Annotated in this window: 61 protein-coding genes and 1 pseudogene (1 of these 62 only partly in view); 17 read left to right on the top strand and 45 right to left on the bottom strand. The window is 71.2% G+C overall.

Translation table 11 applies throughout. The features are described 5' to 3' along the window. Positions 1-16, bottom strand: partial view of a pRL2-11 gene (locus AC067J_RS39780; protein ID WP_478307677.1) — the beginning only. The gene continues 1913 nt to the left of window position 1, outside the view; only the first 16 of its 1929 coding nucleotides appear in the window; the start codon lies at positions 14-16; its stop codon lies off the left edge, out of view. Positions 17-192: 176 nt separating this feature from the next. Next, positions 193-1425 (bottom strand): replication-relaxation family protein, encoded by a 1233-nt coding sequence (locus AC067J_RS39775; RefSeq protein WP_478307676.1) that lies wholly within the window; start codon positions 1423-1425, stop codon positions 193-195. A 553-nt stretch (positions 1426-1978) separates the two neighbouring features. Here AC067J_RS39775 and AC067J_RS39770 point away from each other — a divergent pair. Then, entirely contained in the window at positions 1979-2407 is a 429-nt protein-coding gene (locus AC067J_RS39770; protein ID WP_478307675.1) for a hypothetical protein, read from the top strand. 1084 nt (positions 2408-3491) lie between these two features. Here the strand turns inward: AC067J_RS39770 and AC067J_RS39765 are convergent. The 3 genes from AC067J_RS39765 to mobF form a co-directional block, all read right to left on the bottom strand. Next, on the bottom strand, positions 3492-4220 hold the full coding sequence (locus AC067J_RS39765) for a hypothetical protein (protein WP_478307674.1): 729 nt from the start codon (positions 4218-4220) through the stop codon (positions 3492-3494). A 32-nt stretch (positions 4221-4252) separates the two neighbouring features. Beyond that, positions 4253-4837, bottom strand: a complete 585-nt coding sequence (locus tag AC067J_RS39760; protein WP_478307673.1) for a hypothetical protein — start codon at positions 4835-4837, stop codon at positions 4253-4255. A 103-nt stretch (positions 4838-4940) separates the two neighbouring features. Beyond that, positions 4941-6830, bottom strand: coding sequence for a MobF family relaxase (gene mobF, locus AC067J_RS39755; protein ID WP_478307672.1), 1890 nt, complete (start codon positions 6828-6830; stop codon positions 4941-4943). A gap of 360 nt (positions 6831-7190) precedes the next feature. Between mobF and AC067J_RS39750 the strand changes: the two genes are divergently transcribed. After that, the gene (locus AC067J_RS39750) at positions 7191-7496 is read left to right on the top strand and encodes a hypothetical protein (RefSeq protein ID WP_478307671.1); all 306 of its coding nucleotides are present in this window, start codon (positions 7191-7193) and stop codon (positions 7494-7496) included. Between the two features lie 103 nt (positions 7497-7599). Here the strand turns inward: AC067J_RS39750 and AC067J_RS39745 are convergent, their stop codons facing one another. From AC067J_RS39745 to AC067J_RS39655, 19 genes are all read right to left on the bottom strand, one after another. Further along, positions 7600-8682 carry a hypothetical protein gene (locus tag AC067J_RS39745; protein WP_478307670.1) on the bottom strand — a complete coding sequence of 361 codons (1083 nt, stop codon included), beginning with the start codon at positions 8680-8682 and terminating at the stop codon, positions 7600-7602. Continuing rightward, on the bottom strand, positions 8682-9575 hold the full coding sequence (locus tag AC067J_RS39740) for a ParA family protein (RefSeq protein ID WP_413096419.1): 894 nt from the start codon (positions 9573-9575) through the stop codon (positions 8682-8684). Before AC067J_RS39740 ends, AC067J_RS39745 begins: the two co-directional genes overlap by 1 nt. Before the next feature lie 427 nt (positions 9576-10002). Next, complete coding sequence (locus AC067J_RS39735; RefSeq protein ID WP_478307669.1) at positions 10003-10533, bottom strand: hypothetical protein; 531 nt, start codon at positions 10531-10533, stop codon at positions 10003-10005. Beyond that, positions 10530-10949, bottom strand: coding sequence for a RapZ C-terminal domain-containing protein (locus AC067J_RS39730; protein ID WP_478307668.1), 420 nt, complete (start codon positions 10947-10949; stop codon positions 10530-10532). The genes AC067J_RS39735 and AC067J_RS39730 overlap by 4 nt, the downstream gene beginning before the upstream one ends. A gap of 92 nt (positions 10950-11041) precedes the next feature. Then, positions 11042-11218, bottom strand: a complete 177-nt coding sequence (locus tag AC067J_RS39725) for a hypothetical protein (RefSeq protein WP_478307667.1) — start codon at positions 11216-11218, stop codon at positions 11042-11044. Continuing rightward, entirely contained in the window at positions 11218-11700 is a 483-nt protein-coding gene (locus tag AC067J_RS39720; RefSeq protein ID WP_478307666.1) for a hypothetical protein, read from the bottom strand. Before AC067J_RS39720 ends, AC067J_RS39725 begins: the two co-directional genes overlap by 1 nt. Further along, complete coding sequence (locus AC067J_RS39715) at positions 11700-11906, bottom strand: hypothetical protein (RefSeq protein ID WP_450919609.1); 207 nt, start codon at positions 11904-11906, stop codon at positions 11700-11702. The genes AC067J_RS39720 and AC067J_RS39715 overlap by 1 nt, the downstream gene beginning before the upstream one ends. Before the next feature lie 23 nt (positions 11907-11929). Beyond that, a complete protein-coding gene (locus tag AC067J_RS39710; RefSeq protein ID WP_478307665.1) occupies positions 11930-12211 on the bottom strand; it encodes a hypothetical protein in 282 nt (93 codons plus the stop codon). Further along, positions 12208-12651 carry an ASCH domain-containing protein gene (locus AC067J_RS39705; RefSeq protein WP_478307664.1) on the bottom strand — a complete coding sequence of 148 codons (444 nt, stop codon included), beginning with the start codon at positions 12649-12651 and terminating at the stop codon, positions 12208-12210. The genes AC067J_RS39710 and AC067J_RS39705 overlap by 4 nt, the downstream gene beginning before the upstream one ends. Further along, positions 12648-13334 carry a GGDEF domain-containing protein gene (locus AC067J_RS39700; RefSeq protein WP_478307663.1) on the bottom strand — a complete coding sequence of 229 codons (687 nt, stop codon included), beginning with the start codon at positions 13332-13334 and terminating at the stop codon, positions 12648-12650. The genes AC067J_RS39705 and AC067J_RS39700 overlap by 4 nt, the downstream gene beginning before the upstream one ends. 89 nt (positions 13335-13423) lie before the next feature. Further along, entirely contained in the window at positions 13424-13699 is a 276-nt protein-coding gene (locus tag AC067J_RS39695; protein WP_478307662.1) for a hypothetical protein, read from the bottom strand. 119 nt (positions 13700-13818) lie between these two features. Further along, entirely contained in the window at positions 13819-14658 is an 840-nt protein-coding gene (locus tag AC067J_RS39690) for a hypothetical protein (protein ID WP_478307661.1), read from the bottom strand. 92 nt (positions 14659-14750) lie between these two features. Next, positions 14751-15758 (bottom strand): AAA family ATPase, encoded by a 1008-nt coding sequence (locus AC067J_RS39685; RefSeq protein ID WP_478307660.1) that lies wholly within the window; start codon positions 15756-15758, stop codon positions 14751-14753. Continuing rightward, complete coding sequence (locus AC067J_RS39680) at positions 15755-16102, bottom strand: hypothetical protein (protein ID WP_478307659.1); 348 nt, start codon at positions 16100-16102, stop codon at positions 15755-15757. Before AC067J_RS39680 ends, AC067J_RS39685 begins: the two co-directional genes overlap by 4 nt. Further along, positions 16099-16608 carry a hypothetical protein gene (locus tag AC067J_RS39675; RefSeq protein ID WP_478307658.1) on the bottom strand — a complete coding sequence of 170 codons (510 nt, stop codon included), beginning with the start codon at positions 16606-16608 and terminating at the stop codon, positions 16099-16101. The genes AC067J_RS39680 and AC067J_RS39675 overlap by 4 nt, the downstream gene beginning before the upstream one ends. Positions 16609-16723: 115 nt before the next feature. Further along, positions 16724-17188: an RRQRL motif-containing zinc-binding protein gene (locus AC067J_RS39670; RefSeq protein ID WP_478307657.1), complete on the bottom strand. Its 465-nt coding sequence runs from the start codon at positions 17186-17188 to the stop codon at positions 16724-16726. 193 nt (positions 17189-17381) lie between these two features. Next, entirely contained in the window at positions 17382-17597 is a 216-nt protein-coding gene (locus AC067J_RS39665; RefSeq protein WP_384362077.1) for a hypothetical protein, read from the bottom strand. A gap of 119 nt (positions 17598-17716) precedes the next feature. Next, the gene (locus AC067J_RS39660; RefSeq protein WP_478307656.1) at positions 17717-18502 is read right to left on the bottom strand and encodes a hypothetical protein; all 786 of its coding nucleotides are present in this window, start codon (positions 18500-18502) and stop codon (positions 17717-17719) included. 43 nt (positions 18503-18545) lie between these two features. Then, positions 18546-19037, bottom strand: coding sequence for a hypothetical protein (locus AC067J_RS39655; protein ID WP_138899410.1), 492 nt, complete (start codon positions 19035-19037; stop codon positions 18546-18548). A gap of 218 nt (positions 19038-19255) precedes the next feature. Between AC067J_RS39655 and AC067J_RS39650 the strand changes: the two genes are divergently transcribed. Further along, complete coding sequence (locus AC067J_RS39650; protein ID WP_327379000.1) at positions 19256-19417, top strand: hypothetical protein; 162 nt, start codon at positions 19256-19258, stop codon at positions 19415-19417. Here AC067J_RS39650 and AC067J_RS39645 read toward each other — a convergent pair whose 3' ends face one another. From AC067J_RS39645 to AC067J_RS39600, 10 genes are all read right to left on the bottom strand, one after another. Next, positions 19418-19606 (bottom strand): hypothetical protein, encoded by a 189-nt coding sequence (locus AC067J_RS39645; protein WP_138899411.1) that lies wholly within the window; start codon positions 19604-19606, stop codon positions 19418-19420. It abuts the gene before it with no gap. 81 nt (positions 19607-19687) lie between these two features. Beyond that, the gene (locus AC067J_RS39640; protein WP_478307655.1) at positions 19688-21829 is read right to left on the bottom strand and encodes a chromosome segregation protein ParM; all 2142 of its coding nucleotides are present in this window, start codon (positions 21827-21829) and stop codon (positions 19688-19690) included. Between the two features lie 81 nt (positions 21830-21910). Then, positions 21911-22330: a conjugal transfer protein TraB gene (locus AC067J_RS39635; RefSeq protein ID WP_327378997.1), complete on the bottom strand. Its 420-nt coding sequence runs from the start codon at positions 22328-22330 to the stop codon at positions 21911-21913. Positions 22331-22351: 21 nt separating this feature from the next. Then, entirely contained in the window at positions 22352-24121 is a 1770-nt protein-coding gene (locus tag AC067J_RS39630) for an ATP/GTP-binding protein (protein WP_478307688.1), read from the bottom strand. A gap of 562 nt (positions 24122-24683) precedes the next feature. After that, a complete protein-coding gene (locus AC067J_RS39625) occupies positions 24684-24992 on the bottom strand; it encodes a hypothetical protein (protein ID WP_138894301.1) in 309 nt (102 codons plus the stop codon). Then, entirely contained in the window at positions 24989-25465 is a 477-nt protein-coding gene (locus AC067J_RS39620) for a hypothetical protein (RefSeq protein ID WP_478307654.1), read from the bottom strand. Before AC067J_RS39620 ends, AC067J_RS39625 begins: the two co-directional genes overlap by 4 nt. Positions 25466-25682: 217 nt before the next feature. Next, positions 25683-28253 carry a coiled-coil domain-containing protein gene (locus AC067J_RS39615; protein ID WP_478307653.1) on the bottom strand — a complete coding sequence of 857 codons (2571 nt, stop codon included), beginning with the start codon at positions 28251-28253 and terminating at the stop codon, positions 25683-25685. 138 nt (positions 28254-28391) lie between these two features. Then, positions 28392-28763: a hypothetical protein gene (locus AC067J_RS39610; protein WP_478307652.1), complete on the bottom strand. Its 372-nt coding sequence runs from the start codon at positions 28761-28763 to the stop codon at positions 28392-28394. Between the two features lie 70 nt (positions 28764-28833). Further along, positions 28834-29010, bottom strand: a complete 177-nt coding sequence (locus AC067J_RS39605; protein ID WP_327378992.1) for a hypothetical protein — start codon at positions 29008-29010, stop codon at positions 28834-28836. Between the two features lie 95 nt (positions 29011-29105). Continuing rightward, positions 29106-29294 carry a DUF5999 family protein gene (locus tag AC067J_RS39600; protein ID WP_478307651.1) on the bottom strand — a complete coding sequence of 63 codons (189 nt, stop codon included), beginning with the start codon at positions 29292-29294 and terminating at the stop codon, positions 29106-29108. Between the two features lie 180 nt (positions 29295-29474). Between AC067J_RS39600 and AC067J_RS39595 the strand changes: the two genes are divergently transcribed. After that, complete coding sequence (locus AC067J_RS39595) at positions 29475-30287, top strand: phosphotransferase family protein (protein ID WP_478307650.1); 813 nt, start codon at positions 29475-29477, stop codon at positions 30285-30287. A gap of 20 nt (positions 30288-30307) precedes the next feature. Here AC067J_RS39595 and AC067J_RS39590 read toward each other — a convergent pair whose 3' ends face one another. The 5 genes and pseudogenes from AC067J_RS39590 to AC067J_RS39570 all read right to left on the bottom strand — a co-directional run bounded on the left by AC067J_RS39590 (position 30308) and on the right by AC067J_RS39570 (position 35763). Then, complete coding sequence (locus tag AC067J_RS39590) at positions 30308-32770, bottom strand: tyrosine-type recombinase/integrase (RefSeq protein WP_478307649.1); 2463 nt, start codon at positions 32768-32770, stop codon at positions 30308-30310. Next, entirely contained in the window at positions 32763-33965 is a 1203-nt protein-coding gene (locus tag AC067J_RS39585) for a tyrosine-type recombinase/integrase (protein WP_478307648.1), read from the bottom strand. The genes AC067J_RS39590 and AC067J_RS39585 overlap by 8 nt, the downstream gene beginning before the upstream one ends. Before the next feature lie 53 nt (positions 33966-34018). Next, positions 34019-34186 (bottom strand): annotated as a pseudogene (locus AC067J_RS39580) (DUF5999 family protein); the annotation flags it as partial. 228 nt (positions 34187-34414) lie between these two features. Next, entirely contained in the window at positions 34415-34672 is a 258-nt protein-coding gene (locus AC067J_RS39575) for a WhiB family transcriptional regulator (RefSeq protein ID WP_478307647.1), read from the bottom strand. Positions 34673-34911: 239 nt separating this feature from the next. Continuing rightward, complete coding sequence (locus AC067J_RS39570) at positions 34912-35763, bottom strand: hypothetical protein (RefSeq protein ID WP_478307646.1); 852 nt, start codon at positions 35761-35763, stop codon at positions 34912-34914. A 415-nt stretch (positions 35764-36178) separates the two neighbouring features. Between AC067J_RS39570 and AC067J_RS39565 the strand changes: the two genes are divergently transcribed. From AC067J_RS39565 to AC067J_RS39540, 6 genes are all read left to right on the top strand, one after another. Then, entirely contained in the window at positions 36179-36934 is a 756-nt protein-coding gene (locus AC067J_RS39565) for a GntR family transcriptional regulator (RefSeq protein WP_478307645.1), read from the top strand. Between the two features lie 123 nt (positions 36935-37057). After that, complete coding sequence (locus AC067J_RS39560) at positions 37058-38491, top strand: helix-turn-helix domain-containing protein (RefSeq protein ID WP_478307644.1); 1434 nt, start codon at positions 37058-37060, stop codon at positions 38489-38491. Further along, complete coding sequence (locus AC067J_RS39555; RefSeq protein WP_478307643.1) at positions 38484-39176, top strand: RibD family protein; 693 nt, start codon at positions 38484-38486, stop codon at positions 39174-39176. The genes AC067J_RS39560 and AC067J_RS39555 overlap by 8 nt, the downstream gene beginning before the upstream one ends. Next, positions 39176-39643: a cytidine/deoxycytidylate deaminase family protein gene (locus AC067J_RS39550; protein WP_478307642.1), complete on the top strand. Its 468-nt coding sequence runs from the start codon at positions 39176-39178 to the stop codon at positions 39641-39643. The genes AC067J_RS39555 and AC067J_RS39550 overlap by 1 nt, the downstream gene beginning before the upstream one ends. A gap of 1300 nt (positions 39644-40943) precedes the next feature. After that, positions 40944-43565, top strand: coding sequence for a hypothetical protein (locus AC067J_RS39545; RefSeq protein WP_478307641.1), 2622 nt, complete (start codon positions 40944-40946; stop codon positions 43563-43565). Beyond that, positions 43562-44380: a DciA family protein gene (locus AC067J_RS39540; protein ID WP_478307640.1), complete on the top strand. Its 819-nt coding sequence runs from the start codon at positions 43562-43564 to the stop codon at positions 44378-44380. The genes AC067J_RS39545 and AC067J_RS39540 overlap by 4 nt, the downstream gene beginning before the upstream one ends. An 11-nt stretch (positions 44381-44391) precedes the next feature. On the opposite strand, the gene AC067J_RS39535 is transcribed toward AC067J_RS39540, so the two are convergent. Continuing rightward, entirely contained in the window at positions 44392-44832 is a 441-nt protein-coding gene (locus AC067J_RS39535) for a hypothetical protein (RefSeq protein WP_478307639.1), read from the bottom strand. A 96-nt stretch (positions 44833-44928) separates the two neighbouring features. Continuing rightward, on the bottom strand, positions 44929-45231 hold the full coding sequence (locus AC067J_RS39530) for a hypothetical protein (protein ID WP_478307638.1): 303 nt from the start codon (positions 45229-45231) through the stop codon (positions 44929-44931). A 254-nt stretch (positions 45232-45485) separates the two neighbouring features. Here AC067J_RS39530 and tap point away from each other — a divergent pair, with 254 nt between their 5' ends. From tap to AC067J_RS39505, 5 genes are all read left to right on the top strand, one after another. After that, entirely contained in the window at positions 45486-47600 is a 2115-nt protein-coding gene (tap, locus tag AC067J_RS39525; protein WP_478307637.1) for a telomere-associated protein Tap, read from the top strand. A gap of 3 nt (positions 47601-47603) precedes the next feature. Then, a complete protein-coding gene (gene tpg / locus AC067J_RS39520; RefSeq protein WP_478307636.1) occupies positions 47604-48161 on the top strand; it encodes a telomere-protecting terminal protein Tpg in 558 nt (185 codons plus the stop codon). Positions 48162-48175: 14 nt separating this feature from the next. Beyond that, positions 48176-48739 carry a hypothetical protein gene (locus tag AC067J_RS39515; protein ID WP_478307635.1) on the top strand — a complete coding sequence of 188 codons (564 nt, stop codon included), beginning with the start codon at positions 48176-48178 and terminating at the stop codon, positions 48737-48739. Between the two features lie 77 nt (positions 48740-48816). Beyond that, complete coding sequence (locus AC067J_RS39510; RefSeq protein WP_478307687.1) at positions 48817-49128, top strand: DUF6247 family protein; 312 nt, start codon at positions 48817-48819, stop codon at positions 49126-49128. Then, on the top strand, positions 49125-49385 hold the full coding sequence (locus AC067J_RS39505) for a hypothetical protein (protein WP_478307634.1): 261 nt from the start codon (positions 49125-49127) through the stop codon (positions 49383-49385). Before AC067J_RS39510 ends, AC067J_RS39505 begins: the two co-directional genes overlap by 4 nt. Before the next feature lie 114 nt (positions 49386-49499). Here AC067J_RS39505 and AC067J_RS39500 read toward each other — a convergent pair whose 3' ends face one another. After that, positions 49500-49988, bottom strand: coding sequence for a hypothetical protein (locus AC067J_RS39500; protein ID WP_478307633.1), 489 nt, complete (start codon positions 49986-49988; stop codon positions 49500-49502). 182 nt (positions 49989-50170) lie between these two features. Between AC067J_RS39500 and AC067J_RS39495 the strand changes: the two genes are divergently transcribed. Continuing rightward, complete coding sequence (locus AC067J_RS39495) at positions 50171-50872, top strand: hypothetical protein (RefSeq protein WP_478307632.1); 702 nt, start codon at positions 50171-50173, stop codon at positions 50870-50872. A 3-nt stretch (positions 50873-50875) separates the two neighbouring features. Here AC067J_RS39495 and AC067J_RS39490 read toward each other — a convergent pair whose 3' ends face one another. Beyond that, positions 50876-51172: a hypothetical protein gene (locus AC067J_RS39490; protein WP_478307631.1), complete on the bottom strand. Its 297-nt coding sequence runs from the start codon at positions 51170-51172 to the stop codon at positions 50876-50878. A 237-nt stretch (positions 51173-51409) separates the two neighbouring features. Here AC067J_RS39490 and AC067J_RS39485 point away from each other — a divergent pair, with 237 nt between their 5' ends. Further along, a complete protein-coding gene (locus tag AC067J_RS39485) occupies positions 51410-52195 on the top strand; it encodes a hypothetical protein (RefSeq protein WP_478307630.1) in 786 nt (261 codons plus the stop codon). Positions 52196-52948: 753 nt separating this feature from the next. Here AC067J_RS39485 and AC067J_RS39480 read toward each other — a convergent pair. Beyond that, positions 52949-53368 carry a helix-turn-helix domain-containing protein gene (locus AC067J_RS39480; RefSeq protein ID WP_073739656.1) on the bottom strand — a complete coding sequence of 140 codons (420 nt, stop codon included), beginning with the start codon at positions 53366-53368 and terminating at the stop codon, positions 52949-52951. Between the two features lie 58 nt (positions 53369-53426). After that, on the bottom strand, positions 53427-54047 hold the full coding sequence (locus AC067J_RS39475) for a hypothetical protein (RefSeq protein WP_478307629.1): 621 nt from the start codon (positions 54045-54047) through the stop codon (positions 53427-53429). Between the last annotated feature and the right edge of the window lie 1141 nt (positions 54048-55188).

Here is a 55188-nt window from a genome sequence, read left to right as displayed (position 1 = left end):
ACTTCGTTTGTGCCATGGCGGTGCCCCTTCGGTGTGCGTCCAGGCACCTCACACCCGGAAGCGGACACCCCCTTTTTAGAAGCCCGCCCCTGTGGACAGAGATCGGCGAAAAGCGGCCCCGAGCTGCGGATCTGTGGACAACTTTTAGGGGTGGCCTCAGCAGGTGAGGCCACCCCGAGCCCGTGGGGCCGGCTACCGGCGGCGGCCGAACAGGCCGCGGTTCTTCTTCGCTTCCGCTTCGGCCGCCTCCCGGACCGCGGCTTCCTCCGCCTGGCGCTGCGCGGCGCGTTCCGCCTGCACCTGTTCGTGGTGTTCGGTCAGGCACGGTCCGCACAGCTCGTTGAGCCGCTCAGCCCGGTACTGCCGGACCATCTGCCACCGGTCGTCGGTGAACTTCGCTCCGCAGCGCCTGCACACGGGCCGCTGCGCCTCGCGGTCCGCGGCTTCCCGCTCCTTCTGTCGCTTACGGGCCTGCTCCGCCTGCACCACGTACAGCCGGTCACCGTCGGGGTTGTCCAGGGCGTCGGTCAGCGTCTGCCACTCCTCGCGCCCGAGCCTGCGCCACACCTTCCCCGCCGCCCCATCCGGATCGGCCGTGATCCGCTCCAGCTCGGTGACGACCACGGGCAGCGCCTGGTGGTAGTCGACGGCCGTGATGTCACCGCCCGCGTACTTGACGCCGGCGAAGTAGGAACGGGCGGCCTGCTCCAGCCGTCGCATCCTGCTGGCCCGCTGCGCCTTCGTCTTACCCGTGAACACGAACGCCACCGGCACGTAGCCCTCGCGGCCCGTGGCGGGGTAGATCCGCGACCACAGCCGGAAGCCGTGCACCGCCGCCTCACCGGAGTAGCGGGCCGCCTGCGCCTTGACCTTGTCGGCCTTCGGCGCCAGGAGCTCGAACCACTCGGTGTAGCGGCGCACCTTGTCCACCAGGACGTCGACGGGCTCGTTCACGCGGTCGACCTCCAGGAGCATCGCGGGCACGTCGACGTCCGGGGCCCGCATCGTCAGGTCGGCGTACTGGGTGTACCCGTAGGGCAGCTTGTGGCCGATCTCGGTCTGCCACGACAGCGGCGTGCCGAACCCGGCGCCGGTGAGGACCGCGGCGGTCAACGTGACGGCGGCCGCGTGTTCGTCGAAGCCCTCACCGGCGACCGGCTCGCCTTCGTCGTCGACCTCGAGCTTGCGCAGCGCGGAGACCCGGACGTGTCCCGGCAGCAGCTGCTTGGCTTCCTTGTGTCCTCGCTCGGTGAGCACCCACAGCTGATGGTTCGACTCCAGTCGCGTCTCCACCCGGACCTTCCCCTCGCTCTTGAGGGCGTTGAGGGTGTCCCTCGTGATCCGGTCGTGCGAGTCGCTGGGGCGCAGCATCCGCCACAGGTGTTCGGCGGTAGCCCTCTGGAAGATCCCGAGAGCCTTCAGCACTTCCTTCTTCCTGGTGTGGGTCGGCTTCCATGTCTGCTTCAAAGACTTAGAAGGGTTGTCGAACGTGTCGGGGGCCCCCGACTTCCGGGTCTGACCTGCGCCAACGCGCCTGGCGGGCGAGGAGGCCGTGGAGGGGGCAATGGAGGGGCCCGTGGAGGGGGCCTGCGCGGCCTGGTCGACGTCGTCGGCGAGGCCGCGCAGGCCCGACTCGTGCGGCTGGGAAGCGGGGTCGGGGGTGAGGTCGGCGGGCACGGTGTCCTCGGTTTCTCCGGCCTGCGGGCCGGGTCGGTGAGCGTCCGGCCCGCACGCGGAGGTGCGCACGAGCCGGGGCCACCGTCGGAAAGCACCCCTTGTCCGCTGTCTGACGCTCACCCCCGAGAGGTGTCCGTTTCCGCCTTGACTAGGTATTCACTGGGCGGTTTGTCCGTGAGCGACGCCACAGTCAGCCACCCTGTCCCGGCAGGCACGGCCTCTGTCCACAGGGCCCGGCTTCGAAGGTGTGATCACCGGCCGGGCGCAGCAGGCGCGCGGCCCACCCAGGTAAGGAGTCGTCATGGAGACGACGTCGTCGAAGCTGCCCGCGCTGACCCCGGAGCAGATCTGGCGGGCCGCCGACTACGTGGAGCTGGTCTGGCACGACCAGGACACCGAGGAGGCGCGGGCGCGGCTGGAGAAGTTCCACCAGGACGGCAAGGAGCTGGCGCGGCTGATGGGCGAGTTCGGCGCTCTGCTGCTGACCGGCCACCTCACCGCCGTGCCCGACGAACACGCCGACTGCGAGTCCGCGTACGTCATGGACAAGCTCGTGGCGGTGGCGAGCCGGTACCTCAAGCGGTGGTGCTACTCGGGCGGCGGAGCGGAGGTCGCCTTCATTGCGGCGGGGTTCCTGATCGAAGTCATGCAGGAGGTCGACGAGGTGGGCCAGTTCCTGTCCGACGTCCGTGGCGACGCTCCCCGGTGGCCGGCGGCCGTGGCCTCCTGACCGAGCAAAGCCGGGACGGCGCCCGAGGGGGCGGAGACTTCTCCCCCCTCGGGCGCTGTCCTGTTCGGGTGGGATGTCGCAGGTAGCCAACCCGGTCAAGGAGGGATGCACCGGCCCGACCCCGATGTCGGGCATCGGATGCTGTGCACTCTCCACTCCGATGCCGTGCACTCCCGACTCAATGTCGTGCATCGGATGTCGTCCACTCTGTCCCGGCATCGGGGGCGGTGGCGGACATCGGGTGCGGTCCACTCCGCACGGTGGCGTCCACTCCCGGGCCGGTGGTGCGCGCGCCGCGCACCGTCGGTGCGGTGGTGCGCGGCCGGGTGCGGTGCGGTGGTGCGGTGGTGCGCATCGCGGCGCGGCCGCGGGGATGGTGCGCGCACCGACCGTCCCGTGGTGCGCTTCCGAGCAGCGCGCGAGGACTCCACCGCAAGGGCCGGATCAAGCGAAGTCCCTATATCACAGCCCCCCTTGACTTCCGTCCCGCCGAAGTCCCAAATGCGCGTTATGGAATGCCTGACTGTGCGGCAAGTCACACTGAATCGGCGCGAGGGCGGTTCTGGTGCGCGGACTTCGGGGTGGCGGCCACGTGGTGCGCACCGGCTTGGGCAGGCGGTGCGCTCGGTGCGCGCACCGAAGATGTGGCGCGCGCACCCGGGTCCGCCGGTGCGGCGCACCATCGTCTCCGTGCGCGCACCGGTGGTGCGGTGGCCGGGGCGGTGGCGCACCACGATGCGCACCGGTGCGGCGGCCGGGAGTGCACGACATCGTCGGTGCGCGCACGGTGCGCGCGATGCCGTGCATCGTCGACATCGCGTGCGCGCACCGGATGCCGGGTGGCCCCCACTCCCCCGTCGGCCAGTGCTCACGGAGTGCGCTCCACTCCCACCCGGTGGACATCGCGGTGGGCTCCACTCCCCACTCGATGCGCGCCACGGTGGACTCCACTCCCCCTGGGTGGCGCACCACGATGGGCTCCACTCTCCGGGCGGTGCATCGCGGGCCGGCCCCAACTTCGGGTCGTACAGACGCGGGCGCCCCACGGACGGCTGGTCCGTGGGGCGCCCGCATGTGGTGGCGGTCAGCTCTCCAGCATGGCCTGGAGGTCACCCAGGCTCAGCTGGTTCGTGCCACGGTCTGCCGCGCTGCTCTGCGTCCAGGCGACGATCGCCGGGTGGGCATCCTCGTACCGCGTGCCGGCGGGCGTGGTCCCTCCGTCGTTGCGGGCGAGCTGGGTGAGGTAGGCAGCCAGGGCGTGCGGGCCGCCGCCGCTGTAGCCGATGTTGTAACCGACGCCGTGCTTCTGCGGCAGGATCGACAGGTCCCCCTTGTCGGTCCGGGCCCAGAACAGGCCGCGGCCGGTGTGGAAGCTGCTGAAGACGTCGTCAGGGCGCAGTTCGAGCGGGGCGTACGTCGTGTAGCTCCACTGGTCGCCTCCCTCGCCTCGGAGCCTGCGGTGCTCGCCCACGACGGGCAGCCCGAACTCGGGGTCGTAGAAGGTCCGGCGACAGCGACAGCCCGTTCCCGCGAAGGCCGCCGGGCTGTTCTTGTCCTCCTCCACGCACGGGTGGAACAGGGCTGGGATGTCCGTGGGCGTCACCAGCGTGCAGTGCATCGCATTCGGCTCGCAGCGCTCCAGCCGGCTCAGCCACTCCTGGAAGTGAGGTGTCACCGTCTGCTGCGCCTCGATGTCCAGCTCGGCGTTCAGCGACGACGCGACGGTGCCGCGCTGGAGCTCGGTGTAGAGGACGAAGTGCAGGTAGCCGGTCGTCGGGTCGGACAGGTTCAGGTCGTGGGCCTCGAAGGTCAACGTGGACTCCAATGCGGGCTGTGCGCGGCGGGTCAGGAGACGCGGTGTTCGGGGCGCAGCGTGAGGCCGCGGTCGAGGAACTGGGCGGTGTCGTCCGGTCCGAGTCCGAGGGCGCGGGCGACGGCGGTGCCTTCGTCGTCGCGGACGAAGGCGAGGAGGATCTTGCGGCTGGAGGGGTCGGCCATGGTCCGGCGGGCGGCTTCGACGGTGTGGTCGACGCAGCCGGTGGTGCCGTCTTCGACGATGTCCCGGCGCGTCTTGTCGTCCCAGACGTTGAGCTGGAGGTTGGCGCCCTCGGTGGAGCAGTCCTCCTTGGAGTCCGCGCCCAGGACGCAGCGCCCGAGCATCGCGGCGTGGGCGTGGCGCTGGAGGTAGACGGCGGTGCCCAGGAGCCGGTCGACTTCCTTCTCCGTGTTCTCGCGGGCCTTCTCGGGGCTCACGAGGGAGGTCTTCGGGTCGTGGGGCTGCACCCGGACCTTCAGCGCGGACAGGCTGCGGGCGAGGTCGTCGGCGACGCTGAGCAGGCCCACCAGGTTCACGTCGCCGCGCTGGCGGGGCGGGGGCAGTTGGTCGGGGTAGTTCTCCAGCGGTTCCAGGGGTTCGTGCAGGTCGGTCAAGGTTCCTCCCGTGCCGGTGCCAACGCCCCCGATTCTCAGTCGGGGGCGCCGGGACTCGTGGGGGAAGTCGCAGATCGGCCACGCGCTGGCCGGTTGGCATCTGTCAATGGCCGGGGGTCGGTCCCCTGCCCTGATCGGGCTGGGTCGTGTGGTGCTGCTGCTGGCGGGCGGGGTCGTCCGCGTCCTTGGCCGGCTGCTGCGGCTGCGGTCCGTCCGCGATGATGCGGACGCGGGCTTCGACGGCCTTGGTGATGGCGGCCAGCCGGTCGAGGTTCTTCGGGGTGTACAGCCACGTCGCGGGATCGGTCGTACGGCCCTCCAGGTACTCCTCCGGCATCGCGGCCTGCTGATGGGTCTGTACGGCGGCGGCCCGCTGCGCCGGAGTGAGTGCGGCGTCCCGGCCCGGGTGGTCGACGGCGTGCGGCGCCGCCTGGTCGTGGTGGTGGTCGTCGGCGTACGCAGTGGCCGACGTGGTCGCGGCCGGCGCTTCGTCCCGCGCGCCGGACAGGATCCGGGCGTCGCGGATCGCGTTCTGCAGGGCGAGGCTGGCGACCCGGGCCCGCTCGTACCGGGACGACTCCCGCGGCGGCTTCCCATCGATCCCGGCGACCCACCACCGGTGCGGCCAGGCGAAGTCCGCGGTGTAGGTGACCTGGTCCGGGGCCGGGGCCCGGCGGCCGGGCACGGGGACGGTGAGCTGACGGGCGTGCCGGGACAGGGCCGCATCCGCGATGTAGTCGTCCAGGCCGCGCGTGAAGCCACGGCCGCGCAGCGTCTCCAGCAAGTGCCGGCGCGCTTCGGCCAGGACGTGACGGCGGGCGAAGGCCCGGCGCACCGTGAAGACGACCGCAGCGACATCGACTGCGGCGAGCGCGGTGTCCACCACCGGCCTCACCCGGGCCCGGATCGCCGCGCCTGCTGCCTGGCACCGCTCCAGCAGCCCGTCGACCATCTCCTGGCCGAAGCGCAGGATCGCGGACGCCCGCCACCACGCGCGCAGCTGCTCCAGCGGCTTCGGGGTCTTCTTCTCCCGGCGGGTGTCCTGCGCCGCCCACCACCCCAAGCCGTTACGGCCGCGCTCGCCGGGCAGCCGCTTGTGCTTCTTCACGTACTTGTCGGTGATGCGCTCCAGCACCGGCGCCATCTGCTCGCGGCGAGTGGACGACCAGTCGATGAGATCCTGCTCCACCCCGGCCACCTCCATCACGGGGCGCAGGCCCGCCGTCACCTCCCGGGGCACGGTCGCCAGACCCAGCTCCTCACACACCTCGGTCGTCATCGTGAGCGTGTAGAGCGTCCCGGCCGAAACGACGTTCTGGAAGAGACGGCGGGTGTCGAGCGCACCCCAGGTGCCGTCCGGGCGCTGCGCCCGGTTGAGGATCAAGCAGTGGTCGTGCAGCAGCGGGAAACCGTCGCGATTGTCGAAGTGCCTCCACCGCGAGACCACCAGGGCCGGCGCCTTCGCGCGCTTACGGCCCGACGACCACCGGGTCTGTGCGACCTCATCCTCCAGCCACCGCAGCACCGTCTCGATGGCCCTCTCGTGCGCCCGCTCGATGACGCGCCGGGTGCGGTCGTCGCCCAGCGCCCACAGCACGATCAAGGACGCCTGCGGCCGGAACACGAAGTCGAGCGCGAACAAGGGGGTCGCCTTGCGCCGCTCGATCTCTTCGACCGGCTGCCCCAGGACGGTCGCCAACCGGGCCGTCTCCGGGTCGGCCCCGTCGTCCAGGAGCTCGCGCTCGATCCGGTCGGCGTCCGGGTGCCGGCCCTGCCCGAAGACGAGCTCCATCTGCCGCTCGGTCACCTCCTGCCCGGCGGCGAGCCCGAGCGCGGCAAGTCCCCGCCCCATCCACACCCCGGGCGGTAGCCCAGCCTTCTCCTGGGCGTCCTTCAACGCCTGACGGGCCGGACGACGGCCGTCACCGAAGGCGACACCACGTACGTAGTAGCGCCAGGAATTTCGCTTCTGAACCTTCGCGACACTCAGCATCCCGGCAGCGAACACGGCTCTGACCTGCGAAGAAAGCCCGATCCCGTGAGGCGGGAGGGTTCACCAGAACTTCACCGCCGATCCCGCCGGACGGGCATCTGCGGCGACGCCCCGCCCGTCAGGCGAACGCCTCCCGAGGCCAGGCAAATGCTGCGCGACAGCCAGCCCCACCCACCTCACACGCCTCAAAAACGCCAAGTAACCGACTCCAGCGGTATCCAGCGCACCTTCACGTACTGCTCCCCCGGACGACCACCAAGAACGCCCCACCCTGCACTCGTCACCACCGACTCCACACCCGAGCGAGACACCCACCGCCCCCGGCAACGCCGGGGGCTTCGTGCTTCCCGGAGGACCGACGTGCCGACCTACGAAGCCCTGCCCCGCTTCACCACCGACCTGGACCGCCTCACCCCAGAACAGCGCCGCCGATTCCTCCAGACCGTGGCGGCCTTCGTCGAGGACCTGCGCAGCGGAGGACGATTCCGCGCCGGCCTCCGCGTCAAGCGCGTCCAGCGCGCATCCGGCATCTACGAACTCACATGGTCCATGGGCACCGGACCCGCAGGACGCGCCACCTGGCAGTACGGAGCCGCGCTCCGCCCCAACACACCGCACGTGATCTGGCGCCGCATCGGCACCCACGAAATCCTCACCGGCCCCTGATCGGAATCCTCCGATCTACTTTCACGCGTGAAACCGACGTTCCACACGCCAGTGGCCCACCACCTGAAAGAGGTGATAGGCCACTGGGTTCGCGCTCCGGGCGTCAGCCGTTGGGGGCGTGCAGCGCCTTGTTCCGGATCGCGGTGGTCTTCGCGATGATGGCCTGTCGGACCTTCTCGTACTCCGCCGCGTCGTCGGGGCTGGCGGCGGCCTGAGTGAAGACGTCCTTCGTGACGGCCCGGTTCACCGCGTTGAGCGTCTTGAGCGCGTCTTTGAGAGTGACCAGGTGCTCGGGAACGATCTCGGCATCCTCGATGTCGTCCTCAGCTTCGCTGCCGCTGGGGGGCTCAGACCCCGCCGGCGTCTCCCCTTCTTCGTCGCCGCTGGGAGTCTCCCCGGAAGCATCTCCGTTCGATTCGAATTCGAACACAGGCGCTTCAATTGAAGCGCTCTTGTTCGATTCAGATTCGAACACGGGGGCGTCGACACCCACACCGAGCGTGCGCCGGGTGGCCTGGACGATCACTTCCCGCTGCTGCTCGGACTCTTCGGGCAGCTGGCGGGGCAGGCTCTTGTGCACTGCCATCAGGCTGTCGGCCGTGGGGTGAGCACCCAGCTCGGCGCTGACGTCGCGGACGGCTTCGTAGAGGGTGACGGCGGCTTCGCGACCGTACTGCTCTTCGGTCTTGCGGGTGACCTTCACCTGCGAAGGCTTGGGGACAGTGCCGGTCTTGTGGGCCGTCTCCAGGGCGAGCGGTGCGTTCTTGCGGAGCTGGCGGCCGTAAACAGCGGATCGGCCGATCTTCGCTTCCACATAGCCTCCGAGGCTGCTGTGGGTGCGCCGCCACCACCGGCCCTTCGCCGCGCGCTCCAGGCCCTGTGCGATGACCCAGACTGCGGCATCGCCCGCAGCGAGCGCCGTGCTGATGACGGTCTCGGTCTGCTCCTTCTGCAGCAGTTCCGTCGCGGTCAATTCGGAGGTGTCGTGGTCGTCGACTGCGCGGACGTCGTCGAGGCTCGGGAGTCCGTCGGCGAGGCGGAGCACGGCGTCGATGCTGGTGGCCGGTGCCGGTCCGTCGAGGATCTCCTCAGTGCGGGTCACCACGGCGGCTCCGGCCCCGGCGGAGTAGCCCTCATCGTTGCCGAAGAGGTCGTCCAGGGCGTCGGTCGCGTCGTAGCTGGGCATCAGGCGGCCTTCCCGTTGCCGAAGAGGATGCTGGCGCCGCGGTCGTAGTCAAGAACGGTGGTGGCGCTGGGGGCGAAGATGCGCAGCGGCTGCCGGGCGAGCTGGGCTTCTCCGATGCGCACGGAGGTGCGGGCGGGCAGGATCACGGCGTCCGGGTACGCCTTGGCGAGCCTGCCGCCGATCTGCCGGGAGAGCGTGGACTTCTCGAAGTCGGTGAGCACGACGGCTGCGACGCGCAGTTCGGTGTTCAGCCGACCCTGCACCGAGGTGATCGTGCGGTTGAGGGCGGCGGCGCCCCGCACGTCGAGGCCGCTGGCTCCCTGGACGGGGATGACGACGTCGTGAGCAGCCACAAGGGCGGACACCGTGAGCGGTCCGAGCTTCGGTCCGCAGTCGATGATGTTGACGTCGATGCCGTCGTCGGCCTTGGCCAGGTGGAACTGGAGCTGGGTCTCTGTGCCGGTCGGGTGCTTGGTCTCAACGTCGTCCAGGTCGGGGAACGACGGGACGAAGTACAGGCCCTCGAACGGGGTGGCGTAGGTGATCTCCTGCAATGTGACCGACTGGTCGAAGTACAGGTGCATCAGGTTCTTGCGGTCGGCGGGTTCCACGCCCTCGGGGTAGAAGAACCGCAGCCACACCGACAGGGACGCTTCCTGCGGGTCGGCGTCGATGACCCGTACGCGCAGGCCGCGGGCAACGAGCGCCATCGCGAGTTCGAGCGCGGTCGTGGTCTTTCCCGCGCCGCCCTTCTGGTTGCAGATGGCGATGACGCGGGGCAGCGGCCCCGGCAGGAAGGTGGGCGGCACCACGATGCCGGCCCTCCACTCGTGGAACGACGAATTGACGTCCCACTCGGTGACGATGTCGAGGAATGCCAGGTCGTCGCTCAATGGCGAAACCTGTACGGTCTCTCCTTGTGTTTCTCGCATAGCCCGCAACCGTAGCGGGTGAAACACAGGACTCGCCCCGTCTGGTCTTATGACCGGTCGGGGCGCTTCCGTTTCCGCTCGGTGAAGCTACTGACCAGGGGATTCGAACGCCACGCCGTACAAGGCGGGTTGGCTTGCGCTCGCCGTCCCGGCCGTGGGAGAACAGGTCCAGGTTCGAGGTGCTCCCCTGAGACCGGGGAGCCTGCCCGTCCCGACGGACAGCATCCTGGCTGCGCACCGCCTCCCGGGGCGGAGCCTGGTCAGTCAGAAAACCTCAGAGGCCCGGCCGCCGGCGGCTGGGCCTCACTCCGTTTCTGGCCCTGAAACGCACGAAGGCCCGTACCCCCTGCGGCGTTCACAGGGAGTACGGGCCTTCGTGGTTCAGGCGTCAGGCCGCCCAGGTCGCGGGCGCGCCTTCATCGGGGTTGGGGATGCCGGCGGCCTGCACCATCGCGGCTGGGTGCCGCAGAGCGGTGATCGGAACGGCGCCGGGCTCGGTGCCGGGAGCCCAGACCATCCGCCAGGTGTCGTCCCACTCACAGGCGCACCCGTGGTCCGGGTGCGGATGCCGTAAGAAGACGCCGTGCGTGTGGACCGCGCGCGGGATGCGGGGGATGAGCACCGACGGGTCGTCGCCCGGGTACAGGTGCAGGTTCCGCCACCCATGGACTCGGGCCATGTACGCGGCGGCGGCCTCGATGGCGTCGGCCCACCGGTGGTGCCCGAGGACGATGAACGCGACCGGGTAGAGGTGATCCTCGGTGGCGTCGTCGATCCCGGTGACGTACAGGTCGCGATGGGCGACGAAGCCGCTGTCGGGTGCGTCGTCGGCGCAGGGCGTCCAGAGCTGTTCGACGGGGTGCGGGGTGCCGTCGTCGCCCTCGCTGGTCTCGATCTCGTACGGAGCCGTGGTGGTCATGCGCTCGCTCCGGTGCTGGTGTCGGTCGCCTTGAGGACGCGCGGCAGATGGACGTGGAGGTGTTCGACGTCGACCTGGCGGCCGCGGGCGCGAAGTTCGCGGGCAAGCAGTTCGGTGAGACCAGATGCCCTGTGCCTACCTCCTGCACAGCCGATGGCGATCCGGCGGGGGCCGGCGGGCAGGTCGGCGTAGTCGGCGAGGTTGGCGAGCAGCTCGCGGGCGCCGGGAGTGTTGAGGACGACGTCCTGGACGCGGGGGTGGAAGCCGTCGAGGTCGAGGATGTCGCGGGCGGCGGCCGGATCGCGGAGCCGGGCGCGGACGTCCTCGATGCGGTCGGCGGCGGGCGGGACGGGGGAGCCGTCCGGGCCGGTGGGCAGGTGCAGGTAGCCGAACGAGATCAGGCGGATCGGGTGCAAGGGGTTCTCCTGCTCGGTGGTGAAGGACAAGGCACCAGAGCGCCGCGCCCGGCCTTCCGGCTCGGGTGCGGCGCTCTGGTGTCTGGCGCGGGCTATCGGGTGGTGGTGCCGGTGACCACGAGGAACTGGTCGGTGGTCAGGTCCATCACGACGTGGGCGTCGCGGCCCTGGGCGCGCTGGGCGGCGGCGTATTCGTCGGCGGGCCAGGAGCCGCGGGGATGGCCGGCGGGGAAGCGCTCCAGGACGGTGCGGGGCGCGGCGGTGGTCATCACGCGTCACCGCCGTGCACGCGCTCGTGGACGTCGATCAGGTGGGTGATGGCGTCGGGGTTGTCGGCCAGGCCGACCCACTGCCCGTCCGCAGTGAAGACGGGCACCTTGTCGGTGTCGGCGTCAAAGATCACGACGTAGTCGGCGTACCTGTCGAGCACCATCTCCCCCAGGACCGGGATGAGCGCGGTGTCGAGGACCTCCAGGACGTCCACGGTGAGCTGGGCGGGCTCTCCGGGCGTCGGCGGCTGGAGCATCGTGCCGGTGACGCGCAGCAGGTCGCCGGGCTGTATGCGGGTCAGCAGCTCGTGGACGATCCCGGCGGCCGTGCCGGTGCAGGAGACGACCGTGTCGGGGGCGTCCTCGGGGAGGGTGTCCGCGTCGGTGGGCCGGACGGTCAGGTCGAACATCGCGGTGCCGTGCGGGCCGGGGGCGGGGATCGCGTCGACCCAGCCGTCGACGGCGCAGTGCTTGGTGTCCATCAGCTGGCCTCCGCCAGGGTCTGGGTGGGGCGCGGGGTGCGGGGTCGGGTGGTGCGCTGCGCGAGCACCAGGAGCTCGGCGTTGCGCTTCTGCTCAGCGGGCGTGAGGGGCCGGGCCTTCGCCGCGCCGTGGCGGTGCCAGAGCGGGGAGGCCGGCGGCTCGGGGTAGGCGAGAGCGTGGTCGACGTCGCGGTCGGTGCTGCTCATGGGGACCTCCGAGGGGGAGGGGTTCAGGCGTGGGTGGCGCGCTTGGCGCTCTTGGGCTGGGTGTCGGAGGCGAACCGGCCCTCACGGCGGGCCTCAACGGGGTTCGCGGCGATCCAGTCCTCAGCGCACGCCTTGTGGACGGGCTCCCCGGAGTGGGAGCGCATCGGCGTGGGCTTCTCGCACAGCACGCAGGGGCGGTCCTGCCAGCGGTCGTAGTGCTGGCTGTCGCGCCATTCCAGGAGCGCGCCGGGAGCCGGGACGCAGCCCGGCTCGAACGGCGGCTTCTTGGCTCGCTTGCGGGTCACGGGCGCAGGTCGGGCAACTGCTGGAGAACCAACTCCACCAGGTCTGGTGTCGGCTTCCAGGGTCCGAGCTGCCCGCCGACGGGGAGCGGCAGGGCGAGCTCCCGGACGTCGTCGAGCACCAGGTGCCACGTCTCGGGCTGTGCCCACGGGGAGCAGGGCGGAGATCCGTCGGGGTCCTGGTGGCAGCCGGTGAGGCGGGCGACGCCGATGACCGCACCGCGGTGCAGTTCGCGGCCGCGGATCGCGCGGGCGACCAGCGGATCGCGCAGCACGGCGGGCTCCGGCTTCACCATCCCGGCATGGAGCAGGACCCAGCCTCGCCAGCTCCAGGGCTTGGGCCTGTTCTCCACGCTCTTGCCCGCCAGGATGCAGGTCGCCCAGGGCTGGCGGATCGTGATGCCGCGGATCCAGTCACCGCCCTCGAGTTCGGCGGCGCTCACGCGGCACCCGCCAGCAGGTGCGCCCCACGGCGGCCGGCGCGGCGGCCGTTGACGGTCTTCGCGTAGGCGTCGGCCCGCGTCGCGAAGTACGGGAACGCCGCCTTGCCTTCCTTGACCCTGTACATCGCCTTGTCCGCGCCGCGCAGGATCCGGCTCATCGTCTCGCCGGGCAGGTCTACGGCGCGGGCGATGCCGATCGAGACGTCCAGGCGCAGCGTGTGCCCCTCGTACTGGAGGGGTTGCTGCAGCTGCTCGCGCAGCTCGGTGATCTCCGCGAGGGCGGTAGCCGGCGGGAGTACGGCGCAGACGGCGAATTCGTCGCCGCCCAGCCGGGCCGCGAGGGCCTGACGGCTCGCGCTCCAGGCGGCGAGGCGTCGGCCCATGGTCTGGATGACGGTGTCGCCCGCGGCGTGTCCGTAGGTGTCGTTGACGCCCTTGAAGTCGACCCCGTCCAGCATCAGGACGTGCAGGTCGTTCCGGCGGCGGGTGCGCAGGAGCCGCTCGCTGTACGCGGTGAACTCCGCTCGCACCGGCAAGCCGGTGAGCAGGTCCTTGCGCGCGTCGGCCAGGCGCCGGTGGAGCGTCAGGGCGTGGACGGTCCAGCCGGTGAGCGGAACCGCGAGGGTCGTGATGAGCAGGGCGCGTTGCCCGGATCGGGCCTGTACGCGCAGGGCGGAGTCCATACTGGTGTCTCCCTCTCGTCTCGTACGGGATGGGGAACCCGGGGCGGCTGACAGGTTTTCCGGCCTTTGGCGGCCGTCCCGGGGCGAATTCACATCAGGCTGTTGGGGTTGACCCACGCCTTGGTGGTGGCCTTGTGCCAGTCCAGGACCCAGTCGGGACGCAGGCCGCGCGCGGCCCATCCGTCGCTGGAGTCGTCGGGGGCCGGGAGGCCGGCGGACACGTACTGCACGGCCCGGTCGTAGGCGCTGTGCGCGGCGGCCAGAGCCTCGCTCTCACCGGCAGCACAGCCGGTGAAGACGTGGTGTCCTCGCCGTTCCTGGTCCGCCTCGTGGTGTATCGGGACGTCAACCTCGTATCGGCGCATGACGTCCAACTCCTCTCTGTGTTGAGGGACCACCGCGACTGCCCCGGCCTCCGTCGATCAGGAGGCCGGGGCGGCACGGAGCGTCCGTCAGGCAGCAGCCAGGACGGAGGGCGGGGCGGTCAGGCGCGGTAGACGGGCGGGCGGACTCCGGCACGGAGCTCGCGGATTATCGAGCAGGGGCCCTTGGTGGCGCAGTACGCGTCGTCGGTGTCCGGGAGGGCGTTGCCGGTGGTGCCCCACATGTCGCGGGCGACCGCGTTCACGACGCGGAGCATCTCCCCGTTGTTCGGGCGGCAGGCGCTGTTGGCGTCGCCGACGCCGTGCCGGTGGGCGCTGATGAGGTGCTGGCGGGCCTGGCGGGCGGCCCAGCGGCGGCAGCTGGGGCCGGCGTTCTCGTGCACGTGCCCGCTGTCGTGGAAGGTGTCCAGGTGGCAACCGGTGCAGTGGTAGGTGACCATCTGCTGCGGCTCGCTGTCGGGCAGCCACTTGCCTTCGAACTCGTAGACGATGACCTCCGCACCCGGGATCTCGGTGTGCGCGAAGGCCGTGACCAGGCCGACGCCGTCCGCGATCCCGCCGCGCGCCTTGACGTTCCAGAAGACGCGGGGGAGGAAGGTGTCCCAGCCCTTCCCATGGGGCCACTGGGCGTACATGACGCCCTGCGAGGCGTCGAAGGTCGCCGTGCCGTCGACGTTGTCGCGCTGGTACTGCTCGATCTGGGCGATCGACCCGAAGTAGGTCGCGGAGAACTCCTCGGACTCCAGGAAGATCAGCCCGTACCCCTCGGGGCGGGTGTCGTGGCCGTTGTCCTTCAGCATCTCCACCATGTCCTCGTAGCCGGGGTTCCCGGGGGCGATGGTGGCGACCAGCGGCAGCCGGTACCGGTCGCAGCTGGTGACGTGGGCCGGGTTGGTCTCGCTGACGTGGTGCGCGGTGCCGTACGTGTTCGTGATGCTCATGGCGGGGTGTCCTTCCCGGGGTAACAGCGGGCGCCCGGCGTGGCCGGGCCGTGGCAGGTTCGGGGTGTTCGGCGAAGCGCCGGCGGCACGGTTCACTCGCGGACCGCGTCCGCGTACTGCGCCTCGAGGTCGGCGCGGCCGTCGAGGTCGTCGTCCATGCCGCGGGCGTGGTCGTCGGCCTCCTGGTCGACGTCGTCGGGCCCGCCGTGGACGGTGCAGCGCACGTCCGGGTCGGTCATCAGCTCGCCGGTCAGCGCCCGCAGGAGATCGGTGACGTTGTAGGCAGGCGCCCACGCCTGGCCCGCGCATTCGGCGTCGGCCGCGCAGCCGACCAGGATCTCGAAGCCGACGTCGCCCTCGCCGTCGATGTCGTTGCGCTGGGCGAGGACGATGCGGTCCGCTCCGAGCCGGATCTCCGCGACGCGGTCGCCGCCAGCGAGCGGCGAGTTGTCGCGCCAGCGCCACATCGGCAGGATCTCGGGGCCGAAGGTGCGCCGGACCAGGAGCAGGTCGCCCAGGCCCTCGTTGTCGTCCCAGCCGAGATCCGCGCGCCGGGCATCGCTGAGCGGCTGGAGCAGCGCCTGGAGGCGGTAGACGTTCTCCGCGACGACGACGTGATCGAACCCCTCGGCGGGCAGGCCGGGGAAGGCGTCGACCATCGCGGCGTGCTGCGCCCGTACGACGTGCTCGGGCACGCGACGGTTCGCGGGCCGGCCTTCCTGACGCTCCACGCACACGGAGAGCAGGGTCGGGACGACCAGGGCGACCGTGGGCACGTCGTGGCGGCGGGCCGTGGCGATCAGGTCGGCGCGCACGGATTTCTCGCTGTTCGTCGCGTCGACGACCGTCATCTTGCGGCGGGCGAGGCGCGCCTCGAGGACGGCCTGGAGCGCGAACACCGCGTCCTCGGTCGATTCCTGACACCCGGCGTCGTCGCTGACCATCGCCCTGAACCGGTCGAGTTCCAGGACCTGCGTGTCGGGCCAGGTGGCGGCCCACGTCGACTTCCCCGAACCGGCAGCGCCGATCAGGCACACCAACGACGGCTCCGGGATCGTCGTGTCGACGGGCAGCGCGTTCTCCAGGCGGAAGGTGGTCATTCGGCTTCTCCCTGCGGGTCAAGAGCACGGGTGGCGTAGTAGGTCTGCAGACCGGCGTTCTCGGTGATGAGGGCGGCGGCCTCGTGCAGCGGGCACGACATCTCGCCGTCGCGGTCCGGCTCGATCCGTCCGGCGGCCTGCGCGGCGACGGTGAGCAGCTGCGCGAGGGAGCCGAAGACGCCGTCCTGGCGGTGGTCCTCGTGGTGGAGCTCGCGCAGGATCTGCGCGAGCTCCTGGGCGCCGACCTCGCCGGTGAGTTCGTCCTGGATCTGCTGGAGGGCGAGCTGGGCGATGCCGACGGAGGCGCGTACCCGGTCCAGGCGGGTCCGGGAACGGCCGCTCACCGGGTGGTGGCCTTGGTGGTGGCGACCAGCGCGGCGACGGTCTCCCAGCCGTGGTGCCAGGCACCGTCCAACTGGAACGCCCCGTTGATACCGAAGTCGGCGAGCTTGTAGAAACCGCCCTTACCGGTCTTGGTGGCGATCTTCTCCAGCAAACCCTTGCCGGGAACCCTGCGGTCCGCGGCGTAGTGGGTGCCGAAGGAGATGGCGAGCGCGGCCGCGGCGGCGGCCGGGTGGACCCGGATGCCGAGCGCGCGGGCACCGGCCCCGGCCACGATCGCCTGCGTGGCCGTATAGGTCAGGCAGTGGTGCAGGCACGCCTTACGGCCGCCCGCCGTGCCGTGGGTGGTCTCTTCCCCGGTGGCCGGGTCCTTGAAGGTGACCGGGTGCTCGTCGGAGGCGCCCTTCACGCGGGCGCAGAAATCGTTCTGGACCCAAAAATCACCGATCGCGCTCCCGGCGCGGGTCAGTCCGAGCAGGGCCGCGAAGACTGCGGGGCGATGCGTCATGCTGGATTTCTCCTGATCTCGATGGGTGAGGGAGCGGGCGGCCGGCTCTTTGCCGATGCTGCGGCCGCCCGGCGGTGCCCCCGTCCCGGCCTGTGCGGCCGGGACGGGGCTCGCGCTACGCGGCCAGCCGGTGAGCGGCGGGGGCGGAGGGCGCGAAGTAGCTGCTGGGGTCCACGGGGGTGCCGTCGAAGCACTCGATGCAACAGCCGAGCTTCTTGGAGAGGCAGAAGTAGAAGCGCCTCCCGCAGTCGCCGCAGGTCTGGCGTGCTGCCATCGCCTTGTCCAGGGCCCACTCCTGAGCGAGCGTCGGCGTGCGCTTGGGCACCGCCAGGTCGACGCGGAGCAGGAAGCCGCGGGTGGGGTGACGGCAGGACCACTGCGGGCGGGTCGCGCACAACCTGCACCGCAGGATCGCGACCGGGCCCTGATTGCTGCCGGGACTCAGGTGCATGTCCCGTAACTTCCGTCTGGTCACGAGCCCTTCGGGCACCGTGCCGCGGTCGAACTCCGGCAGCGCCGCGTCGCTGCGCGGCACTCGGGTCACCTCGCGGCGGCGGCGCCTGGTTCGGCGGCGCGGCATCACCGGCGCCAGGTGCCGGGCAGCGGGTCGGGGCGGTACGGGTGGCGGGGTCCGGGACGCTGCGGGCGGGGCCGGCCGATGCGGCGGCGGGGGCGGGGGATGAGCACGATCGGTTCCTCCAGAGGTCGGTGCACAGCTCCGCGCCCCGCCGACGTCGAACGTGTCGGCGGGGTGCGGGGCGGCGGGTGCCGGGTCAGGCGGGCGTGTGCGTGCGGTGCGCGCCGGGCGTGGTCGGGGCCGGCGTGGTGTGGCTCGGGCGCGGGTGCTGGGGCTGCGGGTCGGGGGCGCCTTGCAGGTGGGTGCCGATCAGGTAGCCGATCAGCAGTCCGCCGGTGCCGTAGACCTTGTGCCGGTTCGCCTTCCACCAGGTGGGCGGGGTCGGCTCCGTCAGCACGCCTATGACGGCCACGTGTTCTCCATTCGGTCGGGGACAGGTCGGGTGGTGCGTGAGGCCGGTCGGCCTGTCCGGCCCTCGCCCCGGCCCCGCGGTGGCGGGGAGGGGCGAGGACCAGGCGGAGCGACCGGGGGTCAGCGCTGGAGCGGGTGGACGTTGTCGGGTTCGTCGTCGAAGTCGTCGCCCGCCGGGGTGGGGGCGGGGAGCGTGGCGTGCAGGTGGAGCGCGGGGCTGAACTGGTACTGCGGCGGGTGGTTGTGGACGATGGGCCGCAGGCTCAGGCCGCGCAGGGCGAAGATGCTGGCCAGGGCCCACATGAGGGCGGCGAGCCCGGTGGCGGCGGCGCGGCCTCCGGCCGGGGCGGTGGACCAGATCATGGCGAGGGTTCCGATGCCGAACAGCAGCCAGGCGATGCGGGCACCGGCGTTGCCGAAGAACCCGCCGACCAGGCCGAGCAGGCCGGTCAGCTGCCAGAACGCGTACAGGGCGGCCGGGGCGACGGCCAGGTGCGCGGCCTGGTCGGCGAGGAACACGCGGACGGGGTGGTCGACCGTGCCCCACAGGCCGCTGCCGTCGCCGCCGCTGGTGGCCGGGACGGCGGCCAGGCCCTTGAGCGTGGCGTCGGCGATGTCGCCGGCGGCGTCCAGCATCATGACGATGAGGCTGAGCCCGGCGAACAACGCCGCCGCTTTGATCCAGTTGGCGACCTCGTGCCAGCTGTTGTGCCGGACCTGGAAGACCTCCTCCCACCGCTGGTAGAGGAAGCCGCCCTCCTCCCACGACTCCTTCCACGCGGCGCGCAGCCATGCGAGCCGCCCGGTGCCGTGCTTGGGGGCCGGAGGCACGGGCGGCAGCTGGTTGAGGAGGTCGAGGAAGGACGGGTTGTCCTGGCCGTTGACGGGCTTGTCGTTGTGGTTCATGGCGTGGCTGCTCCTTCTTGCGGGAGGGCGGTGGTGGGGTGGGTCAGCGGATCTCGTTGCGGGTGCGGGCGAAGAACGCGCCGCGCGTGGTGCTGTTGTTGTGGATCTCGGTGTGGTGGGTGACCGGACCCTCGAAGACGTTCTTGGTGACGGCCGCGCGGGCCTTGCTGATCGCGCCGCCGATGGCGGTGGCGGCCATGGCCAGGCCCGCGAACGGCAGGGTGACCATGAGGACGCTGTTCAACGTGACGGAGGCCAGGCCCTGGAGCACGAGCCAGGCGCCACAGCCGATGCCGGTGATCCCGGCGCCGACGCCGATGCTCGCGACCGCGATCCCGGCCGCCCAGGCCGGGACGATCCGGTGGTCTTCCTGCTTCACGGGCGGGGTGGTGCCGAAGGCCGGCGGCTCGGTCTCGTCGCGGAACGAGGTGGGGTGGTGGAGTACGGGCTTGGCCGCCCAGGCGTCGATCAGGCGGCGGGCTTCGGCCGCGGCCTCGGACTCGGGCATGCCGTGCTGGGTGTGCAGGGGGTCCATGGGGTGTTCTCCGATCACGCGGAAGGGGAGCGCCCTCCTGGCCGTGGTGGCCGGAGGGCGCGTGGGGGAGGGGCGCGCGACGTCGAAGGGCGTCGCCGGAGCGTGTCCGGCGGCGCCCTTCGGCGTTGCGTAGCAGGGGAGTTGAGGCCGGTGGGTGGGTAGGCACCGCACACGCGCTGCGGGCATCCTCAGACCCACAGGCGAGGGGAGGGGTTGGGGTGGAGTTCGTCTTCCAGTGCGGGTGGTGCGACGGAGACAACTTCTTCGTGGGCAGGCAGGTCGGCTTCTGGGTCGACAAGTGGGAGGTGCCCTCGGAGTGGGACTGCCGCTTCTGCGAAGGGCTCAACTACACGCCGGACCCGCCCTGGGAAGAGGCGTAGTCAGAAGCTGGAGATCAGTCCGGCGAACGAGGCGAGGCCGCTGTTGATGGCCGGGGCCAGGCCGGTCGCGGCGAGGGTGAAGCCGAACAGCGTGCAGGCCAGCGCGGAGCCGACGCGGACGTTGCCGCCCTTGATCAGGACGAAGACGATGATGCCCATCAGCACGGCGGCGGAGATGGAGAGGGCCACGGTGGTGGTGCTCCTTCACATGGGTCGGGTGGGGCCGGCCGCGCTCGGGCAGGCCGGCCCCGGGGGGTTGGGTGGGTGTGATCAGGCGTCGGTGAGGCTCTTGATGGCCTCCAGCGCCTTGCGGGCAGAGACGACCTCCTCGGAGCGGCGACTGCCGCCCTTGGAGCCGCGGCCGCCGCCGCCCTTGCCGCCTCCGCCGCCACGGCGGCGGGAGCCGCCGTCGTCGCCGTCGTCACCGTTCTTGGGCTCGGGCCAGAACTCGCCGGGGCGTACGGGCTCGTTCCAGTCGAACCACAGGCCGCGCTTCTCCAGCTCGCTGATCTCGTGGTCGGTGAGGTGGTTGACGTCGTCGGGGAACAGGGTGGCGAGGTTGGTGTCGAAGTCCGCGTACAGCGACCGCATGAGGACCGCGCGGCCGTTGTCCATGACCATGATGGCGACGCCGCCGGTGGACACGCCGTTCTCCGGGTCGGCCTCGCCGCGCATGGCCCGCTCGATCGCGGAGCCTTCCTGCTGGGCGTAGCGGGCCGGGATGGTCGGGACGTCGTAGGCGTTCTCCATCGTGCCTTCCGCCGCCTTGCGGGTGGCGCCGGGCGAGCCCATGTTGAAGATGGTCGGCCGGCTGTTCTGCCGCAGGTTGTCCTTCATCTCGGTGGAGAACCCGTTGTGCGCGAACGGCGACTGCCCTGCCGGGTTGAAGCCGATCCCGTACTTCAGGCCGGTGACCGTGAGGTCGTCTCCGTCCTGCTGGATGAACTCGCCGAAGTCCCCGTCCTGCGCCGCGGTCATGAACTCATCCGCGAACACGTTCAGCTGCCGGTAGGGGCAGCGGGCATCGCCCGGCTTGTAGTCGTGCGGCTCGCCGTCGTGCGGCCAGGGCATCTCCGCGCGGATCTCGCAGAGCGCCTTCGCCGCGCGCAGCGAGCGGGCCATCCACAGGGCGTTGGAGCCCTGCCGGTCGATGTACTTCCCGAGCGTGGACGTCTTTTCGTCCTTGCGGACGGTGGAGAGCCACACGACCTGACCGGCGAGCGACATGGCGGCCATGTCGATCGCGAAGAACTGCGTCTTCCCGGAACGGGACACGCCCAGGATCAGCCCGTGCCGCGCGGCGTTCTTGTCGTGCTGGAACACCATGTTCTTCACCGGCTGGCCGGTGATGGTGTACCCGCACACGTACATGCCCTTGGCGTCCGGGGTGAGGAGCTCCCGGGTGGCGGGGAAGATCGCGGACAGCGGGGGCTTGTCGAACGCGCTGATGAGGAACTCGATGCCGTCGATGAGGACGAACACGCAGCTGTCGTCCTCGGGCAGGCCCAGGCCGCGGCAGACCTTGGCCAGGTCGATACGCGGGGTCGTGGTGGCGTCGGCCATCTTCGCCCGGTAGAAGGTGACTCCCCGGACGCTGTCGCGGGTCTTGTGGACCAGCTCGGAGCCGGGGGCGCCGCCCTTGGGTGAGCCGACCTTGTCCGTCCAGCGCTCCTGGTCGGTGGGGGCCTTGCGGCGGCGCTGGTTGGCGTCGGGGGTGATGTGGGCCTCCAGCCAGCCGGGGCCGCCCTGGCGGCCGGGCTGGATGGCGACCTCCGCCAGGACGACGTCGCCGGAGTGCACGGCGAACGGTGCGGCGACGGCGGCCTCGGTGAGGCCGGTGATCGGGCGTCCGGTCTCCGAGGCGCGCAGCAGGATCGTCATGTCGTGCTGCTGGCCGGGGTGCCGGGTGGCCTTGACGATGTACGTGCGGCCGGGCATCCCGGCCTGCTCCCACAGCATCCGCGCGTCGCGGGTGAGCAGGTCGGCTCCGTCGTCCTGGACGACCGGCTCCTCGAGGACTTCGGCGGGCGCCGGCTGCGCGACGGGCGCGGCCAGGGCGGGGCGGTGACGGCGGCGGGTGTGCCGGGAGAAGGGCATCACCAGGTAGCCGGCCGCCGCCCATGTGGCGGCGAGCAGCCCGTCCATCCAGTACGGGCCGAAGCCGCCGGTGTGTCCGGCGGTGACGTCGATGGCGGCGGCCAGGACCAGCGGGGACCACCGCAGGATCTTGCGTCCGGCGCCGGGCTCATCGCTCTTGGCGGCGAGGAACCAGCCGCCGATCCCGGCCGCGCCGGCCAGCTGCACGACCTGGTTGACGGGGCTGTCGGGGTAGAGGTTCGGGGCCACGGCCAGCACGGGCGCGGCGAGGGTGTAGGCGAGGCGTTCGAGCGCGACGCTGCGCGGCGTGGACACCAGATTCTCCTTCGGGAACAGCCGCGGGCGGCCCCGCGAGGTGTGCGGGGCCGCCCGCGGCGGGGGGGGGGGGGGAGGGGGTCAGCGGTTGAAGAACCCGGGTCGGGGCGTCTTCTCCCGCCGGTTGGAGCGGATGTCGTCCAGCGCGCCGTAGAGCTTGGAGTGGGTGCGCTTGGTCTCGTGGGTGAGGTCGGCGGTCTCCTGCGCCGTCTCGTACAGCTTCTTGACCTGCACCCCGGCGCCCCCGAGGGCGACACCGACGTTGCTGGTCAGCTCCACGAACTTCGGGTCGAGTTCGGCGTTGTCGACGTCGCGGGCCGCGTCCTCGGCACGCTTGGCGTTCCTGCGGACGCTGCGCACGAGCTCCTCCAGGCCGAGCCCGGCGTCGTCCAGCGCGCGCCCGAGGGCGTCGAGCTTGGCCTGGACGGCCTTGTAGCGGTTGTCGCCGTCGGCCACGGCGGGTGCCGCGGCGCTGGGGCGGGGTGCGAGATCGCTGCTCATCAGCGGGTTTCCTCCCTCTGCTTAGTCGTGGTGGGCGGCGGCGGACACGTAGTTCAGGCCCGCGTCTTCCTTCGCGGCCATGTCCTCGCCGTACACGCGGGCGACCATCGCGGCCGCGAGCTTGGCGGCCTCCAGGGCCAGCCCGCACTCGGTCGCGCACCGCTCCGCCTGCTGCTTCATGCGGGCCGCGGAGTCGGCCAGGTCCGAGATCAGCTCGGTGACCTCGGTGGTGACGTTGTGGTCGCCGACCAGGTCGGTGGCCATGTCCCGCAGGGCGTCGGCCACCTTGTCCAGGGCCTCCGCGAGGGCTTCGGCCCGCTCCTGGTCGGAGGCGGCCTGGATGGCGATGTTCGCCATCTCCACCAGGTAGTCGTCGAACGTGATGTCCGTGCGGTGCTGGGCGCCGAGGCCGCCCCCGCCGGACGGCCTGCTGACCTGCGAGCTGCTCACGCTGCTCCCTTCCGTGGCTGTCGGCCGACTGGTGCCGGGCCGTGCGGTGTGCTGCTCTGGCGCGGGCGGCAGGCCCCGCACGCCGGTCGTCAGGGCCCCGGGGGCGTCGGGGACGATGTCGGCGTCGACGATGTCGTCGCCGCCCGTGGCGTCGGTGCGCGGCGGGCGGGTGGGGCGGTCGGGCCACTCCACCGTCGGGGTGGAGTCCTCCTCGCCGAACGGGCTGTCCGCCGGACGGCCGCGCCGACCGGCACGCCCCGTACGACCGCGTCCCGTACGACCGGTGCGCCCGGTGCGGCGGGAACGGCCGCGCCGACCGGCCGCGCCGGTGGCGCCGGTGCGCCGGCGCCGGAACCGACGCCGCTTTTTCCCGCCGTCAGACGCCCCGTCACCGGCCGTGGAATCCGTCCCCGGCGTGTCACCCGCCGTGCCGTCCTTCGCGGCGCCAGAGGCCCCGTCCTTGGCGTCCTTGGCGGTCTTGGCGTCCTTGCCGTCGGTGCCCTTGGCCTTGGAGTCCTTGTCCTTGGTCAGGTTCACCTTCTCGGTGCCGGCCGCCTTGGCGTCCTTCGCCTCCTGCGCGGCCTTCGCGTCGGCACGCCGCTTGTCGAAGCGGCGCTGGGCTTCCTCGCCGACGGCCTTGCCCAGCGTGGTGCGGCCCGCGTCGGCCGACGCCGCGGCTTCCCGCTTCGCCTTCCGAGCCTCAGCCCGCTGCGCCTTCTTGGCCCGGCGCTCCTCCCACGCCTGCTGCCGCTGCGCGCGGCCCTGGTCGCGGTCCTTGGACCGGTCCGCGACACCGGCGGCGTGCCCGGCGCTGCGCCGCTCCTGCCGCCCGGCCTGACGGACCCCGGCGCGCTCCTGGCGGCCGCGGGCCCGCTCGGTACGGGCGCCGGACGACTGACTTGCCCTCTCGTCCTTCGAGTTGCCCCGCCCGGAGCCGCCAGAGCCCGTCTGAGAGCCCTTCGAGCCCCCGGACGAACCGCTGCGCCCGGAACCGGCTGAACGGCCGCCAGAGCCCGACTGGGAGCCCTTCGTACCGCCCTTGCCGCCTCCGCTGCCCCCGGATGAACCGGAGCCGGAACGGCCGCCGGGGCCGCCGGAGTTGGAACCGCGCGAGCCGCCGGACCCCTTCGGCCCGGCACCCGAGTTGTTGCGGGACGGCCCGCTGCCGCCACCGCCGCGCGAGGACCCGCCCCCGCCGCCGGCCTTCGAGCGGCCCTTGTCCGCCCCCAGGCCGGAGGAAGACGACTTCGCACGGTCGGCATCGGCCTTTCCGCGCGCCGCCGCCTTGTCGCCCTTCGCTTTCATCATCGCGGCGTGGAGCTTTCCGTTCTGCTCCATCATCGCGACTTCCTGGGCGGTGCGCCCCTCCAGCAGCGCCGCCTTCCGTGCTATTTCAGCCTCACGGAAAGGCGCTTCGCTTTCCTGGTTGTACCGCGCCATTTCCAGGCGGAATTCCAACCAGTCACCGAGGCGGTCGGCGAGAGAACGGGGCTGCTCGTATTCGCCTTCCTCGTATTCGCCTTCTTCTTCACCGGCTTCCGGCGCGGCAATTCCTTCGGAACGCAGCGCCGCAGCCGGGTTGGGAGCAGCCGGAATCGCGGGAAGTTCCATCGTGGTCTCCTCCGGGCTCTCCGGGGGAGCCTCCGGAATGTCTTCCGGCGGCGGAATGGTGTCGATGAAATCCGGGATCGACGGCAGCGTGTAGGTGGAATCGCCGCTCCACGGACCGTGGACCAGGGTTCCGCCGCCGGTGTCGTCGGACTCGTCGGACACGGGGCACCTCCCCTCCTGGGGACTTGACAGACAGTGGGGTCTCGTGTGCACGCGCGTGCACGTGCACGTGTGCACGCTTTACGCGCGCGAGGCCCCGCCGGAGCCCGGCGGGGCCTTCATGGGGTGACGCTCAGCTACGCGGGCCGTGCTGCTTCAGGACGGTGTCCGCGTACTGCATGAGGTGGTCGAACAACCGCGGGTCGCCCGCCTGCCGCTTCTCCAAGACCAGCTTGAAGAGGCGGCAGACCAACGTGAATGCGGTGACGACATCACCGCGTCCCGCTTTCACATCCCGGCTGATTTCGGTTCGAGTAACGCGGAGCCAGAATTCCATCCGGCCGATTTCCCCGCGACTCTCGATCGCCTTGCGCTCTTCTTCCTGCAGCCAGCCGTTCCGCCCTTGGATCGAGCGTTCGGTACTGCTGAGGGGGCGCGTCACGCCGACTCCCTCTTACCGAGGTCGTAAATCGACGTGGGACCACCATAGCCGGAATTCTGGTTCTGCGCACCCTGCTGGGACGGCGGGGGTGCCGCCTGGAGGACCGGCGGGTTCTTCTTCCGCTGCCTTTCGATCTCCTTTTCCTTCCTGTCCTTCGCCGTATTCACAACGGATTCGTCGTGGGCGCGGCGCTTGTAGGCGCTCTTTTCCAGGCCCTCGGTCAGGTTGTTCAGGTTCTTGAGCACGTTCCCGAGGGCCTTTTCGACGGGCATCGCGCGCAGCCGGGCGTGGTACCAGCGGTCGCCCTCCACGTTCGTGCCGCGCAGGTGCACGCGGGTCTCAAGCGCGAGGGTCTCCAGGTTCTTGCCGATGTCCAGCAGGACCCGCTGAACGTCGGCCAGGTACCGGGCGGTTGCCTCCGGGCTCTGCGCCACGTCGCGCAGCGGGGAGTAGTTCGGGTCGTTGCTGTTCATGCGAGAAGACCTCCAGGTCTCGGGGGTTGGGGAGGGGGAGTCCGTCCCCGAGGCTGTTGCGCGGGGCTGGTGGTGCGTACGAGCGGGCCCGCGACCCGCTCGGGGCGGGGTGCGGGCGAGCGGCCTGCCGGCCGTGGCCGTCACCGGTCCGCGCTCGGGGTGCGAGCGCGGACCGGGGGCGACCATGTGCGGCAGGGCGGTTGTGCGGGCGGTCCGGTCAGCGGACCGTGTGCTGCTTGAGGGCGACCGCGATCTGTCCGGCGCGGTCCGTGGCGATGGTGCCGCCCTCGGTCCGGACCGCCTTGGCGATGTTGGTCCGGTTCAGCGGCTCACCATCGGTCCGGAGCCGGTCCAGTGCGGTCCGCTCCTGGTCCGTGAGCGTGATGACCGTGAGGTCCGGACCGCCGTCCTCGCCACGGTCCGGACCGAAGTCGCCTTCCGACACTTCCTGGTCGGCCGGTCCGGTGCGGTCCGGCTCCTGCGGTCCGGGGGCGGCGTCGGCGGTCCGGACCGTCACCCCCCGGCTGGCCGCCGGGCCCTGGGCGGCGGGCACGGTCCGGGACCCACGGTCCGGACCGGGTCCGGTCCGCAGGTCAGCGCCCTGCGGTCCGGCCGGACCGGCCTCCAGGGCGCGCGCCGGTCCGCCGGTCCGGTCCGTGGCTCCAGCGGTCCGGACCGGACCGTGGACCGCGTTCCGGTCGCTCGGACCGGACCGGACCGGATACCCGCCGTGCTGGACCGGGCGGACCGGAACCAGGCTGTCCAGCGGTCCGGGCCGGTCCATGCGGGTCAGGGTGAGGACAGTGGGGATGGCTGCCGGTCCGTGGTCGTCGGCCGCGAGGCGGGGAACGACGACCCGGTGCAGGGCCAGACCGGTCCGGGCCGCCTTGCGGTCCGCGAGCTCCGCGCCCGCTGCGGTCCAGGCCCGGTCCAGCGTGGTCAGGCGCGGGTCCGTGATCGCGAGCGACCAGGCGGTGAAGGAGTGGACCGGGTAGCGGAACCAGCGGACCGCCCCGATCGACGGACGGGCCTTGGCGACCTTGCCGTCCTCACGGAGCTTGCGGCGGTGGATCAGCGAGGCGTACAGCTCCCACAGCACCATCCCCACGATGCTCATCGCGGCGAAAGCCACCGCCTTCGGGGTGAAGTGCCAGTAGGTGATCTGCTCCGTCCACACCTGCGCCTTGTCGTCCCAGACCCGGCTGCCCTCCTTCGGCATCCCCGACGCGTGCCAGAAGTTCATGACCGCCGCCCCGAGGGCGAAGATCCATGTGCTGACGCGGTAGAGGGTTCCGGCGTCGCCGCCCTGGCGGGCCTGGTGGTACATCCAGCCCACGAACGCGGTGCTGAGTTCCCAGGCGGCGGCGAACAGGATCGTGAAGGGGACGACCCAGCCGAGGATGTCCTCAGCGAATCCGGCCTGGCCCGTCCACGCGACGGCCATCGGGGCGGTGATCGGACCGATCACCATCAGGCGTTCCGCGTTGACCTTCACGAACTGCTTCACACGGTCGGACACCGCCGGCTTCCCGGCGCGGTCCGCAGCCCGCAGCTCCCGGACCTTCGCCTTGCGGGCCTCCTTCGCGTCCCGGCGCTCCCCCTTGGCCTCGAGCTTGAGGCGCTTGCGCTCCAGCGCCCGCTCGGTGCGGTCGGTGGCGCGCTTCATCCGGGCGGCGGCTTCGGCCACCATGTCGTCGGCGGCCTTCAGGGTGACGTCCGCGTCCGCTTCCCTCAGCCGGGCCTGCGCCAGGGCCTGCTCGGCTTCCTTGAGGTCCGCGTCCCGCTTGGTGCGGGCGGCGGCCAGGATGCGGTCGGCCTCCTCGCGGGCGGTGCGGGTCAGGCGGTCCGCGTCCTCGGAGGCCGTCGCCCGCAGCCGGCCGATGTCCTCCTTGGCCAGCGTCCGCGTACGCGCCGCATCCGCACGGGACGCCTCCCGCTCGCGGGCGGCGTCCTCACGCAGCTCGGCTGCCGCCTTCTCCGCCCCGGCCTTCACCTGCGCGGCCTGGGCGCCCGCGCTCTCGCGCAGCCGCTCCGCCTCGCCCCGAGCCTGCTCCAGGAGCTGGTCGGCGTCGGTGGTGGCGCGGGTTCGGGTCTCCACCGCAGTGCGCTCCGCAGCCGCGAGCAGCTCGGTGCGCGCGGTCTCCGCGTCGGCGAGGGCCTTCGCGGCGGTCTGCTCGGCTTCGGTCCGGACCTGCTCCGCCTGCGCGGCCGCCGTGGCGGCGACCTCCTGCGCCTGGCGGCGGGCGTCGGCGAGCAGCTGCTCGGCAGCCGCGTTGGCACCGGCGAGGACCTGGTCGGCCTCACCGGCCGCCGTCGCCGTGACGGTGTCGGCGTCGCGTCGCGCGTCGGCGAGCAGCTGCTCCGCCGTGGCTTCGGCGGCGGCGCGGACCTGGCCGGCGTCGGCGGCCGCGGTGGTGGCGGCCTCCGTGCGGACCCGGTCGGCGTCCGTCGCGGCGGCGGCCAGGAGGCGGGACTGCTCCGCGGTGGCGGCCTCGGTGATCGAGGCCGCCTCGGTGCGGGCGCCGTCCAGCAGCTCGGTGGCGAGCACCTGGCCCTCGGCGAGGATCCGCGCGACGTCGTCGGCGGCCTGGTCCCGGAGATCGGCGGCGCGGTCGGCGGCGTCGGCCAGGACCGGGTCGGCCTCCGGGAAGACCAGCGGCACCGTCTCCTCGGGGGCGGCGGCCTGGGCGGGAACGGAGGCCGACGGCGCCGGTACCTTGGCGCGCCCGTTGCGGGGCTTCGGGTTCGCCGCGGGGCGCCGGCGGCGGGTGGTGGGCTTGGTGGCCACGGAATGTCCTCTCTCTTCCGGGCGCCTCCGAGAAGGGGCACCGTGGATCTGCGGCGGTGGGTAGGGTCGTGGACCAGGCCCTCCGGGGCCCCGGCAGCTTGAATGCCGGGGACCCGGAGGGCCGTTGTGCTGGGGTGGTCAGCGCCGGGCGGGCAGCGCGGCAGCGTCCGGTACGAGGTGCTGGCGCAGCCAAGCGACGGCGGCCGGGGTCATCGCCCCGGTGTCCGTCTCCTTCAGCGGGGCCGTGTCGATGTCGTGCATCGCGTCGGTCGCCGGGAGGGGCCGCATGTAGTCGGGGTCGATGCCCGCGCGGTAGCTGAGGCTGCCCAGTTCGGTCAGGTCGTAGAGGACCTTGCCGGTGTCGACGTGCGTCCAGGACCGCTCCACCCGGCCGACGAAGGTGTGGCCGGGCTGGCCGAGCCAGAACCGTTCGACGTTGCGGAACAGGACGATGTCGCCCTTGATGTAGGTGACGGCCGGTCGGGTGGTCTGCGTCTGCTGCCCTGCCATGTGCTCTCCTCTTACTCTCGTGGTCCGGGTGCGGCGGCCGGTGCGGGCGGATCAGGCAACTGGCAGTCGGTCACCGCTGAGCGGTGGTCACCTCGTCGCGGGTGGGGAAGTTGTGGCGGCCGTCGTCCATGCGGACGGTGAGGTGGCCTCCGGTGTGGACCTCTTCGACGGTTCCCTGGTCCCCGGCCTTGTGCCGGGTGCCGAGCGCCTCAATGTCGGTGGTGAGCGTGACGCGGTCTCCGCGCATGGCCATCCCTTCGTGGTCCGGACTGTCCGGCTCCCTGTCACCGCCCGTCCCGGCCGCTGGGGTGCGGCGGCCGGTGCGAGCGGATCGGGCAGCCGTCAGGCCATGGCCGCGACGGAACGGTGCGGGGCGACGATCTGGCCGTCGGGCAGCAGCTCACCGGTGTCCTCGAACAGCAGTACGGCGTTGCACAGCAGGCTCCTTCTCTGCACTTCACTCGCATGGGTGTTGAGAGGAGCGCAGGCCGTGGAAACCTCGTTGCTGCCCGAGCGCGTCACCTGGATCATGTCGCCATGGGGAGACAACCGAGCACAAAGACCGACAGTGCGCCTGTAGCTGCGGGTGTGCGTGTGGACTGGTGGGCTGTTCCCCACGGTGTGCGAAGCCAGGTTGAGGAACGTCTGGGGGCGCCTGTGCAAAGCGCCGTTACCCAGGCCGGTGGCTTCTCGCCTGGGGTTGCAGCCCGCATGCGTCTTGTCGACGGCCGACGGGTGTTCGTGAAGGCTGTGGGCGCTGAACCAAACCCTGACACCCCTGATCTCCACCGGTCCGAGGCACGGATCACCGCTGCGTTGCCGATCGCAGCGCCTGTGCCGCAGCTGCTCATGACCTTGGATCTCGAAGGCTGGGTCGTTTTGGTCTTCGAAGACGTCGACGGAAGAATGCCGGCCCAGCCTTGGCAGCTGGGCGAGTTCCACCGTGTTCTTGCAGCGGCTAACGAGCTGTCCGTGCTGCTCGATCCTTCGCCGATCGCGGCGCCACCGGTTGCTGATCGGTTCGGCGAGAAGTTCCAAGGCTGGCGTCGGCTTTCCGCTGCTTCCGCGGATGGGACAGACGACCTGGCCTGGCTCGATCCCTGGGCACGGCGCAATCTGGGACGCTTGGTCGACCGAGAAGCCGCCTGGATCGCAGCTGCAGCCGGTAATGCCTTGATCCATGGCGATCTGCGGGCGGACAACGTTCTGCTGACCGACGACCGCGTTATGGTCGTCGACTGGCCGTGGGCCGCAGTCGGAGCTTCGTGGTTTGACGTCGTTGCGATGGGCCCGAGCGTGATCATGCAGGGCGCCCCGGATGCGGTGAGTCTTCTTGATCAGCACCTGCTCGCTTGTGGTGCCGACCCGGAAGACGTCACCACCGTGCTCATCGCTGCGGCTGGATACTTCCTTCGTCAGTCCGTGCAGGCCCCGCCGCCGGGGCTGCCGACGGTGCGGGACTTTCAGCGTGCTCAGGGTCAAGCTGCACTCCATTGGGTGCGTGAGCGGACACATTGGCGATAGAGCCTCGGGAAAGCCCGAGGTCAAGTCCCTGGTGAATCGGGGCGTGGGCGTGGGATGCCGAGGTCGGCGACGGGTCTCTTGACGAGTCGGGCGGCCTCGGCTTGCTTGGCGCGGAGGAAGGTCAGCGTCGAGTCGATGCCTTCGACCTCGCCGAGCCAGTGCTCCTCCTGGGCCCGCTTGCGGCGCAGGAGGAGGTCCCTCTCGATCTCCGCGAGGCGGGGCAGCAACTTGGGGTTGACCTGGAGCATCGGGCAGCGGATGCAGGCGTGTTCGTGGTTGCAGGGGGTGCCGTAGGGGCGGGCGCAGTTGCCGAGTTCGACCTTGCGCCTGTCGAAGTGCTCCTCGAAGTCGGCCCACTCCTCGGGCGTGACCTCGGGGTATTCGATCTCCGGTCGGAGCGAGCGGCGGTGGTTCAGGAACCGCTGGTAGTTGGCGACGATGTCCTCGGCGAAGACCGCGACGTAGCCCTGGAGGGTCTGGAGGTTCAGGTGGCCGAGCAGGGCGGCGCCGATGTGGATAGGCAGGCCGCCGTTGACGATCTCGGTGGCGAAGAGCCGTCGGAAGTCGTGCGGCGTGAAGGTCATGTCGGCGAAGGCCCGGTGGGTCTCGGAGAGTTCCTCGCAGCTGCGGGCGAACATATGGATGAACGTGGTCGGGGAGATCACTGATCGCTGCGTGCCGTTCTGCCTTTGCATGAGAAACGGCATGGGCTCTGACCAGGTCTTCTCGTGCGGGTCGTAGCGGTTGAGCAGGCGGACCGGCCGGCCGTCGGGGGCGAGGCGGCGGATGATCTGGGCGACGGCGTGGAACAGGTCCGCGGACATCGGGATGACGCGCTCGCGCTCGCTCTTGGACGGGGCGATGACGAGCAGGGCGATGACCTCGTTATTCGGGCGCCGATACTGGCGGATGCTCAGGTGGGTGAGCTCGCAGAGCTCCTCGACGCGGATGCCGCTGTGTCGCAGGATCTCCAGCCCGGCCCACTCCCAGAACGCGGTGTCCTCGGTGAGCGTGACGTTGAGGACCTGTCCGGCCTCGTCGGTGACGCGGACGGGTGGTTCGTCCTGGCTCTTGGCCCAGGTTCGATCGCGGTCGCTGTCCGTGCGCCGGTAGGGGTGTCCGTCGTGCTCGAAGGTCTCTCCGAGCTCGACCGCGCGGGCTTTTTTGAGCAGGCCCGTTAAGTGCTCGTAGCGGCCTTCGACGTGCGCGACCAGGGTGGGCAGCAGCGGCTGGCGGACCCGGATGCGGTCGGACATCCGCTGGTGGATCTCCCGCTTGCGCTTGGCGAACCCCTTGAGCTCCTTCGGCCGGATCGGGCAGGGCACCACCCACTGAGCCCACTGCTCGGGCTCGTCGATGGCCCAGCTGTGCAGGTCGAGATAGAGGGCGCGGACGGCCAGGAGGATGCCGGAGTCGTCCGCACGGGTGCGGCGCTCGTCGCGGTCCCACCGCTTGATGGCCTCGCGCCACTGGTCATAGACCTTGGGGCTCAGCGCCAGGTCCTGCTGCCCCGGGTTGATCTTCTCGATCTTGGCCCAGAACGTGTTCGCGAGCTGACGGGCCAAGGCCGTGATGGTGGTGTAGTCGGTTCCGGCCCGGCGCCGGGTCAGGTAGTCGATCAGCAGCTGGCGGACGCCCTGGTGCTGGATGGGGTAGCGGTCGACGAGCTGGGTGACGGTGAGCTGGCCGCGATAGACGTAGGCCCGCAGGGTCGGCGGAGTGCCGGGCGGGAAGTGGCCCATCTGGTGCAGCACCTGCCAGGTGCCCAGGCCCGCGAAACGGGTCGCCCCCGCCTTGCTGCCGTGGGTCACCCCGAGCCGCTTGCACTCCATACCGAAGTGCAGCAGCGCAGACGGCGTCAGATCCTCCAGCGCGATGCCACCCGTGGTCAGGGCAGCGGTCAGGTCGAACTTCGCCCGGTCACGGTGCATGCGGTGGACGTCGAAGGCGTCGGCCGCGGCGAAGAACTTCTCCAGCAGCGGATCGGGCTGGAGTTCGCGGAATCGCTGCGGGTAGTCCCGGAACCTGTTCGCGCGGAAGCCGGAGATCGACGGCCGGACGACCCGCAGGCAGAACGCCAGCTTGATCCCGGCGATCAGATCCGCACTGTCAACGCGGTCGCCCTCGCGCGCCAGGACTCGTACCGACTCTGCGCCTTCGTCGTCGAAGCCGCTGGCCTGCCACCTTTCCTGCCAGGTGTCGCCCGGCATCTCCTCCAGGACGGAGAAGACCCGCCGGACGGCGATCCGCCGGCGCCCCGGGTTCGGCTGGCCCTTGGTGACCCGCTCGACGATGCGCAGGATCTCGGAGGCCGTGGCCCGGGAGAGGTCCCCGTAGGGCCCCGGCGGTGTGCTGGGCAGCGGCGCCGGTGCCGCCTTCAGCTCCGCGCCGGCGAACCGCGTGACGGGAGCGGGGACGAACGGCTCGTCGCCGCTGTAGTCGACGCGGCGGTTGCGGGCGGTGAAGGTCTGGAGGTCAGCCACCGAACACCGCCTTGAAGTCGTCCGGGTCGTAGCCCGGCGCGATGGCGGGCTGGAGGCGGGGGCGCTGGTAGTGGGCCTGGAGGGCGTCGAAGAGGTCCTCGACGCGGGCGTGCAGGTAGCGGCCGGTGGTGGCCAGGTCCGCATGCCGCAGGATGGCGCGGACCTCGACCAGGGTCAGGTTGGGGTCGTTGGCCATCCTCTCGGCCGCCGTGTGCCGCAGGTCGTGAAGGCTCCAGTTTGTGCCCAGCCGGTCGTTGGCCCGCTGGATGACGCGCCGCATCGCCCAGTAGGTGAGCGGCTTGTTCGGGCCGCGGCGGGTGCGGAAGACCGGCTCGTGCGGAGCGGGCATGCCCATCGCGTCGAGGTAGGCGGCCAGCACCACCAGGGCCTGCGGGCTCGCCGGGATCGGCTCGCGCAGCTTCGTGCCCTTGGAGACGACGTAGACGATCTGGGCCGGCCAGTCGACGTCGGCCGGGGTGACGCCGAGCAGCTCGGAGGCGCGGGCGCCGCTGGAGACGTAGAGCAGTACCGCGGCGCGGTCCCGGTCGTGGTTCATGGCGGCGAAGAACTCGTCCCACATCGCGTCCGGGATGGCCCGGGGCTCGGTGGCCGGGACGCGCTGACGGAGGCGGGAGCGGCGGAAAGCCGGCATAGCCTCCGCCGGGTTGCGGTGAGCCAGAGCCCGGCGCCGTGCCTCGGAGACCGGCACCGGATTCATCAACGGGCCCTTGCCCAGGTCGCGGTGGAAGTCGTAGAAGCTGGCGACCACGGTCAGTGCGTGGTTGATCGTCGCCGGGGCGTAGCCGGCCTTGAGGTACCGCTTGCCGGTGCGCGGGTTGACCGAGCCGGGCTGCGGCGCCTCGGGCCGGGTGCGGCGGCGCTGCGGATTCGGTGCCGTACGAAGCCATCCCACTATCACTGTCACCTCCCCTTCCGTCGCCTTGTCCCAGGTCACGTTCAAAAGCCACAGGAACCGGAACCACCGCAGCAGGTCATTGGCGTAACTGCGGCTGGTTGCCCGGCTGTTGTCGTTCAGAGCAAGGTCCCGCAGGTAGGGCGTCACCGACTCGACCGGGCTTCCATCGGGGTCGAGTACGGCGTACGCCGGGTGCTGGGTCTCCAGCTGAACGACCGAGCCGACGCGGGGCAGGACCGCTCGCCCCTCGATCAGCTGGTTGCGCAGGTGCGACGTCACACAGAACTCCTTGGGCAGTCGGACATCGCAGTGCCCAACGACCTCAAGAAGGTGCAGTTAACACACCAGCCCTGCTCCGGGTGGGACGCGATGGTGTGCGCGGCCTCCCGGTCCGGGCTGTCGGCGGTCGGGCACTTCGGGGTGTGCGTGCACAGCGAGTCCGGCAACCGGGTGGTGCCGGTGGCGATCGTCGTGGTGTCGAGCGGGGTGCTGCTACGCATGGGCTCTCCTGCGGGGGTGCGGGCCCGAGACTCTCCCGGGCTGGAGGCGTGCGAAAGGCCGGCCGCCCGTGGTGCGGGCGACCGACCTGGTGGAACATCGCGGTGCGGGAAAGGAGTTGAGATTCCGTCCTGCCGTGCGGGCCGCTCAGCCGTGAGCGCGGCGGCCGAAGTCGTGGTCCTGGTTGGTCCGGCGGAGCTCATCCTCCAGGCGCTTCTGGTCGGCGTCCGTCATGCCGACACCTGCCGCGCTCGGTTGCGGGCGGCACGGCGCTTCATCGCCCGCCGCTCGTCCTCGGACAGACCGCCCCAGACGCCCTCGTCCTGCCCGGACTCCAGCGCCCACTGGAGGCAGTGCTCCATGACCGGGCAGCGACGGCAGACAGCCTTGGCCTCCTCGATCTGCAGGAGCGCCGGGCCGGTGTTGCCGATGGGGAAGAACAGCTCGGGGTCCTCTTCGCGGCAGACCGCGTTGTGTCGCCAGTCCATGCCGATCACTTCCCGCCGCGGGCGCGGCGCAGGGCCTCGTCCATGATCGGGTCGGAGTCGCCGTCGTTCCGTGCGATGCTGGGCTGCATCAGGTCCTCCACGTAGGTCCTGGACAGCCCCGGAGGGTTCCAAGTCGCCGGGGCTGTCGCGTTTTTCAGGCTGTTCGTACGAGCAGCCACGGCCCCGGCCTTCCCGCGCTGGGCGGGATGGCCGGGGCCGTGGGCGTTCGTCGCGGTGTCCTACCGGGTGAGCTGCTCTTCCTGCGTCGCCAGGAGCGTGATCGCGCTCATCAGGTCGGCGCGCTCCCAGTCGGTGAGCTGCGGGGCGTCAGCCTTGCGCGGGTTGAGCGTCTGGATCAGCGCGGCCAGGGTGTCGCGGACGCGCCGGAGGTCGGCGTCGGCCACCGGCTCGGAGACGGTCTGCCACTGCTGCTCGCGCAGCAGACGCAGGCCCCACGCGCGGCGGTCGTTCCAGTCCTCACGGTCCAGCTGCGCCGCGCGGCGGGCGGGGGCGAGGCGCTTGGTGTGCGCGGCGAGCTGGGCGAGACGGCGGCCGTCGGTGCACCGGGCGGTGAGGTCGGCGGCGCGCAGGAGGTTGCCCTTGTCGTCCTTGATGGAGCAGGCGGAGCAGCCGCGGACATGGGATTCGTCCAGCTTGCGGGCCGTCTTGTCGTCGACGGTGCCGCCGACGATCTGCATGACGGCGGGGGTCGAACCGGCCTTCGGCTTGCGGATCACGCGGGTGGAGCGGCGCCCGTTGGTCTGGGTCAGGCCCTCTTCCAGCCGCTGGAACCACTGGTCGGCGGTGAGGTTGACGGTGACCAGGCGGTGGCTGCCGGGGCAGCGGATCGGGTCTTCGGTGCCGGCCTTCTCAGTGTGGTGGGGGACCAGCTTGGGCCGCGAGCTGTGCGGCTCGTTGATCGGTACCCAGGTGCGGCAGGTAGGGCAGACCAGTGCGGAGACCGTGAGGTCGACCTCGTGCGGCTTGAGGGTGGAGACGACCAGCGGCGGGAGGGTGCTGATGGTGCGGGACCGGGCCCGGCGCGGCCGCTTCTGGGCGGTGAGGTCGCGGGTTCGCGTGGACGTAGACATGAGCGCTCCTTCGTACGGAGGGTCAGGGGTGCGTCGCAGGTGCTCTCTCCGCCTCTCCAGGTCGCACGGTGAACCGGCGTCCTGGAGGACGGACAACGCATCAGCGCTGCGGGTGGAACTCGCCGCAGATCATGGGCGGAGGAGTTAGAGGTGCCTCGGGCTCTGGCCACCGAGGTGGCTAGGGCTTTGGACTCCGGCCACCGAAGTGGCGATCTGCTGCGGTAGTGCGGGTGGCGCTGAGCAGGGCAAACGAAGGGCGATGCCCTCCGGCGTCCTTGCGGCGCCTGGCATCAATGTAGACCACTAGCGGCATCTTGCGCTAGTGGTAGCGCTGGAAGTTCGCGTGGCGTAGTCTTCTACGTGTAGAGCTGCACTGGACGTGGTGTAGCGCGCGAGCTCGAGAGAGGAGACCGGTATGCCCAACACAGTCGGATATGCAGAGATTGCCGCGAACTATCGCAAGCAGATCCAGGACGGGGTGCTGAAGCCAGGCGACACCATGCCGTCGCTGCGGCAGGTATGCGAGCGCTACAACGTGGCGCAGACCACCGCGAACAGGGCGTACCGAGTCCTGAAGATGGAAGGGCTGACCATCGCGAAGCCTGGCGTGGGCACGGTGGTGGTGGGGCCGATCAGCAACAACATCGGCACCCGAGTCCGGCTGTACGAGGAGACGGGGAAGGCCCTGGGCGGCGGAGAAAGCTCCCGCATCCTGGAGGTCGGCACCGTCGGTGCGGACGAACTGGTAGCCCCGCGCCTCGATGTAGCACCAGGTACACCTGTACACATGCGACGTCGCCTGGTCAGCCGCAACGGAGTGCCGGTACACCTCAGCAGCTCGTACTACCCGAGCCACGTGATCGCCGTGACGCCGGAACTGACCCAACCCATTTCCACCGGCGCGTCGCGCGAGCTGGCGGCCGAACGGCTGGGGGTCGCGCAGGCTCGCGTCCTGGAAGAGGTGACATCCCGCTTCGCCAGCAGCTCCGAGAAGGAACACCTCGGTCTGACCGCCGGCGAGGTGGCGGTGAGCCAGGTCGTGCGCACAGTGACCCTGGCAGATGAGCGTGTCGTGGAAGTCGCAGTCAAGGTCACCGGCGGAGCAACCATCCTCCGCTGGACCACAGATCTGACCGCCAACACGCTCGAACGTCCCAACGAGAACCACTGACCCTCACCTCCCACGACTGGACCGACGGCTCACTTCTTCGGTTCTAGTGCTGGGGGGTCGCGAGTTCCAGATCTGACATGTGGCCGGGTGAACTGGCCACATCAGCCACAGGATTGGGGCGGGATGGCACAGAAACCGAGGGAGCTGACGCCCTGGGTGTCCCCCCTGCATAACTGGGGCTACCAGCTGCGAGAGCTGCGGAATTCGCGGGGCCTCAGCCTCCGCGACCTCTCGAAGTCGACCCGCATCGACCACGCCCACCTGGGGCGATTCGAGCGCGCGGAACGCATGGCCGACCGCACCCAGGCGGCGCTCCTGGACGATGCCCTGGGCGCCAGCGGGATGCTGCTCCGCCTCTGGGAGCAGATCGGTGACGAGCGTGGCCATGTGGCCAATCCGCCCGTTCATGTGGCCAAGTCGGCGGTAGATCTGGCCTTGGCCACAGCGGACCAGGCAGCGTCGGACGGTGAAGGGATCTCGGTCCCGTGTCGTCTACGCGATGGGTCGGTGGTTTGGGTGGCTCTGGAACGGCGCGCACTGCTGCGCGCGGGGGTGGGGTTGGGAGCCGCTGCGGCGGTGGGCATGGGTTCGCCTGCGGCCGCGGACTCGGATGCCGTGCCGGGCCTGGTTCGCAAGGCGCGGGCTGCATCGGCGTACGGCTCGACGCCGGTTGAGCATCTGCGCCGCGCCCGTCGCCATCTGATCGACGGCGACAACCTGCTCGGGCCGCGCCACGCTCTCAAGACCACGCGCGACTACATCGACGTCATCCAGCAGCTGCGGCGGGAGGCGAAGGGCACCGACCGGCACGACCTGATGGAGCTCCAGACGCAGTACGGGGAATTCCTGTCCTGGCTCCACCAGGACCTGGGCAACCCGGACGCCGCGTCGTACTGGCTCGACCGGGCGATGCAGTGGTCGTACACGGTCGGCGACACGGACCTGACCACCTATGTCATGGCCCGCAAGGCCCAACTGGCCGGTGACACGGCGGACTTGGTCGACGTGGTCGACCTCGCCGAAGCCGCCCAGCGCATGGCCCGGCCCCGCAGCCGGCTCGCCGCTGTGGCCCGCACCTACGAGGCGTACGGACACGCGCTGCGCGGTGACGCCGACGAGAGCGAGCGGGCCATCGACGATGTCCGCAACGCCCTCGATGGCGCCTCCGCCGATCCCACCCCGTGGGGCGTGTGGCTGAACGCCTCGTATGTGGAGGTCCACCGCGCGCAGGGCCTGGAGGCCCTCGGCAAGCACGACCAGGCCGCGGACGCCTTCGCCCACGCCATCCAGTTGATGCCCGGCGACTACCACCGCGACCGCGGCGTCTACATGGCGCGGCAGGCCGTGGCCCTGGCCGGCGCCCGCGATCCCGAGCGGGCCGCGACGGTCGGCATGCACGCGCTGACCGTCGCCGCCGACACCGGCTCCGGCCGCATCACCAACGAGCTCGCTCGGCTCGACACGGCCCTGATCCCCTGGCAGCGCGAGGCCCCGGTCTCCGAGTTCCGCGCCGCCTTCGACTCCACCCTCGCCCACGAGACAGAAACGGATGCCTGAGCAGATGACTGCCCGCCCGTACGTCGTGCTGTCGGCCGCCATGTCGGTCGACGGCTACCTGGACGACACCAGCCCCGAGCGGCTGCGCCTGTCCAACGCCCCGGACTTCGACCGCGTCGACCAGGTCCGCGCGGAGTCCGACGCGATCCTGATCGGCGCGAACACCATGCGCCGGGACAACCCGCGCCTGCTGGTCAACAGCGCCGAACGCCGTGCTCAGCGCGTCGCCGACGGCAAGCCGGAATTCCCGCTCAAGGTCACGGTCACCCGCACCGGCGACCTCGCCGCCGACCTGAAGTTCTGGCACCACGGCGGCGACAAGCTGGTCGTCACCGTCGACAGTGCGGTGGAGAAGGTCCGCGCGACGCTCGGGGACCTCGCCGACATCGTCAGCGTCGGGCCGGACCTCGACTGGGGCCTGGTCCTCGATGAGCTCGGGCGCCGCGGCGTCAAGCAGCTGATGGTGGAGGGCGGCGGCACGATCCACACCCAGCTCATGGCGCAAGACCTCGCCGACGAAGTGCACCTCGCCATCGCGCCGCTGCTGGTCGGTCAGCCGGAGGCCGCCCGGTTCCTCGGGGCCGCCGACTACCCGGGCGGGTCGACCGCGCGGATGCAGGTCCTCGAGGTCCGCGCGATCGACGACGTCGTCCTCGTGCGCTACGCCCCGAAGGGACGCGCCTGATGTACGCGCCCGACCGAGACCAGGACCTGCGCTGGATGAACCGCGCGATCAGCCTTGCCGCGCTGTGCCCGCCGGCCGCAGGGGCCTACTCGGTCGGCGCGGTCATCGTCGGCGAGGACGGCAGCGAACTCGCGTCCGGCTACTCCCGGGAGGCCGACCCGCACGGGCACGCGGAAGAGGCCGCCCTCGCGAAGCTGCCTGCGGGTGACCCGCGCCTTGCCGGGGCGACGATCTACAGCACGCTGGAGCCCTGCTCCCAGCGGCACTCGCCGCGTACCCCGTGTGCGCAGCGGATTCTCGCCGCTGGGATTCCTCGGGCGGTCATCGCGTGGCGGGAGCCGTCGTTGTTCGTCGACGACTGCGTCGGCTACGAGCAGCTGGTGGAGGCCGGGGTCGCGGTCGTGGAACTGCACGAACTGGCGACGGCCGCGAAGGACGTCAACGCGCACCTGGGCGGCCTGGCCTGATGGAGCCTCAGCGACTTACCCACTGGGCGACCCACCTCTATGACGGGTTTCCCGGCATTCGCGACTTCTCGGGCACGCTGCGTTTTCGGCCCCGCAATGTGTCGTCACAGGGGGTTAGGGTGATCGCAGATGTGATCCATAACGACGAGAACCCCGGGACCGGGCATGGTCCGCGGGGCCTCGAACGGGGCAACGCCTCGTTGGGCGACACCTGGAAAGGAGGTGATCGCGGAATGAAGGTTACCCGCGTCTGCGGAACTACACGCGCAGCTACGCCGTTCCACCATCGCGATCACGCCATCGGGTGCGCCCTTGGGCAAGCTGACGCCAGCCGCCGCATCAAGGGGGTTGGGATGACCTAGCGGGCCATCAGCCGCGCGCGCCAACAGAGGTGGACTCGCCATCCCCTTCGGCCTCGCGCGGCCCGTCTACCGCCTGGCAATTCGCAACCAGAGCGGTCCGCTCAGATATCGGTTCGCACCCGACTCTGAGCCGCGGCTCATCAGCCGCTCATTTCAACACTGCACAACTGCACAACCCGCGGGCCCCTGCCAGGGGGCTTCGCGGCCAGTCCCACCCAGCACCTCGGTGCTGAGCACAACCCGTTCCGAGGCCCTGCCAGGGGCTTCGAAACACCAGTTCGAAAACCACCGCAAACGAAAGGAACTCGCTGCTGGGCCTTCGCACCAAGCCCTCTCCTCACAGAGGGGGCCATCCACACGCACCAACGAGGTCGGTCCCCGCGAGGGGGCCGGTCTGTGTTGATCCATATGAAGGTTGGTCTCGCCATAGTGCACGAGCTCAGCGCGTCTTGTCTTGTTGACCACGACCTGGGGGAACCCCCCTGTGTCCTCATTGCCGCAGGTTGTGGTGTCCCCTCCATCCTGAACGTGACATACATCACATCCCGAAAGGGTCACGAAGGTGCCGGTGCGCCGGTAAGCCGCTTGACCTGGGGGGTGTCCGTGGGGGCGGGTTCGGCGTCGGCTGCCTCGCTCGCGCACCCTCGCTCGGAGTTCGTCACCAACTCCGTCGACCAGGCGTCGCGGCATGACGTCGTCCCGTGCGGCGGGACGGCATTCAAGATCGTTTCTCACGGTGCGGGAGCGCCGGGGGGTGCCGGGGCTTCCCGGCCTCTGTCCACAGGTGGACCGGTGCAGGGTCGGCGGGTGGATGACGAGACGAGGGTCTTGACCGCCCTGGACGGGGGTGTCCGCTTTGGCGTGTACACCGGCCCGATGACGACACAGCCGACCTCGGTCCTCGCGGTGTCCGCCGCTTCTGCCGGGCCGGTGGGCCGATGAGCGCGGGCACGGCGGCCGCCGTGCTGGACCACCCGCTGTGGGACGACGTCGACGACTCCGTGCTTCCCGGGCAGCGGAACCGGCTGCGGTCGGTGCCGGCTTCCGGCAAGCCGGGCGACGGCGGCCTGGATGACCCGCTGCGCCTCGGTCGGAGGATGCGGCTGCGGCTGCTCGCCGCGGTCCAGGCGCTGCTGGCGGACCCGTCGATCGCCGGGCAGTCGGACGTGGCGAGGCTCGCGGCGGTCGTGCTGTACGCGAAGTCGCGGGCGCCGAAGGGTGCGAAGAACGACAACCAGACGTCGATCTGGGTTGCGGAGCTGGGCCGGTGGATGGGCGTGGGCGAGTCCACGGTCAACCGCCGGGTGCTGGTGCCGCTGCGGCGGTCGGACGGCGTGCACACCCAGGTGAAGACGAACGCGAAGGGGCATCCGACCGGGCTGGAGTGCCTGGTCATGCCGCTGTGGAACGCCCGTAAGAGCGGGGGAGCGGGGCACCCGCTGGCGCTGACGAAGGCGGAGCTCGCGACGCTGCTGCACCTGTGTGAGGCGCTGTTCGGGCACGGTTGGACGCCGGAGGACAAGGAGCCGACGCCGCCGGGGCTGCTGGCCGGCCGTACGGGTAAGGGCGCGGCGACCGATCGGCTCGGGCTGCTGCTGATGGTGCTGAACACCCCGGCCTCGGGCTGGCTGCAGTTGTGCGGCGGCTCGGTGAAGAAGCGTGAGGGGCGCGGGGCGGCGACGCTGGCCCGGCTGCTGGGCTGCTCCCCCTCGGGCGCCCGGAAGGTTCTGACGCGGCTGACGGAGGCCGGTGTCGTGGCGCGGCAGCACCGGGAGACGTCGACGCGGATGCGTGGCCGGGGCCGCGTCATGCTGCTGCCGGTCGCCCGCGCGTACGGCCGCCGCCTGGCCTCTGTGGAGGCTGTTTCGGGGGCCGGGTCGGTGTTTTCGGCGCGTCCCGTTGGTGCAGTCGGAGATCATGCTCCGGCCGGTGCTGCTGGTGCCCTTGGTACGTCTGGGATCGGCGGCGCTGAGAGCCCCGGGGATGCGGTGGATCAGGAGCGTCCCGATGGTGCAGAGCTCCACGCAGACCACGCTCACCTGGTTACTCCCGTCGTTCTTCCGCAGCTTGATTGTGGTTTTTCCGGCGAAGGCCGTGGGGGTGAAGGCCGTCGGCCGGAGCGCGTGTGCGCGGGCGAGGACCAGGCCGTCGCCGACACCGCTGGCGTTGCTGGGAGCAGCTCGCCGGTGGCCGGGGTCGGCCCGCTGCGCGGGGAAAAGCCGAAGGAGTCCCCGGTCGATGAGCGGGTGGGGCAGCGCGCTGCCGGGGCTGGCGCCGGTGGCCGGCCGAAGGCCGGAGGGTGGGAAAAGGCGCAGCAGCAGAGGCGGGTGGCCCTCCCGGCTGATCTTCGTCTGCGGGTAGCCCTGGGGCCGGTCTCCTGGCTGTGGGAGCGGCTGTCGGGGTGGCAGCAGGACCAGGTGGAGGCCGCTGCGAAGACCGAGCTGGCGCAGCTGGTGGGCCTGGGCGTGGCGGCGGAGGGTGCGCCGCGGCTGCTGGCCGACCGGCTCACCGACCGGCTGGCGGAGACCGGCGGCGAGGCGATGGTCACCGGCCCGTACGGGTGGCTGATCCGCCGGGGTCTGCCCCAGCGGTCGGCCTGCTCGCACCGCAAGTGCGACGACGGGGTCCGGCTCGACACGGGTGAGGACTGCGAGAACTGCGGCAACGTCATCCACCTGCGCCGGGCCTGGCGTGCCCGGATCGGCGCGGACATCGACCGGGAGCTCCCCGGCCTGGCCGACGACGAGCGTCGGCGCGTCCTCGAGGAGCGGCTGCGCGAGCGGGCCGCCATTGAGGCGGAGGACCTCGCCTGGCGCCAGGAGCAGGCCCGTACGGAGCGGGCCCGGCGCGATGCGGCCCGCGCGGCAGCCGCTGAGCAGGCGGAACACGAGCGCCAGGTGGCGGCCGCCGCCGACGCGGTCCGCCAGGCGCAGGCGTGCGAGGACTGCGGGCGCGGCCAGGCGGCCGGGCTGTGCGAGGCGTGCGACCACCGCCGTCAGACCGAGGCCCTGATCGGTGAGGCCGGCCTCTTCGTGGCGGCCGGGTCCGCCGACCTGAGCGAGGCGGGCAGCATCGCGGCCGCCGTCGCCGGGGCCCGTACGGCCATCGGTGACAGCATCGCCGCCGCGTGGCAGGAGTTCCTGGAGATCACCGACGCAGCCGCCCTGGAGGCCGATCCGCAGGCGGCTGCGGACGCGTACGCGTACACCGCGTTCCAGAGCGCGCAGCAGGCCGTCGGCGAGTTCCACGACAACGCGCTGGCGATGCTGGGCCGGACCCAGGAGGCGGAAGCGGAGGCCCGGCGGGCGTACAAGACCGAGCAGGGCCGCCACTGGTTCAAGCACAACCCGACCGGCGCGGACGCCGTCGCGGCGGCGACGAAGGCCGCCGACACCGCCCGGGAGCGTGTGGCCGAGTGCCTGTTCGCGGCACGGCTGGAGCAGCTGCGCGAGCAGCGGGCGGCGCGCACCGAGCAGGCCGCGGCCGCCCCGTGGACGGACCGGCTGCCCCAGCTCGCTGCCCGCGCCCTCGATGGCGACGCCGGGGCGGTGGTCGCATGACCGGCGAGCTGTCCGGCGTCGACCTCGCCCGCCAGGCCCTGGTCGCGGCCCGGGAGGCGGCGAAGAAGAACGGCTCCGCCACCAGGAAGCCGAAGCGGCGCACCACCACCGTCGTGTCACGGGACGGGCGTGAGCCGCTGGGACTGGGCAGCGCGATCAGCCGCATGCTGACCGAGCGCGGCTTGGTCGCCCCGGCCGCCGGCGGAAGCGTCCTCGCCCAGTTCGACGGCATCCTCGCCGCGGCCGTGCCCGAGCTCGCCGGGCGGGTGGAGGCCGCAGGGTTCGACGCGGACACCGGCCGCCTGGACGTCATCCCCGACGCCCCGGCCGTCGGCACGAAGCTGCGCTGGAGCGCCCCGAAGCTGATCGCGGCCGCCAACGAGCGGGTGCGAGGCGCGAACGTCCGCGCCCTGCACGTCCTGGCGCCCGCACCCGTGAAGGCCGGCCCCGCCACGGTCGCCGCCGACCCGGCCCCGCAGCCGAGCGCACCTACGGCACCGGTGCAGCGCCGGACCCCGCCGGACGGCTACCGTCGCGCGATCGAGGCGCACCGCCAGGCCGTGGTGCCGTCCCGGGCCGACCCCGGCATCGCGGACGCGGTGGAGCGGCAGACCGCCGCGATGCGGGAGCTGTCCCGCCGGGCCTTCCCCGAGCCGCCCTCCGTCCCGGACGATGCGCCGGCCCCGATCGACCAGGCCCGCATCCAGCGCCGCCGCCAGGCCGCGGTGACCGAGGCCGCCGCGCTGCGCCGGGCCCGTGATGAGAAGGCCGGCCGTGAAGTGGCTGTGCCGCGGCGTCTGGAGCAGACGGCGTGAGGGGCGTCGGGTCAGGCGCTGGTCTCGGGCCGCACGGTGTCGCCGTCGACCTCGGGCACGGCCTGGTCGTCGTCCTCGCCCCAGAGCGCGCGGGCGAGGAAGTACAGGGCGACCATCCCGGCGTAGATGAACATCCCCCATCCGAAGATCAGCATGAAGACGTTCGCGTCGCTGCGCGGGGAGCTGTATGCGACGCCCTGCGCGGTCGTGAACAGCCACGGGAACCACGCGGAGCGTACGAAGCCCGGGTCGGCGTACCGGCCGCCGCCCCGGCGCCACGACAGCAGTGGGACCGCTGCGAAGCCGACGCTGGCCAGGCAGTACATGAGGGCGAAGAAGTCGTTGGCGATGAACTGGTGGCCGTTGGTGATCCCGAGGTAGGCGACTCCGGGCAGGAAGAGCGCGGTCGGCACTCCGAAGCCCAACACGTCGCCACGGCTGATCTTCGCCACGCTCTCCCCCTGCTGTCGACGTCCCACCCGGCACCGTACCGGCCGCGCCCGGCCGGATCCGCCGATCGCCGGGAAGGGCCAGGAGGGCGGGGCCGGCTACTCGCGGCGGGCGAGCTCCTCGGGGGTGGGCACGTGCCGGGTGACGTGCGGCTGGCCGCTGTAGTCGACGGTGATCGTGTGCCGCAGGACGTCGTCGTCGGCGTCGTAGAAGATCTGCTCGATCTCCAGGCAGGACCGGTCGGTGGAGATCCCGAAGTCCTCCGCCTCCTGGTCGTTCACCTTCCGGGCCCGGGTGCCGGTGACCATCCGCACGGTCCCGGCCGGTGCGCCCGGCGGGAGCTCGACAGCGCCCGGCCGTGCCCGTGTCGACCACGTCTGTGCCTCGCTCTGGTCCGCCATGGTCGCCACCGTAGCGAGCGCGCCCGCCGGAGGTGGCCGTCTCTCGGCAACTCGGGCCGCCACCTATGAGCCTCACACGCCGTTTCCGCAGGTGAGAAGGCCGCACGCTCCGCCTGCCAGGTGTGAGCCAGGGCCCGCGAAAGCCGCGAAAAACCGGTCCACACCCCTCCGGAAACCCAATCCGAACGGGTTAAAAAAATGGGTTAAAGACTAGGGTAAACAGTGCTAGGGTGAGGGCACGAAAGGAGATCCACATGGCATCCGAAGAAGAGCTGTTCGCGAACATCGACGCCCTGCTGGAGGAGGAGCCGCAGCTCCCGCCCCCGGCGGAGCGCGCCCGGCTGCGGGAAGCCGCCGGCATCACCCAGGCCCGCCTCGCGCAGGCGCTGAAGTCCACGGTGCAGTCGGTCAAGAACTACGAGAACGGGCGCTCCGAGCCGAAGCCGCCGCGCCTGGAGGCGTACCAGCGGCTGCTGAACGGCTGGGCGGCGAAGTACCCCGCGCACGCCGTCCCCGCTCCGGTCGTCGCGCCGCAGCCTCAGCCGGTGCCGGAGACGTTCACCGGACCGGCCGCGCCCGAGGTGCCCGAGGCGGAGACCGCCGCGCCGGTCCAGGCGCCCGTCGCCCCGGTCGCACCGGAGCGTCCCGCCGCCCGCCCGGCGACGTCGCGTCGCCCGGCCGCGAAGAAGACCGCGAAGGCCGCGCTGGACCCGCGCTTCCCGAACGGCCCGCTCGCCGTCCTCGATGGCGACGGCTCCGCGTACGGCGTCGACGGCATCGTGCTGGACTGCCCGGCGACCACGGTCGTGGAGCTGGTGGAGTGGACGCTGCGCGAGGCCGGCCTCGGTGCGCCGAAGCTGCACCGCAACGGCAAGGACTCCGACCCGCTGATCGTGCTGACCGCGTCGGCCGCCGCGAAGCTCGGGCTGCCCGAGCGCCTGGAGGACCGCCGAGGGCTGCGCCTGGAGGAGGACCACCCGGTCGTCAAGCAGGTCCTCAAGGCGAAGTGGCAGCTCACGAAGAGGGGATTCGGGCCGTGGGCCCGCATCTACCGCGCGGCGACCGGCGCCCAGCGCCAGTGCGTGCAGCTCGCGATCCTGCCCTGGGACGCGCTCGACACCCGCTCCTGGCCCGGCGTCGCGGACATGGACCCGGCCGACATCGCCCAGGTCCTCGGCATCTACGCCCAGCGCGTCAGCACCCCGCGCGGCAGCACCGCCGTGTCCGGCCTGGAGCTGATGACCGCGCTGCGCCCGCCGACCCGCCCGGTGCGCGACGAGGAGACCGGCAACTGGGTATCCGGCCACAACCCCGGCAGCCTCGGCACGCAGCCGATGGACCCGGCCCCGCCGGAGGGCCAGATCGAGCACCCCGCTGTCCACAGCATCGACTGGAAGGGCGGCTTCCTCCGCGAAGAGGCGTTCCAGTGGGTGCGGTCGGTCGACACGCTCACCGACGAGGAGTGCATGCTCCCCTACGCGGTGGGCCTGGACCTCAACACCGCCTTCCTCGCGGCCGCGGCCCGGCTCACGGTCGGCCTGTCGGCCCCGGACCACTTCGTCGCCCCGAAGTTCAACCCCAAGATTCCCGGGTCCTGGCTGGTCGACCTCTCCCACGTGGTCATCGACCCGCGCCTGCCCTCACCGTTCACACCGGACGGCACCCACCCGACGGGCCCGGCCTGGTACCAGACGCACACCGTCGCCTACGCCCAGGAGCTCGGCTACAACGTCGAACCGCTGGAGGCGTACCTGCGCCGCGAGACCGGCGCGTACCTCGACCCGTGGCACGACCGCCTCAAGGCCGCCTACGTCGACACCCTCGCCGACATGGGTGTCACCAAGGACCTCACCGACGCCCAGTTCCTGGCGGCGATGGAACAGCACAAGCAGGTCGACCCGGTGCTCACCGCCGTGCTCGCCGCGATCAAGGGCACCATCAAGGGCGGCATCGGGAAGCTGTTCGAGAACCCGCAGGGCAAGGGCCACAAGGACGGCGAGCCGTGGCCGGCCATGATGCGCCCCACCTGGCGCCCCGACATCCGTGCTGCCGTCATCAGCAAGGCCCGGGTCAACATGCACCGCAAGCTGGCGAACATGGCGAAGATGACCGGGATGTATCCGCTGGCCGTGCTGTCCGACTGCGTCGTCTACCCGGCCCCCAGCGCCTCCCCGCTCGACTTCCTCCCCTACGCGGCGTCCGGCAAGCCGCAGCCCGGCGCGTTCCGCCTCGGGCCCACCCCGGGCCTGGCGAAGCTCGAAGGCGTCCAGGACATGGCGTGGGCGGTCGACCTCATGGAGAAGGGCCTCAACCCGGCCCGCCACATCAAGGGCGACGGCCACGACGCCGTCCTGGACGAAGGGGAGTAGGCCGTGGGAGAGATCGAGGACGCCATCGAGCGGGCCGACCGGGAGGGGTTCACCCGGGAGCCGCCCAAGACCCTCAAGGGCCAGATCGGCTATCTGCTCAAGCAGCTGGGCAGCGCGAAGGCCGTGGCGGCGGAGCTCGGCGTCACCGCCGACTCCGTCAACCGCTACCGGCGCGGCGCCCGCAAGCACGCCCGCGCCGACGTCGCGTCCAAGATTGACGACGCCGTACGCCAGCGGTGGCAGCCCCAGGTCCGCAAGCGCCGGCAGAAGCAGGCCGCCGCCTCCGGCGGGATCAAGGTGGAGACCCGGGCCCGGTTCGGCTACGAGTCGTCCGCCGGATCGACCGACGACGGAAGGTTCCGCCGCCTCACCGTCAAGCTCCCCGCCGCGTACGCGCAGCGCCTGTTCGACGCCCGCGACACCGGAGCCAGCGACCAGGAGATGCGTGGGATCATCGCCGAAGGGTTTAAGGAAGTGTATTTCCAGGACGGCGGCGGCCGGGCTATGGGACTGTCGGACGTGGCAATCAACGACATTGATTACCTCGACCTGGAATACTGAATAGGAGCGAAAGCATGACCACTGAATTCCCGGCCATCGACCGCGACAAGAGCCCGCTGCTCGACGCCGACCACGACCCGGCCCGCATCGCCGACGCACTGCGCGGCAGCCCGCACATCCTGGGCGCCCACGCCGAACCCGGCTCGGACCGCGTCACCTTCACCACGCTCGCGGGCAACGGCTTCGACCTCACCTTGCAGGACGCCGAACCGACCACGGACGACATCCTGCCCGCGCCGGCGCTCACCGAGGCCCTCGCCGCGGCGATCCTCAACCACCCCGACTTCTACGTCGCCACCCCGGACTCCCCGCGCGAGGACACCATCACCGTCCAGACCCGGGGCGGCGTCCGCTACCTCTTGGCCCTGGACGTCGCCCCGGACGCCGACGCCGACGACTATCCCGCCCCGGCCGAAGACCTCTCGTACGCCGCCGACCGGCTGCTCACCAGCGACCCGAGCGACTCGGAGCGCGCCACGGCCGAACTCCTCAACTACGTGGCGGCCACCTGGGAGAAGCAGGACCTGCCGCTGCGCCAGCACGCCCAGGCCGTCGCCCGCGCCCTGCGCACCCGGTAGAAGGGGATCCATCCATGTCCGCTTCCACGGCCCACCGGCGCGCGTACCGTGAGGTGACGACCCGCCGGGAGGACCAGATGAGCGCGCAGCCCGACCACGCCCCCGTCACGCCGTACGCCCCCGCACCGGGAGCTCCGGCCGAACTCCTCGCCCAGCTGCGCGCCGACCGGCGCGCCGACACCTGGGTGCCGGCCTTCGAGCAGCAGTGGGCGGCGGCGCTGGAGGAGTCCCGCCGGACGTTCTCCCTCGCCGGGCTGTACGAGGTCGTCCAGGACTGGCAGGGCCGACTCGCCCACGCCCCGGCGGTCGACGCGTTCGTGGCCTCCGGCTACGACGACAGCGGGACCATCGACATGGCGGAGCTGCGGGGAAGGCGAAGGCGCCGGTGAGCGGACAGCCGTACGCGGTCCGCTTCTCCGCACCGGCCGCCAAGGTCCTCGACGCCCTGCCCGAGCACGTCGAAGACACCGTGTGGGACATCCTGGGCGCGGCCGCCGGCGACCCGTGGGGCTTCGGCCAGTGGAACGTGGACGACCTCGAGGGCGAGGACGTGCGGTACGCGGCCGTCGGCCAGCTCTCCCTCACCTACTGGGTGAACCGGCCGCTGCGCCGGTTGACGGTCCTGAACATCGTCTGGCTCGGGTAGCCATCCCTGGTGACAACGCCCTGACCCCGGCATCGCAACTGCCGGGGTCAGGGCGTTTCCGATCGTAGCCACGGCCGTATCCACCCGGGCGGCAACGCGTAGCCGCCCGGGTAGTCACCAGCGGCCGCGAGAGCGTTCGGCACCGAGCTGGACCTCACGTCGGCACTCACGGCAGTCCGGCAAGCCGCTCACGCGCCGGCCCTCCCCCTCCGCGAACCGGAAGCCGCACAGCGACAGGGCGGCGTCCTCTTCGGGATCGGTGGCGTGCGAGCCGTAGCCCGGCACGTTCCACGTGACCGTCGTGCCGCCCTCGTAGGGAGCACCCTCCGGCCACTCGTACACGGCCTCGGTGGTCGTGCAGCGCATCCGAAGGTCAGGACCCTCCCAGCGGGCACCCCGCCGGGCCTCGGTCGCGGCGTCGACGGCGTCGGCCAGGCGCTCGAAGGACAGGTCGTAGTCCTCCATGTGGCGCCAGCTGCCCGGCTCCTGCTTCCGCATCAGCTCACGGAACTCCAGCAGCAGCCGCTCCAGGTCGTGCCGCCCGACCCGCAGGGTGTCGGTCGCGTCGTCGTACGCGTCGTCGGGGGTGATCTTCACGGGCATCGCACTGCTCCTTGTCCACGCACGCTGGTGGCCCGAGTGTGCCGCGAACGTGCTGCCCGAGAGGCCGTATCCACCAGTTGCCACCCGGGCGGCAACGCGTATCCGCCCGCGATCGTCACCACCGGCCGCGGCGCCGGGTAGCGTTCCGGGCACTGATCCGGACCCGGGGTGGGGGAGTGGCGATGCGGTTTCCACGGTTCGAAGAGCGCGGCACGCTGACGACAACCGAGCTCGAGGCGCTGCGGTCGCTGAACGCGGCGTGTCTGACCGCGCGGTACGAGTGGCAGTCGGCGGTCACCCTCTGGGACCGCCTCGCGAGCGCCGGTGACGTCGCCGAACTGCACGAGACGCAGACGACGTTCCCGTTCCACGAGCAGGCACTCCATGAGATCGCGAGGGGCGCGACCGCGTACGAGCGGCACACGGCACTGACCGCCTGGCGGTACACGGCCGCCGCGGTCGTCCTGGGCGTCACCGTTGTGCAGCGCCTCGCGGAGGCGAAGCCGCCCCTCACGGCCGCGCTGGTGGAGGAGCTCTGCCAGGAGCCGACCCTGGGCCGCCTGCACGCAGCGCTGTCGGTGCCGGTGGCCGACCTCCTGCCCGAACGCCCACACCACAGCGCCATCCCGAACGAGCGCGAGGACACCGCGCGCCGGTGGGCCAAGGTGCGCGACAGCGTGGCCGGCGCGATGGACATGGTCATGGAGATCGCCGCCGACGAGGACGCGGCCCACCCCCGGACCAAGGACGAAGCAGCCGGCTGCCTGCTGACCGAGCACTGCCCGCCCCACACCGACCCGGTGTACCAGGGCGTCCTGGACCCGCTGTTCCGGCTGGCGGAGGAACTCCCGTACGGCATCATCCGGATCATCGACAAGGGCTGACGCTCAGACCTCCGGCGGCGCGGCGCCGGGCAGCTCGCCGGCGAAGTCCCACCACTCCTGGATGGTCCACACGACGAGCTTGGAGCGGTCGGTGGACATCCGCAGCCACACCTCATCGCCGCCGGGCATGAGCGCCACTTCCACGTGCGGCTCGTCCCACGTACCCAGCGCGTACATCCACCCGATGCCGTCGGGCCAGGTCCGGATCGCCGCCGTACGCACGCTCAGCGCCGCGGCGAAGGCGTCCAGGGCGGCCTTGGGTATCCGCACCTCCACCGGCTCCCGCTCGATCCCCGCCACCCCGGACCCCCTGCTCCCGCGGCGAGACGCGACAGCCCGCCGTCGCGGATCAGCCTGCCAGAGCCGCCCGCCGCAGGTGTCACGTTCCGCCCTCCCCCTGTGAGGTCTATGAGCCTCACAGGGCGTTTCCCCAGGTGAGCGCGCTACCTATGAGGCTGTGAGCCTGTGAGGTGGGGGCTTGCGGCCGTGCTTCCGTACGCCCTGGTGCGGTCCGCCGGCGCGCAGGACGATGGAGTCGTGGGCGAGGACAACGAGGACCAGGAGCACGGCGGCGAACCGGCGCGCCCGCCGCTCAGCGCGGCCCGCGCCCGGGAGATGACGGCCGGGCTGCGCGAGGCGATGGACGACGTCCGGCGCTCCGTCGCGGTGCTCGCCGCCCGGGTCCGCGCCGCGCACGCCGCCAAGGTCTGGCTCCCCCTGGGCTTCACCTCGTGGGAGTCGTACTGCGGTGCGGAGTTCGGCATCAGCCGCGCCCAGGCGTACCGGCTGCTCGACGTCGCCCGCGCCCTGGCCGCGATCCACGACGCCGTCACCGCCGGCCCCGGGATGTCCCGCACGCGAGACGGCGACCCTGGCGCCGCGGCCGCGCTCGACTACGGCCTGTCCCAACGCGCCCTGATCGCCGTCTCCGGCCGTACCGGCGACGTCGCGGAGCTGATCATCCGCCGCCTCGCCACGCTCGCCCACAGCGGCCTCCAGACGCTCGATGAGCCCACCGTGCGCGCCGTGGTCCGCCAGGCCGTCCGCGACGTTCGCACCGCGCCGCCCTCGCCGCCCGTCGGTCCGCCGGCGGATCCCGCGCTCACCGAGCTGCGCCGCGTCGTCGACGACCTCGCCGCCACCACCCACCAGCTCGGGGAGCTGATGCTCGAAGTCGCCCCCGCGTACCTGTCCGACACCGCGGCCGCCGACGTCCTGGCCCCGCTGTGCGAGCAGATCGGCGAGGACCTCGACAACGGCCTCGCCGCCCGCCGCTACGCGATGTCCGGTGACCGCCGCGCCCTGTACGGCACCGTCCTGTAGGCCACTCACCCCGGCGCTCCTGTGTGGCACACAGGCCGTTTCCCCAGGTAGGCAAGGTGCGCTGAGAGGGTGTGAGCTGTGAGGCGAGGGCCTGCGCCGACGGGATGCCGCTGCTCCTGACCGTGCTGCTCGCGGTGGTGTGGAACGGGCTGCTGCTCGATGGGCAGCGGGGGTGGTGGCCGCGGTTGGCGGGGTGCTGCTCGTGCTCCTGGTGGTGGTCGTCGGGTTGCAGCACGGTGGTGTCGCGGGTGCAGCGCAGCATTTGCCTGGGTCAGGCGGCACACAGGTGCTGCACGGGTAGCAGGCCGGCCCCGGCCGGTGCAGCACGGCCAGCCGCTGCACGCTGCTCGGGCCGTGCTGCTTCCGGGCCGGGGCCTGCTGCTCCGGGGCCAGGGGCCAGGACATCGGACCCGTCGCAGCGGCTGCGGAACATAGCTCAGCTGTGATGTTAGGCAGGAGATCTATGCGCAGCTGACGCATAGATCTCTCTCGGTCCGAGAGGCCGCCGGTTGTTCTGCTCCTCCAGAACAAAGCGGTTCACCTAGTGCTACCGCCTGCCCGCTGCCCATGGTCGGTCAGCGTGGTGGAGCGCCTCGCGTTTGTTCTGCTCTCCCAGAACAAACCGGTTTACCTGGTGCTACCGGCTTGATCGCGGCGCGCACGACGAAGGCGCCGCACGGAGAGTGCGGCGCCTTGGGGTCTTCGCGGGGCCAGGAGCCCGCTGGGCAGCCTACGAGGGCTGCGGTGGGGTGCTCAGCCGGTGGGGGCGAGGTTGGCCATCTGGGCGGCGAACCGGGCCCGTCGCTGTTCAGTGAAGCGTCCGGGTTCGGCGGCCTTGATCTCCGGGACCTTCATCACGGGGGAGGAGACCGCGCCGCCGGTCAGCAGCGGGTGGAGCTGGTAGAGGCCGTCCTCGAGGCTCCAGGCGAGTCCGCACTCGCGGAGCTCCTTGAAGCCGCGGTTCACGGTCGGCTTGCTCGCGCCTAGCTCGGCGCACATCTCGTTCTGGCTGATCGAAGCGGTGCCGGTCTCCGGGTCGCTGAGGTACAGCAGCTGGTCCAGGACGCGGCGGCCGGCGGTGGAGACGTCGACCAGGGCCAGGAGGCGCAGGACGTCACGAGGGATCGTGACGGGGGCCTCCGTGGGAGGGCTAGGGACGTAAGAGCTGCTCACGGAGCCTCACCACTTCCGATCAGGTCGGGACGCTGTAACGAGGATATGCCGGGCGAGGTCATGCGCTCGCCTTGCGTACGGGCCGCCGCTGCCGCAGCGTCACGACCTTCTCCTTGCGGCGGGCGGACTCCGCGGCCTTCTTCTCCGCCTCCCGCAGCTGACGCCACTCGGTGGGGTAGTCGGCGTGCGGGATGACGCAGGCCGGGCCCTTGGCGCTGTTCCAGAGCGCCTGCCACTTCTCCTGCTCGCCGGAGGTGCCGGCCACCGTCAGCCACGGGTTCAGCTGGAGGATGCCGCGCTTGGCGGTGCGCTGCCAGCCGATGTGCGTGAAGAACTGGCTGGCCTCGTTCACGGAGGCCGCCGACAGGTTGCACCGGGCCTGGAGATCGCGCTGGTTGGTCTTCACGAAGCCGCGGGCGGCTTCCCGGAGCTGGTCGTCGGCACGGTTCGCGTTCTGCAGCGCCACCTGCTTGCACCAGACCTGGAACCAGGAGCCGGGCATCTTGAGGCTGCCGAGTACGTCCATCAGCAGCCGGGCGTCCAGCACGTAGCCGCTGCACCCCGCGCTCGCGGCGAACTCGCGGCCCTGGATCTTCTCCACGCCCAGGATCAAGCCGCCCTTGCCGTCCGACCGCGCAACCACGCGCTCGCCGGGGCGGACGATCGGCAGCTGTTCCATCAGCACAGTCCTCCAGGGATGATCAACGTTTCGAGTGGCACGGTAGCACTAGGTAAACCGGCTTGTTCTGGAGGAGCAGAACAAACGGTGCCTCAGAGTCACCTGACGGCCCGTCAGATTTCGAGGGTCTTTGTTCTAGATATCCAGAACACTCAGGACGCCTGTGTTCTGGATATCTAGAACAAACGGTTTCGCATCACCGCAGGTCAGAGCCGGTTTGAGCGCGGAACGCTCTTATGTGTCTTTAGACGTCACCCACCCCGTGCGCCGCTCCCGTCACCCCGTGCGGCGCACGGCACAAACGGCTGGTCACGGCGGGCGTGTCGCCGTTGCCAACCACCGGATCGAGGAGGCCGGCCCTCGTGGCTGAGCAGGCTTCGCGTGCGGCGCCGTACCCCGGTGCGGGTCGTGGACGGCAGCAGCGGCTCTGAGTCTCGGGTGGTGCCGACCGTGACGATCAAAAGCGAGGAAGCGTGGCCGGTGCCGGTGGGCGGTTCCGCCCACCGGCCCTAGGGGGCCGGACGGCTCCGGTACCTCCGCACGTCGAATTCAACCGGACCCATATCCGAGCTTCCTTTCCGTGGCTGAGCTATTTCGGGCAGCGCAATTCTGAATTCAACCGGTAGTTTATTGGCCGGGCCAGGGGTGGCGCGGCCAGGACCCAAACGCTACACAGCGCACGCGTCTGATGCATCACCCCCGCCGCGCGTTCACTCTCTCAGGTGACGTCTCTTCAGATGCCGCCCCGCTATGGCCGGTTGGCGTGTATGCTGGCGGGGTATTGGTGAACGCGAGCGGGCAAACTCAGGAGCGGGGGAGGGGTCGGGGTGGAGCGCAGCGGAACCCGTCACTGCGGCGAGGCCGGCACCCATGCGACCCGACGATCCGTCACGGCCGTTGCGGGGGTGGTGGCTGGGATTCCCAAGCCCTACACAGTCCCGCGCGTGATGCACCTCCCTCGTAGCCAGCCCCGGTGATCGCGCTTGCGCGGTCGCCTCCAATTCGCGCTTGCGCGAATTGCATTCCGTTCGGAATTCCGTTTACGGAATTCCATTCCGGCGCTTGCGCCGGAATTCGAATTGCGCTTGCGCAATTCGGCGCTCTATGCCCCGGCTTGCCGGGGCATATCCCGCTCCGCGGG

The organism is Kitasatospora sp. NPDC042419 (genome assembly GCF_056437345.1).
The sequence above is the reverse complement of the archived record's forward strand: the minus strand, read 5'-3'. Positions and strand labels throughout refer to the sequence as shown.

Excerpts from the sequence above, each read along its gene's own strand:
- AC067J_RS39675 (WP_478307658.1), bottom strand. The coding sequence starts at position 16,608 with ATGACGCATCGCCCCGCAGTCTTCGCGGCCCTGCTCGGACTGACCCGC.
- AC067J_RS39530 (WP_478307638.1), bottom strand. The coding sequence starts at position 45,231 with ATGGCGGACCAGAGCGAGGCACAGACGTGGTCGACACGGGCACGGCCG.
- AC067J_RS39600 (WP_478307651.1), bottom strand. The coding sequence starts at position 29,294 with ATGATCCAGGTGACGCGCTCGGGCAGCAACGAGGTTTCCACGGCCTGC.
- AC067J_RS39540 (WP_478307640.1), top strand. The coding sequence starts at position 43,562 with ATGACCGGCGAGCTGTCCGGCGTCGACCTCGCCCGCCAGGCCCTGGTC.
- mobF (WP_478307672.1), bottom strand. The coding sequence starts at position 6,830 with ATGCTGAGTGTCGCGAAGGTTCAGAAGCGAAATTCCTGGCGCTACTAC.
- AC067J_RS39700 (WP_478307663.1), bottom strand. The coding sequence starts at position 13,334 with ATGGACTCCGCCCTGCGCGTACAGGCCCGATCCGGGCAACGCGCCCTG.
- AC067J_RS39515 (WP_478307635.1), top strand. The coding sequence starts at position 48,176 with ATGACCACTGAATTCCCGGCCATCGACCGCGACAAGAGCCCGCTGCTC.
- AC067J_RS39685 (WP_478307660.1), bottom strand. The coding sequence starts at position 15,758 with ATGACCACCTTCCGCCTGGAGAACGCGCTGCCCGTCGACACGACGATC.
- AC067J_RS39545 (WP_478307641.1), top strand. The coding sequence starts at position 40,944 with ATGAGCGCGGGCACGGCGGCCGCCGTGCTGGACCACCCGCTGTGGGAC.
- AC067J_RS39720 (WP_478307666.1), bottom strand. The coding sequence starts at position 11,700 with ATGGACACCAAGCACTGCGCCGTCGACGGCTGGGTCGACGCGATCCCC.
- AC067J_RS39595 (WP_478307650.1), top strand. The coding sequence starts at position 29,475 with ATGCGTCTTGTCGACGGCCGACGGGTGTTCGTGAAGGCTGTGGGCGCT.
- AC067J_RS39495 (WP_478307632.1), top strand. The coding sequence starts at position 50,171 with ATGCGGTTTCCACGGTTCGAAGAGCGCGGCACGCTGACGACAACCGAG.
- AC067J_RS39570 (WP_478307646.1), bottom strand. The coding sequence starts at position 35,763 with ATGTCTACGTCCACGCGAACCCGCGACCTCACCGCCCAGAAGCGGCCG.
- AC067J_RS39735 (WP_478307669.1), bottom strand. The coding sequence starts at position 10,533 with ATGACCACCACGGCTCCGTACGAGATCGAGACCAGCGAGGGCGACGAC.
- AC067J_RS39575 (WP_478307647.1), bottom strand. The coding sequence starts at position 34,672 with ATGGACTGGCGACACAACGCGGTCTGCCGCGAAGAGGACCCCGAGCTG.
- AC067J_RS39475 (WP_478307629.1), bottom strand. The coding sequence starts at position 54,047 with ATGGAACAGCTGCCGATCGTCCGCCCCGGCGAGCGCGTGGTTGCGCGG.
- AC067J_RS39745 (WP_478307670.1), bottom strand. The coding sequence starts at position 8,682 with ATGCCCAGCTACGACGCGACCGACGCCCTGGACGACCTCTTCGGCAAC.
- AC067J_RS39565 (WP_478307645.1), top strand. The coding sequence starts at position 36,179 with ATGCCCAACACAGTCGGATATGCAGAGATTGCCGCGAACTATCGCAAG.
- AC067J_RS39725 (WP_478307667.1), bottom strand. The coding sequence starts at position 11,218 with ATGACCACCGCCGCGCCCCGCACCGTCCTGGAGCGCTTCCCCGCCGGC.
- AC067J_RS39605 (WP_327378992.1), bottom strand. The coding sequence starts at position 29,010 with ATGCGCGGAGACCGCGTCACGCTCACCACCGACATTGAGGCGCTCGGC.
- AC067J_RS39715 (WP_450919609.1), bottom strand. The coding sequence starts at position 11,906 with ATGAGCAGCACCGACCGCGACGTCGACCACGCTCTCGCCTACCCCGAG.
- AC067J_RS39560 (WP_478307644.1), top strand. The coding sequence starts at position 37,058 with ATGGCACAGAAACCGAGGGAGCTGACGCCCTGGGTGTCCCCCCTGCAT.
- AC067J_RS39630 (WP_478307688.1), bottom strand. The coding sequence starts at position 24,121 with ATGATGGAGCAGAACGGAAAGCTCCACGCCGCGATGATGAAAGCGAAG.
- AC067J_RS39655 (WP_138899410.1), bottom strand. The coding sequence starts at position 19,037 with ATGGACCCCCTGCACACCCAGCACGGCATGCCCGAGTCCGAGGCCGCG.
- AC067J_RS39690 (WP_478307661.1), bottom strand. The coding sequence starts at position 14,658 with ATGAGCATCACGAACACGTACGGCACCGCGCACCACGTCAGCGAGACC.
- AC067J_RS39635 (WP_327378997.1), bottom strand. The coding sequence starts at position 22,330 with ATGAGCAGCGATCTCGCACCCCGCCCCAGCGCCGCGGCACCCGCCGTG.
- AC067J_RS39670 (WP_478307657.1), bottom strand. The coding sequence starts at position 17,188 with ATGCCGCGCCGCCGAACCAGGCGCCGCCGCCGCGAGGTGACCCGAGTG.
- AC067J_RS39610 (WP_478307652.1), bottom strand. The coding sequence starts at position 28,763 with ATGGCAGGGCAGCAGACGCAGACCACCCGACCGGCCGTCACCTACATC.
- AC067J_RS39555 (WP_478307643.1), top strand. The coding sequence starts at position 38,484 with ATGCCTGAGCAGATGACTGCCCGCCCGTACGTCGTGCTGTCGGCCGCC.
- AC067J_RS39510 (WP_478307687.1), top strand. The coding sequence starts at position 48,817 with ATGAGCGCGCAGCCCGACCACGCCCCCGTCACGCCGTACGCCCCCGCA.
- tap (WP_478307637.1), top strand. The coding sequence starts at position 45,486 with ATGGCATCCGAAGAAGAGCTGTTCGCGAACATCGACGCCCTGCTGGAG.
- AC067J_RS39620 (WP_478307654.1), bottom strand. The coding sequence starts at position 25,465 with ATGAACAGCAACGACCCGAACTACTCCCCGCTGCGCGACGTGGCGCAG.
- AC067J_RS39695 (WP_478307662.1), bottom strand. The coding sequence starts at position 13,699 with ATGCGCCGATACGAGGTTGACGTCCCGATACACCACGAGGCGGACCAG.
- AC067J_RS39660 (WP_478307656.1), bottom strand. The coding sequence starts at position 18,502 with ATGAACCACAACGACAAGCCCGTCAACGGCCAGGACAACCCGTCCTTC.
- AC067J_RS39550 (WP_478307642.1), top strand. The coding sequence starts at position 39,176 with ATGTACGCGCCCGACCGAGACCAGGACCTGCGCTGGATGAACCGCGCG.
- AC067J_RS39770 (WP_478307675.1), top strand. The coding sequence starts at position 1,979 with ATGGAGACGACGTCGTCGAAGCTGCCCGCGCTGACCCCGGAGCAGATC.
- AC067J_RS39500 (WP_478307633.1), bottom strand. The coding sequence starts at position 49,988 with ATGCCCGTGAAGATCACCCCCGACGACGCGTACGACGACGCGACCGAC.